We start from the raw sequence: 57,671 nt of genomic DNA, 5'->3' as shown, positions 1-57,671 counted from the left end.
GTCCACCACCGGAACCAGCAGGGGCAGCCCGGAGCCGGCCTGGTGCCGATGGACCCGGGCGGCCTCGAACTGAGGCTCGATGAGCGGCCGGCCCTCCAGGATGTAGCAAGCCTTGGCGGTGGTGCCGCCGATGTCGAAGGACAGGATGCGGTCGGTCCCCGGCATGGAGCGCGCCGCCTCCGTGGCCCCGGCGGCGGGGCCGGACTCCAGGATGCGGATGGGGAAGCGGGCGGCGTCGGCGGGGGTGGTGATGCCCTCGTGGGACAGGGCGATGTACAGCGGCGCGGTCAGCCCTTCCTCCGACAGGGCAGTCCGCATTCGCTCCAGGTAGCGCCGCGCGATGGGCAGGACGTAGGCATTGGCCGCGGTGGTGGTCATGCGCGGGTATTCGCGGATCTCCGGCGCCACCTCCGACGACAGCGATACGTCCACCCCCGCCGGCAGGGCGTCGCGCACCGCCCGCTCGTGGCTGCCCCTCGCGTAGGCGTGCAACAAGCACACCGCCACCGCCTCCACCCCGGACAGATCCAAATCGGCCGCCTCGGCCGGGTCCACGGGCTCGACCTCGGTGCCGTCGGCGGTGATCCGCCCGGTCACCTCGAAGCGGCGCGCTCGCGCCACCAGCGGTTCGGGCTTGCGCAGGGCCAGGTCGTAGAGGTCGTAGCGACCCTCGTCGCGGATGTCGGGCAGGTCGGCGAATCCGGCGTTGGTGATCAGCGCTGTGGCCGCGCCCTTGCGCTCGATGAGGGCGTTGGTGATCAGGGTGGTGGCGTGGACCACGGCCTCCGCCTCGCTCAGGGCGACGCCGGCCTCGCCCAGGCCACGGATGCCCGCCAGGACCCCCTGTATGGGGTTATCCGGGGTGGTCAGCACCTTGCGGTCGACGCGGGCGTGGCTGCCGGGCTCCACGGCCACCACGTCAGTAAAGGTCCCACCGATGTCGACGCCGATGCGCCAGGCCATACCCGGGCCCCTCCGGTTGCCAAGGCTGGATGACAAGGGTATCAGGGCAAGGGCCCCGACCTAACCCGGAGGCGGCGGGAATTGACGGGCTCCACAGCGGGTCGGAGAATAAACGAGTCGCTGGTCCGACCCCAAGGAGGTCCCCGGTGTCCCGGTCCGCCACGCGCCCCGCTGGCCGGCTCACCTATTCCGCCGGCGAGCGCCTCAACGTCAACCTCACCGACGGCTGCAGCCTCTCGTGCCGGTACTGCTTCAAGAATGCCGGGGCGGGGCCGGTTATCGAGGGCACGGACCTCACCCTGGAGCGCCAGCCCAGCGCCACCGCCATCCGCAAGGCCCTGCGCAAGGAGCTGCACGGTTACCAGGAGGTGGTGTTGGCGGGCTCCGGTGAGCCCACCCTGCTGGAACTGGCGGAGTTCATCCACCGCCAGGGCAAGGGAGTCTGGCTCGTCACCGACCGCCTCGCCAACCTTGTCTACCGCCGCGACGTTACGCCGCAGTTGGCCGGCCGCATCGACCGCTTTTCGGTGTCGTTCAACGCTCCTGACGCCGAGACCTACAATCGCCTGTACCGTCCGCCCTGGCCCGACGCCTTCGACCACCTCTGCGACCTCCTGCGCCGAGTCCGGGAGCACGTGCCCGAGGTCATCGCCACCGCGGTGGAGGACGTTGAGGGCGTGGACAGCGAGGCCTGCCGCCGCCTGACCGAGAACGAGCTGGGCGTGGCCTTCCGGGCCCGCCCCAAGGACACCATTGTCGAGTAAGCCCGGATCCCGCCTTGGCCCACAACCATCCGCACCATGCCTCCGACTACCACGGCGCAGGCAACGAGCGCCGCCTGACCCTGGCCCTGACCCTGACTCTGGGCTTCGCCGCCGTGGAGGCCATCGGCGGCTGGCTGGCCGGATCCCTGGCGCTCATGGGCGATGCCGGCCATATGCTCGGCGACACCTCCGCCCTGGGCCTGGCCGCCCTGGCGGCCCGGATGGCGAAGCGGCCGCCGACGGAACGCCACTCCTTCGGCCTGGGCCGCCTAGAGGTCCTGGCGGGCCTGACCAACGCCGTGTTCATGCTGGCCATCGTCGCCGCCATCGCCTGGGCGGCGGCGGGCCGGCTGCTGGAGCCGCAGCCGGTGCAGGGAGCCATGGTCCTGGTGGTGGGCGGGCTGGGCCTGATGGTCAACCTGGTCGCGGCGTGGTTGCTCCACGGCGGCGAAGGCCTCAATGTGCGGGGCGCCCTTCTTCATGTCATCGGTGACCTGCTGGGCTCCATCGCGGCCCTCGCCTCGGGCGCCATCATCATGGTCACCGGCTGGCTGGCCGCCGACCCCATCCTGTCCCTGGTGATCTGCGCCCTGATCCTGTTCGCCAGCCTCAACCTGCTGCGCGACGGCATTCACGTGCTGCTCGAGGGCGTCCCCCACCACCTGGACCTGCCCGAGGTGGGCGAGCGACTGGCCGCCGAGGAGGGGGTGGACTCGGTTCACGACCTCCACATCTGGGTACCGGACTCGGGCATGACCGCCCTGTCAGCCCACGTGGTGGTCGCCGACCTGCGCGACTGGGACACCCTCCTCGACCGCCTAAACGCGGTCTTGCAGGAGGAGTTTGACATCGAGCACGCCACCCTCCAGCCGGAGCCCCAGGCCAAGCCCCTCCACCCCATGTCGCTGGAGGAGGCCCCCACTAATCGGGGTACCCACTAAAAAATAAGCGACCCAACCCCCCTCCCCTCAGAGGGAGGGGAATCCGCTGGCTGGTTCGGCAGGCAGGTTGGGGCCACCTTACCCCTCTGCCGGGCCGGGCGCAGGAGCGGCGTCCCGGCGCAAACCTTGGTCTCCGCCTACCCCAGCTTGACCCCGCGCAATCGATTCAACGCCGCCATAACCTCGAACACCCGGGGCCGGGCGAGGTCGCCGTCGGGCTTGTCGAACAGGCGGTGCCACTCCCGCCCCTCCAGGCGCTCGCGCAGCCAGGCGGGGGAATCGTCGACGATGCCGCCGGCCTCAAAAAGCTTGGCCATGAGCTGGCCGATCGCCCGCACCTGGGAGGGGTCGGCCACCTGCTCCACGGCCCTCAGGTCGATATCGGTGCTGCCGTAAACCATGTGGTCGGGGCCCCTGGCCTGGATCTTGCGCTTGCCCTTCTTGACCGTGGGATCCACCGAGGCGGTCTGGAGCCGGCGCACCTCCGGGCGCGCCAGCTCGTTCTCGTGCTCCTCGCGGCGGCCGGTGACATGGGTGGCGGCGATCTCGCGGGCGGCGTCCGTGACGTCGAAGGGGACGTACTCCTGCATCTGAACGACGGTGTCGGCGCAGTCGAAGTAGTCGCCGGAGCCGCCCATGACCAGAACCGTGGACACCCCCAGGCGGTAGCGCAGCTGGCGGATGCGGTCCACGAAGGGGGTGATGGGCTCGCTGGCCTTGGCCACCAGGGCCTGCATGCGCTCGTCGCGGATCATGAAATTGGTGGCGGAGGTGTCCTCGTCCACCAGCAGGGCGGAAGAGCCAGCCTCCAGCGCCTCCTGCAGGGCGGCGGCCTGAGAGGTGGAGCCTGAGGCCAGATCGGTGGAGAACTCGGTGGTGGACTTGCCGAAGGGCAGGTTGTTGATGAACGGCGACAAATCCACCCCGGAGACGGCCCGCCCGTCCTCGGCGCGCACCTTGACCGCCCGATGATCGGTGGCGATGCAGTCGCGGCCATCAAAGGGGATGTGGTCATAGACCCCGGTTTCCAGGGCGTTGAGCAGGGTGGACTTGCCGTGGAAGCCCCCGCCCACGATTAGGGTGATGCCCTCGGGCACACCCAGGCCGGTGACCTCGCCGGCGTTGGGGGCGTCCAGGGTAACCCGCAGGCTTTCGGGGGCCTGGAACGGGATGGCATCGGCGAGGGGGCGGTCGTCCACCCCGGAGCGCCGCGGCAGCACCGCGCCCTCGCCGACGAAGGCCACCAGGCCGCGCTCCTCGAGCTGGTCCCGGAGCGCTACCTGGTCCTCCACCTGGGCGCAGTACTCCTCCAGCCGGTCGAGGTCCAGACGAGCGGCCTCGGCGGCATCCGCCACGATCTCCGGCAACCGGTTGCACAGCAGCTCGGCCGCCTTGCGCCCCAGGATCTTGCGCCCGGCCGCCGGCAGGTGGACGGTGAAGCGCAGCTCTATGCCCACCTCGGTGAAGAGGCAGGCGGTGCGATCGAGCACGGTCTGGCGGCCGGCATCGATGTCGAGGTCGCTGTCTTCGCGCGCCTGGCTGCGGAAGGTGCGCGCCAGGAAGTCGCGTGCCGCCCGCGCCCGGGGCCGGGAAGCGTACGCCGATCCGGGCAGGTCGGCGATGGACCACGGCACTACGGCGCGGGCCCGCGACGGGGCGGCGAAGGGGTCGGCCTGGACGTGGTCCACTTGGAGCCGAAAGCGCTCGAAATCGAAGCTGCCCTGGATGTCCTTGTAGGCCTTATAGCCCTTGCCGTCGATGCGGTTCAGGATTTCCTCGAGCCGTTTGCGGTCGGCCATTCCGCCTCCGTTGTCAGTCGCTTGCGGTGTCTCCGGTTAGTGGCCACTCGCCGACAATGGTGTAGGTCGCCCCCTGGGGCCCGGTCTCCGAGGCCACCAGCACGAAGCGCTCCACGGGCCAGTCTACGGGCTCGATAGCGATGCGGGGCGGCATCTTGGGCACCTTGCGGGCCAGGGTCAGGTGGGCCTTGAAGGCGCGCTGCTCGCGCTCGAAGCCGCAATCGGACGCCAGCGCTTCCCCCAGGTCCGCGGCCAGGCGCTCCAGGGCCGCAGGGGTGGTGGACGGCCCCGCCCAGAGCAGGTTCTTTTGGGGCCAGTAACCCAGGCGGTCGATGCTCAGCCCGAAGGGCTCGCCCGACAACCCCGCGGCGGTGGCCTCGGCACAGGCTCGGGTATCGGCGTCCACCTCGCCCAGGAAGGCCAGGGTTATGTGCAGGTTCTCGGCCGGCAGGCGGCGTGCCCGGCGGCGGTCCAGGGCCTGGCAGGCGTGCTCAGCCAAGGCGCCTTGGATTTCCGCATCGGGCCATAGGGCGAAGAAAAGGCGCTGGCGCTGGTCGGCGTTTTCGTCGGTCATGGCGCAGATATTAGGCATGGTGGTGATGATTCCAAGGCTACCGGCCGTGGCGGGGCGGGCGAAACCTGGCGCGTCCGGAGGGATCCAAGTTAGCATCGCCTCATAAAGCTTCCTTGCCCGACCCGACAGAGCGAGCGCCGCCCATGAACTTCCCCGACGGACTGCTTCCGGCGAGCTGGGCGATCGGCGCTCATTTCCTGCTGGCTCCGGTGCTTTTGGGGCTGATCCAGGCCACGCCCTGGCACTCGCTGCGCCAGCGTCCGGACCTGCTGGGGGCATTCATTCTGTTCCTAGGTGGCGTAGTCCTGCTGTGGACCGCCCGGGCCGGCCTGCCCCAAAACCCGGGGCTGAACCTGCACTTGCTGGGGGCCACCATCCTCACCCTGGCCTTCGGCTGGCCGCTGGCTCTGGTGGGCATGCTCACCGCCCTGCTGGCCGTCACCGGCCTGGGGCTATCGGGTTGGCACGCCTTCTCCATCAACGCCCTGGTCATGGTGGTGGTGCCGGTGACGGTGGCCGCCGTGATCCACGCGGTGGTGCGGCGCAAGCTGCCCCATCATCCGTTCATCTACATATTCGTCAGCGCCTTCCTGGGCGGCGCCCTGACCCTGGCCGGCCTAGCCGCCGCCGCCAGCACCGTGCTGCTGGCCTCCGGAGCCTACGGCTTCGACGAGCTGGTGCGCGAGTACCTGCGCTACATCCCCCTGCTGATGTTCCCGGAGGCTTTCGTCTCCGGCGGCCTCCTGGCCATCCTGGTGGTCTACAAACCGGAGTGGGTGGTCACCTTCGACGACGAGAGCTACATCCAGGGCAAGTAAGGTTCTACGGCCCCCTTGCAAACAGGCCCCGGCCAATGGCCGGGGCCTTCGTTGTGCCTCTTCACCCGCTTAATTCCCTCTCCTCCTTGGGGGAGAGGGTCAGGGTGAAAGGGACCTTGCCAGGGACCTTTCCCCACAGCACGGCACCCACCGGAAAACCGACCCTCACACCGACCCAGTCACGCCATCTAAAAGAGCCGGGGCGCACGGCAGGCCAGCACCCATGCTCTCCCCTGAGGCCAGAGGGGATTGGGCGACCTCCTTTCTTAGTCCTTGCCCTGCAGCTGGCGGATGACGGACTCGTCCTCCAGGGTGGAGATGTCCTGGGTGATCTCCTCACCGGAGGCGATGGCCCGCAGCAGGCGCCGCATGATCTTGCCCGAGCGGGTCTTGGGCAGACCGTCGGCGAAGCGGATATCGTCAGGCTTGGCGATGGGCCCGATCTTTTCGGCGACGTGGCCTCGTAGATCGTCGCGCAAGTGGTCCAGGTCCTGGTCGCCACGGCTGCCCTTGAGGATGACGAAGGCGTGGATAGCGTTGCCCTTGACCTCGTCGGGCCGACCCACCACGGCCGCCTCCGCCACCTTTTCGTGGGATACCAGCGCCGACTCGATCTCCATGGTGCCCATGCGGTGCCCGGAGACGTTGATGACGTCGTCCATGCGCCCAAGTATCCAGAAGTAGCCGTCGGCGTCGCGGCTGGCGGAGTCACCGGCGAGGTAGAGGTACTGGTCCGGGAAATAGCTCCAGTAGGTCTTGATGAAGCGCTGTTCGTTGCCCCAGACGTTGCGCAGCATGCTGGGCCACGGCCGGCGGATTATCAGAAGCCCGCCCTTGTCCTCGGCGCGGTCGATGCTGTTGCCGGCCTCGTCCACCACGTCGGCCATGATCCCGGGCATGGGGTGGGTACAGGAGCCGGGCTTGAGTGCGGTGGCGCCGGGCAGCGGCGCGATCATGTGGGCTCCGGTCTCGGTCTGCCACCAGGTGTCCACGATGGGGCAGCGCTCGCCACCGATGACCCGGTAGTACCACATCCAGGCCTCGGGGTTGATGGGCTCGCCCACCGAGCCCAGCAGGCGAAGGGCGGACAGATCGTGCTTGGCGGGCCACTCCTCGCCCTGCTTCATCAGCGCGCGGATGGCCGTGGGCGCGGTGTAAAACACCGTGGTCCGGGTGCGCTCGGCAACCGCCCACAGGCGGTCGGGCTCGGGGTACATGGGCCCGCCCTCGTACATCACCTGGGTGGCGCCCACTGCCGTAGGTCCGTAGGCGATGTAAGTGTGACCGGTAATCCAGCCCACGTCGGCAGTGCACCAGAAGACGTCGGACTCAGGGCGGATGTCGAACACCCATTTCATGGTGGCGGCCGCACCGAGCAGGTAGCCGGCGCTGGAATGCACCACCCCCTTGGGCTTGCCGGTGGAGCCGGAGGTGTAGAGGATGAACAGCGGGTGCTCGGCCTCTACCGGCTCCGGCGGGCAATCGCCGGATTCCCGCGCCATGATGTCCCGGAACCAGACGTCGCGGCCCTCTGTCCAGTCGATGGCGTTCTCAGCGCGCTGGAGCACCACCACGTGCTCCACCGAGTCGCATCCCTCTTCCAGCGCCTGGTCCACGTTGGCCTTTAGGGGGATGGTCTTGCCGCTGCGCAGTCCGCCGTCGGCGCTGATCACCACCTTGGCGGTGGCGTCCTCGATGCGGTCCTTGAGGGCTTCGGCAGAGAAACCGCCGAAAACCACAGAATGGATAGCCCCGATGCGGGCACAGGCCTGCATGGCCGCCACCGCTTCGGGGACCATGGGCATGTAGATGACAACGCGGTCGCCCTTGCCGACGCCGTAGGCCTTGAGGGCGTTGCCCAGCCGGGCCACCTCGTCGAGCAGCTCGTTGTAGGTGAGGCTCCGCTGATCACCGGGCTCGCCCTCCCACAGGATGGCGTTGCGCTGGCCGTTGCCGGCCTCGATGTGGCGGTCAATGCAGTTGTAGCTAACGTTCAGGCGGCCGTCGCTGAACCACTTGTAGAAGGGCGGATTGGACTCGTCGAGGATCTCGCTGAAGGGGATCTCCCAGCTGATCTCGGCCCGGGCTTGCTCGGCCCAGAAGCCCTCGTAGTCCTCCACGGCGTGCTTCATCATCTCGAAGTACTGGTCCATCCCCGAGATGCGGGCTTGCTTGGCGAACTGGTCCGGGACCTCGAATAGCCGCTGTTCGGTGAGAACCGACTCCAGGGTGTCATCCGTCATCGCGCCTACCTTTGGTTTAGAGCCAAGAATCCGGCCTGCGGCGCCCGCCCTGGCCGGCCAATGTTGCTGCCTAACGGATCGGTGGGAAACCTGACTGGTTCACGCTAGCGGGGGCGGCGGGACGGTGTCCATGCCCCTTGCGCCGCGGAAGGTAAGTGGCTAGCGGCTCGGGCCCATGGCCGTCGCCGGCTGGGTCCCTTCGACGCCGAAGAGATGACCGGCCCGGCCATCGCGGGCCAGCTTGTAGACCACCGCGTCCACCAGGGCCTGGTAGGCTGCCTCGATGACATTGTAGGACACGCCCACGGTGCCCCAATGGGCGTGGCCGTCGCCGGATTCGATGAGCACGCGCACGGAGGCGTCAGTGCCGCCCCCGGTGGAAACCACACGGACCTTGAAGTCAAGCAGGTCCATCTCTTCCAGCTCGGGGTAGAATCCCACCAAAGCCTTGCGAAGGGCGTTATCCAGGGCGTTGACGGGGCCGTTGCCGGTGCCGGCGGTATGGGCGCGCGCGCCGCCCACCTCCACCATCACCGTGGCCTCGCTCTCCGATGCCTCGCCGGCCTGGCGCTTGCTGTCCAGGACCCGGAAGCCCACCAGCTTGAAGTATTCGGGCAGTTCCCCTAGCACCCGACGCACCACCAGCTCGAAGGAGGCATCGGCACCCTCGAACTGGAAGCCCTGGTGCTCCAGGTCCTTGACCCGCTCCACCACCTGGCCCACCGCCTTGTCGTCCCTGCCGATGGCGTCGAGAAGGGACAGCTCCTGCAGCTTGTGCACGATGTTGGACTTGCCCGACTGGTCAGAGACCAGCACCCGCCGGACATTACCCACCGCTTCGGGGGACACGTGCTCGTAGGTGCGGGCGTCCTTGCGTACGGCGGAGACATGGACACCCCCCTTGTGGGCGAAGGCCGAGGTGCCCACGAAGGGCTGGTTGTTACGCGGGCTGCGGTTGGCGAGCTCGTCCACCAGCCGGGAGGTGGCCGTTAGCCGCTCCAGCTCCTCGGTGCCCAGGCGGACGCCGCGGTAGCCGAGCTTGAGGATTAGGTTGGGCAGGGCGGCGGTGAGGTCGGCATTGCCGCAGCGCTCGCCCAGGCCATTCAACGTGCCCTGGACATGCCGCGCCCCGTAGGCCACTGCGGCCAGGGTATTGGCCGTGGCCAGGCCACCGTCGTTATGGCAGTGAATGCCCAGGACCGCCTGGGGAAGGCGATCCCGAACAGCATCCATCGCCGCGCCGACCCCCTCCGGCAGAGAGCCGCCGTTGGTGTCGCACAGGACCAAACGGTCGGCCCCGCCCTCCGCCGCGGCCTCCAGGACGCGCAGGGCGTAGTCGGGGTGACTGGCGAAGCCGTCGAAGAAGTGCTCGGCGTCGAACAGCACCAGGCCCAGCTGCTCCTTGAGATAGGCCACGGAGTCGCGCACCAGGGGCAGATTGGCCTCGAGGTCCAGGCCCAAGGCCGTTTCCACGTGCAGGTCCCAGGTCTTGCCGAAGACCACGGCGCCATCGGGTCTGGCTCCCACCAGCCCCTGCAGCACCGGATCCTGCTCCGGGCGGTTGCCGGCACGCATGGTGGAGCCGAAGGCCAGCACCCGGGCCCCGCCCAGGCTGAGCCCGCCCAATGCCTCGAAGTAGGCGTCGTCGCGGGGGTTAGCGCCCGGCCAGCCGCCCTCAATGAAGTCCACACCCAGGTGGTCGAGGGCCTCGGTCAGGTTCAGCTTGTCCTCCACGGAGAAGCTGACGGCTTCCGACTGGCCCCCATCGCGCAGGGTGGTATCGAAGATTTCCAGGGTTTTGTCGGCCAAGGATGCCAAATATCCCGGTTTGAGTACCGCTATCGGTTAGCGGGCAGTGTAACCCCAGTGAGGCGTGAGGGGTGAGGCGTCACGCCAACGGCCAAGGCAACAGGCTCTATCGGCAGATCGGATAAGGCCTTTGAAGGGGCCGTTACCCCTCGCTGCTCACTCGCTCAATGGATGTGGTCGCGCTCATCCACCGGCTTGTCCAGCTCGAAGGCCTCGTGCAGGGCCCGAACGGCAAGCTCGGTGTACTTCTGGTCAACCACCACCGACACCTTGATCTCGGAGGTAGCGATCATCTGGATGTTGACCCCCTCGCGGGAGAGGGCCTCGAACATACGGTCAGCGACGCCGGCGTGGCTGCGCATGCCCACTCCCACCATGGAGATCTTGGCGATGCGGTCGCTGCCGGTGAGGGCCTCCGCCTCGATCTGCTTGCACACGGGGTCGAGGGTGTCCATTACCAGCGGATAGTCCGAGCGGGGCACGGTGAAGGTGAAATCGGTCTTGCCGTGCTCCCCTTGGTTCTGGATGATCATGTCGACGTTGACGTTCTCCCGGGATACCGCTCCCACCACCGCATGGGCGATGCCGGGGCGGTCGGGGACGCCGATGATGGTGACCTTGGCCTCGTCCTCGTTATGGGCGATGCCGGAAACCAGGGCCTTTTCCATGTCCTCCTCCTCCACGGTGATGAGCGTCCCCTCGCCATCGTCGAAGGTGGAGCGCACACGCACCGGAACGCTGTACTTGCCGGCGAATTCCACGGCGCGGATCTGCAGGACCTTGGACCCCAGACTGGCCAGCTCGATCATCTCCTCGAATGTGATCTTGGCCAGGCGCCGGGCCTCGGGAACGATGCGCGGATCGGTGGTGTAGACCCCGTCCACGTCGGTATAGATGTGGCACTCGTCGGCCTCCAGGGCCGCTGCCAGGGCCACTGCGGTGGTGTCCGAGCCGCCGCGGCCGAGAGTGGTCACCTCGCCCTCGGGACCGATCCCCTGGAAGCCGGCCACCACCGGGATGCCGCCGGCCTCCAGTACCGCGCGCAGATTTTCGCGGTCGATGTCGGTGATGCGCGCCCGGGTGGAAACACCGTCGGTGTGCACCGCCACCTGGCCGCCGCTGAACGAGCGCGCGTGCTGCTGGCGCTGCATCAGGGCCATGGCCATCAGGCTGATGGTGACCTGCTCGCCCGAGGCCAGCAGCTGGTCCATCTCCCGCCCCGGCGGGCGATCGTGCAGCTCCTGGGCCATGGCCACCAGCTGATCGGTCTGGCCGCCCATTGCCGAAACCACCACCACGACGTCGTTGCCGCGCTCCTTCTCGGCCACCACCCGCTCGGCGGCGTGGCGGATCCGAGCCACATCCGCGAGGGAGCTGCCTCCGATTTTCTGAACGATCAGGGCCATCGGTATCCTATGCGATCCGGATCGGGGGTCGCTGCACCTTTATGGTGCAGACGGTCCCCGGTAAGTGGGTCATTATATCGCACACGAAGCGCCTCCGGGAGACGATGCCCGCCAAAGCGCCCCAGCCCGCCCCGGCATACCCCTTGCATATTGAATGCCGCCATTGTCCCACCGGCCGGAAACACCCCATGAGCCATATGAGCTACATCCAGCTGCTCGAACGCTACCACGACCACCAGGAGGCCATCGGCGACCTGCTGACCTCCATCCTTACTGGCATCGCCGACAACGGCGCGCTCGACGACACCGAGGCCCTGCAGTCGGCGGTCAGCGCCGTAAGCGATCGCTATGCCTTCGTGGACATGGTCTACGCCCTGGACCCCGACGGTCGCCAGATCACGGACAACGCCGTGAACCCTCGCAAAAGCTCGCCGCGCACCGGCCGCGGTGCCGACCGCAGCCAGCGACCCTACTACCGGAAGGTGACGACGGCCCATGACCTGGTGGTCACCGAGCCCTATCTGTCCAGCACCGCCCGCCATCTGTGTCTCTCGGCCGCCCTGCCCTCGCGTGATGAGGCCGGCACGGTGGAAGGCTATGTGGTGCTCGACGCCGACCTTGCCGAAATCGTCGCCTTCTTGCTGGGCGACAGCGCCCGGCGGCGCTTTCAGCCTTTCTTCAAGGCGGTCTACGGCCTCATCGTCGTCGGCCTGCTGGCGGTGGTGGCGGTGCTGCTGACCTTCTCCTTCCAGGAGCTGCGCGACCTGCTGCCCGGAGGGGATTCGGGCGAAACGGCCAAGCACCTCAAACCCTTCGGGGTGATCATCTTCCTGACCCTGTCGCTGGCCATCTTCGACCTGGCCAAGACCATCCTCGAGGAGGAGGTGCTCACCCACAAGGACATCTTCCGGCACAGCTCCACCCGCCGCACCATCACCCGGTTCATCGCCGCCATCCTGATCGCGGTGTCCATCGAGTCGCTGCTGCTGATGTTCAAGGCCGCCCTGGGCGACGGCAGTGGGCTGCTGGCGGCGGTAGGCATGATGCTGACCGTAGTGGGCCTGCTCATCGCCCTAGGCATCTACGTCTATCTGGGGAGTCGCGCCGAGGTCCACCTGCTGGCCTGGCACCAGCAGCAAAAGACCGATCCTCCGGGCGGGTCCGGATCGGGCGAGAACGGCCGCCCCTGAGCCACCGAGCCGGACCCGGGAACCTCCCAGGCGGTAGCCGGTCCCAACAATTGGAAAGCCGTTGCGAATCATTCGCGTTTCCATTATTGTTGGAACATCGATCCGGTCGGCGAGGAGGTAGCCATGTACGTCTGCATCTGCAACGCGGTTAGCGACGGCAGCATCCACCAGGCGGCGGCAGAGGGGGCCCGCACCCTCGCCGACCTGCAGGACATGCTGGGACTAGCTACCGGCTGCGGCACCTGCGCCGACATAGCCATGGCCTGCCTTCACGAGGCCCACAGCCAGGCCGGCGATACCGAGGAACTCCCGGACTTCCAGACGGCCTGAACGACTCCCTACTTGCCCTGGCAGGCCCCGCGTCCCAACGCGGGGCTTTTCTTATCCCGGCCCCCCTTCTGCTATCGTGGGCAGAGAGAATACCCTTACCGCTACGCAGAGGTTCGCGATGAAAGGCGACGCCAAGGCCGTCGAGCACCTGAATACCGTTCTCAAGAACGAGCTTACCGCCATCAACCAGTACTTCATGCACGCCAAGATGTGCGCGGACTGGGGCTTCCAGAAGCTTGCCGCCACCAGCCGCAACGAGAGCATTGAGGAGATGCACCATGCGGAGCGATTGATGGACCGCATCCTAGTCCTCGAAGGCCTACCCAACCTGCAGGAGCTGGGTAAGCTGAGGGTGGGCGAAACCGTCCAGGAGCAGCTGAGCAACGACCTGGCCCTGGAACACGAGGCCATTCCCGACCTGCGGGCCGGGATTACTTACTGTCGCGACAACGGCGACGACGTTTCCAAGGACCTCCTCCAGCGCATCCTGGACGACGAGGAGGCCCACGTGGACTTCCTGGAAACCCAGCTGGCGCTGATCGAACGGGTTGGCATCCAAAACTACCTGCAGACCCAGATGGAGGCGCCCGAGTAGGCTTTCCTTCGCCCGGGTGAGCCCATCCGCCTTGCCAATGGCAACGGCCGTCCGCCGCAGCGCTGGCCCGGGCCCTGCCCGGGCCTTCGTTTGCCTGTGCCTTTTGCTGGGGCATCCCCTGCCGGCTGTTGCCGAAGAGGGTGGCGGATCGGTCGAGATCAGCGGGGTCTCGGGGGAGGTGCGCGATAACGTCAGGGCCTATCTCGGCATCACCGACCTGGCCGGTTCCGCCGAGGCCGAACCGGAGCAGGTGCGGCGGGCCCACCGCCAAGCCCCGGAGGAGATCCGACGGGCCCTGCAGCCCTTTGGCTACTACCAGCCCACCGTTCGCGCCAACCTAGCCACCGAAGCGGAGGGCTGGACCGCACGCTACCGAGTGGATCCCGGTCCGGCAGTGCGCATCGCCGGCCTCGAAGTCGCCGTCGTCGGCCCCGGTGCCGACGACGATGCCCTGAACCAGGTGATCACCGACAGCGCCCTGCAGCGGGGCGAACGCCTCCACCATGGCGACTACACCAATACCAAGCGCAAGCTTATCGAAACTGCGGTGCAGCGGGGCTATCTGGACGCGGTCTACCGGCGCAATGAGCTGCGAGTGCGACCAGAGGCGGGAAAGGCCGAAATCCACTTGGTGCTGGCCAGCGGGCCGGCCTATCATTTCGGCGACATCCGGGTGGTCCAGGAAATCCTGGCAAAGGACCTGGTTGCGCGCATGGTACCTGTGCAAGCGGGCGACCGGCTGACCTCAGGGCGCCTGCTGGACCTCCAGCTCGCCCTGTCGGACACCCCCTACTTCCAGCGGGTCAACGTAGACTTGCAGCGCAGCCGGGCGAAACCACTGCATCCGGAAGGCAACGGCGCCGGAGCCGTGGCAGTGCCCGTGGTGGTGGCGACCGACCCGCGGGCATCGCGCAAGTACAGCCTGGGGCTGGGCTACGGGACCGACACCGGGCCGCGCCTGAGCGCCGGTCTTGAGCTGCGGCGCCTCAACCGTAGCGGACACCGCTTCCGCACCGACCTGATGGTTTCCGCGGTGCGCCAGGATTTTAGCGCCCGCTACCTTATCCCCATTGGCGACCCGCGAACCGACACCATGAGCTTCACCGGTAGCTACGCGCGGTCGGAGCTCGGCGACGGAATCAGCCATAAGTACAGCGTGGGCATCAGCCGCGACCGGAGGTGGCGGGGCTGGCAGCGCAGCATCTACACCCGCTATGCCATGGAGCGGTTCGTCTTCAGCGACGAGAGCCAGCGTAGCCGGCTATTCACACCGGGAATCAGCCTGAGCCGGACCCGCAGCGATGACCCCGTCCGCCCCAGGCGGGGATGGAGCCTGTTCGCCGACGTCCACGGTGCCCACGAAGACCTGCTCGCCGACAGCCGCTTTACGCAACTGCGCAGCCGACTTCAGGCCGTCCTGGGTCTGGGCTCCCGTGTCCGCCTGCTTGCCCGGTTAGAGGTGGGGGCCAATTTCACCGATGATTTCGCCGCGCTGCCCGCCTCGGAGCGTTTCTTCGCCGGCGGCGCCCGGAGCGTGCGCGGCTATGCCTACCAGTCCCTAGCGCCCGAGAACGCCGCCGGTGACGTAGTCGGTGGCCAGCACCTGGCCTCCGGCAAGATCGAGGCCGACCTGCGGGCCATCGGCAACTGGGGTGTCGCCGCCTTCTACGACGCCGGCAACGCCGCCGACGACTGGCCCCCCGAGCCCAAGGCCGGGGCCGGAGGGGGCCTTCGCTGGTTCTCGCCCATCGGCACCATCCGCCTGGACTACGCAGTCCCCCTCGACAACCCGGACCGGGATTTCAGCATCCATTTCAGCATGGGGCCAGACCTTTGACGGTCCGCGTCCTGCTCAGTTGGGGGCTGCTGGCGGCGCTGGTAGGGGGCATCGCCTACCTGCTGCTCAGCGCCACCGGCCTGGCCCTGGTCTGGGGCCAGGTGGCACCCTATCTGGCCCCCACCGTCCAGGCCGAGGCGGTTTCCGGCCGGCTTGTCGGCCCCATCCGGATCCGGGGTCTCACCGTCGACGGGGCAAGCTTCCACATGCGGCTGGATCAGGCCGAGCTGGACTGGGAGCCGCTGGCGCTCCTGGGCGGCGACCTGATGCTGGACTACCTCCGCGGCGAAGGCCTCCGGATCACCCACCGCCCGGCCGAGACATCTCCCGCTACGGAGCCTTCCCCTTCACCAGCCCCCCTGGAGGCCTGGACGCCGCCGGTGGCGCTGGAGGTCCAGGATCTGGATCTACGCCGGGTAAGCCTGTACCCGAGCCCGGAGGCCGAGCCCCGGACCATCCGCCATCTCCAGGCCGAGATCGGTGCCGGCGCGGATGCCGTTTACGCCCGTAATCTCCGGGTGGCTGCCCCGGCACTGACCCTGAGCGGCGAGGCAACTGTGGCGCCCTCCGGCGACTACCCGTTGGAAGCCAGCCTGGACTGGGCTCTGACCCTGCCCGAGCAACCGCGGCTATCGGGCCGAACCCGCCTCAACGGTGACCTGGGCCAGGCGCTCACCCTGATCCAGCGGATGGATCCCCCCCTGCCCTTGCAGGCAGAGGTTCGCATCGACAATCCCCTGACCGAACCGCGCTGGGCCCTGAGCGCCCGCGCCGAGAACCTGGATCCGAGCCAGCTGGCCGACGACCTGCCGCCGGTAACGGGGGACTGGCACCTGGTGGCAGAAGGCGACACCGCTTCCGCGCAAGGGCGCCTGACACTCCAGGGCCGCCATCCCGATGTGGGCCCCTTCCGCACCGCCGCCAACTTCGGGGCGGAGCTTGCCGGCACGAGGCTGGTCCTGGACCAAGTGGAGGCCACCGCAGACGAGATTCCCGGCCGCATTACCGCCCGCGGTGAGATCGCCCGGCCCGATCAGGCGCTGCACGTGGACCTGAGAGGGGACTGGACCGGCCTACGCTGGCCATTCAGCGGCCGGGCCCGGTGGCGCTCCCCCAGCGGGCGGTGGCGGCTTTCCGGAACCCCGACCCACCTGGCGGCGACGGTCCACGGGCGGGTCAACGATCGCGGCCGGGTGGATGCCGCCCTTACCTACGGGGCGGAAGACCTGGGCGGCAAAATCCGCTGGCGTAACCTGGCCTGGCCCGACCGGGAGCTGGACCTGGCCTCCCCCGACGGCGAGCTGACCGTCACCGGTCGCCCCAGCGACTACACCTTTCATCTCGATGCCGGGCTCGACCACGCCGGGGACCACACCGGACGGATCCGGTCGCAGGGCCGGGGCGATCTTGAGGGCCTCGTCCTGGAGCGTTTCCGCGCCGAGGTCCTGGGCGGCACCCTCGACGGCGAGGGTAAGGCGGCCTGGCACCCCCACCCGGACGCCCGCCTGGACCTGCGGTTCTCGCAGCTGGATCCGGGCCTCTGGCTCGACCGCTGGCCCGGGAGCCTGGAGGGACGCATTACGGCAGCGGGCAGCTGGCCGAAAGGCGGACCGCGGGTCGAGCTGCCCCGGCTGGACCTGTCGGGCCACCTTCGGGACCGTGAGGTGGCGGTCTCCGGATCCGGGAGCTTTCGCCCGGGCCGACTGGAGGTGGCGGGCCTGGAGCTCGCCGCCGAAGGCACCACCGCCACGGTGAAAGGCCGGGTGGCCGAGGACCTGGATCTGAATTGGCGCGTGGACAGCCCCGACCTCGGGGTGCTCCATCCCGAGGCCGGCGGCAGCCTCGGCGGTTCCGGTCGGCTCACCGGGACTCGAACGGAGCCCGCCATTCGCACCGAGATTACCGGCGCCGACATTGCTTTCGCCGAGCACCATGTCGGCAAGCTGGAGCTGGCCGGGCGGCTGGACCTGGGCGGCGCCGAGCCTTCCGATATGCGCCTGGCGGTGGATGAGGCGGTCCTGGCGGGCCGACCCCTGAAGCGGCTGCGGCTCGAGCTCGGCGGGCAGCCTCTGGACCATACCCTCGACCTCGCAGCCGCCACCGAAACCGCCACCGTGGAGGCCAGCCTGGACGGCCGCTGGCGACGGGCCGAAAACCACTGGGACTTCACCCTGAACCGCGCCCAGCTCGGTTGGCTTCAACTGCCACGGGACTGGCACCTCGAGGATCCGGCCTCGGGATCGGCCGGCCCCGGTCGGGCCACCCTGGAGGAAGCCTGCTTTACCGCCGGCGGACCCCGCCTGTGCCTGGCCGGGGAGGTGGCGCCGGACAAGGCGGCCGCTCGGTACCGCGCCCAGGCCCTGCCCCTGGGTTACCTGCTGCCGCTGCTGCCCCCGGGCACTGCTCTGGAGGGTCGGGTTGGCGGCTCCGGGAAGCTGGCTTGGGAGGACGGAATCCTGACCGGGGAGGCGGAGCTGGCCACCGGCTCCGGACAGCTCCTGCACACCAGGGGGGACGAGGAGCCGGGGCAGGTGGTCGCCTTCCGGCCCAGCCGCGTCCGCTTGAGCGCCACTCCGGAGGCTATCCGCGCCCGAGCCGAGCTGGACCTGGGGCAAGCCGACCACCTCCGGGCCAACCTGCGGGTTCCCCAGGACCGGGGCCCATTGATCGGAGCGCCCGCCACCGGTCGCCTCCAGGGCCAAATCACCGAGCTCGGTGTGGTCCCCGTTATGGTTCCGGAGATCACCGAGCTGAAGGGCCGGGCCGAGGCCGATCTGCGCCTGCAGGGCAGCCTCGGCCGGCCGGGCTGGTCGGGGCGCATCGCGGTCAGCGCCGAGCGCCTGGGCCTGGACAGCCCCGGAATTACCTTTCAGGACCTGACCCTGGCCGCCGAGCCCGGTCCCCAAGGGACCCTGGAGCTGACCGGTTCCGCCCGTTCCGGGGGCGGCCGATTGCAGCTGGCGGGCCAAACCCGTCTGGGAGAAGAAAAACGGCAGGGCGATCTGCGCCTATGGGGCCAGGATTTTCAAATCTACGACACCCCCAGGGCCCGGGTCTGGGTGTCGCCGGAGCTGTCGCTGGCCCTAAGCGGCCGAGACCTTGCCGTGGATGGCCAGATCCGCGTACCGCGTGCGGCCATCACTCTCAAGGACCTCCCCGCCCAGGGGGCTGTCACGGTTTCCCCAGACCAGGTCATCGTGCGGCCGGAGGAGGCGGAGGAAGAGGCGGCGGTGCCTTGGCGCGTAACCAGCCAGGTGCGCCTGGTCATGGGGGACGCGGTTTCCTTGGAGGGGTTCGGTCTTTCCAGCCGCATCGGGGGCGACCTGACCTTGGTAACCGAGCCCGACCGGCCCACAACCGCTTCCGGCGAGCTGCGCACCGAGGAAGGAATCTACCGCGCCTACGGCCAGCGCTTGACCATCGAAACCGGCAAGCTGCTGTTCGGCGGCGGCCCGGTGAGCGACCCGGGCCTAGAGGTGCGTGCCGTGCGCCGCCCCCGCACCGACATCCTGGTGGGCGTGCGCGCCTCCGGGCGCCTGCGCGAACCCCGGTTCGAGCTGTTCTCCGAGCCGCCCATGACCCAGAGCGAGCAGCTGTCCTGGCTGGTCCTGGGGCGTTCCCTGGAGAACACCTCCGGGGGCGAGCACGCCGCCCTTAGTCGGGCCGCGCTCATGCTGGGGGCCCGGGGCGGGGGCAAGGTGGCTGAGGCGGTGGGCACCGAACTCGGCCTGGACGAGGTCGGCCTCCAGACCCAGCCGGGCGAGACGGGCGAAGAGACCGCCCTTGTTCTGGGCAAACACCTGTCACCCCGGCTTTATGTGAGCTACGGCATCGGTCTGTTCGAGGCCGTGAACACCCTGCGCATGCAGTACACCCTGTCGGAGCATTGGCAGCTGGTAACCGAGTCCAGCACCCGGCAAACTGGCGGTGACCTATTCTACACCATCGAAACGGGGAAGTAGGCCTTCACCCAACCAGCGGCCCTTCGGGCCGCCCGTTAACGAGCCCCTGGCTAGGTCGGCTCAGATCGTCAGAAGCCCCTCCACGTAGTCACTGACCCGCTCCAGGGCGGCATCGAGCTTGTCGGGCTCCTTGCCTCCGGCCTGGGCCATATCCGGCCGGCCACCACCCTTGCCGCCCACCTTCTCGGCCACGTGGTTGACCAGGTCCCCGGCGGCGATGCGATCGGTCAGGTCGGAGGTGACCCCGGCGATGAGGCTCACTTTGCCGGCCTCCCGGTCCGGGACCCCCAGGACAATGACCCCCGACCCCATCTTGTTCTTGAGCTGATCCACGGTCTGGCGCAGGGACTTGGGATCCTGGCCCTCCAGGCTGGCGGCCAGCACCTGGATGCCGCCCACCTCCTGGACGTCGTCCAGCAGATCGCCGCTTTGGGCCGAGGCCAGCTTGCTCTTGAGCTGCTCCACCTGTTTTTCCAGGTCCCGCTGACTCGCCACCAGCTCCTCGACCCGTTCGGCGGCCGTGTCCTCGGTGCCCTTAAGCTGGCCGGCGATGCGGCCCAGCTGATCCTCCTGGCGCTGAACGTGGTTGAGCGCCTCCTGGCCGGTCAGGGCCTCGACCCGGCGCACCCCGGCGGCGATACCGGTCTCCTCCACGATCTTGAACAGACCGATATTGCCGGTGCGCGAGACGTGGGTGCCGCCGCACAGCTCCATGGAGGCCGGCCCCATGCTAATGACGCGCACCTCCTCGCCGTATTTCTCGTCAAAGAAGGCGATGGCCCCCTTGGCCTGGGCCTGATCCAGGGTCATCCAGTCCGCAGCCACCTCGTAGTTGGCCCGGATGTGGCGGTTCACCTCGTTCTCGATGGTACGGACCTGGTCCCGGGTCAGGCCTTCGTAATGGCTGAAGTCGAAGCGCAGGCGCTCGGGCTCCACCAGCGAGCCCATCTGCTGCACGTGGTCGCCGATCTGGCGGCGCAGGGCAGTGTGCAGAAGATGGGTGGCGGAGTGGTTATAGGCGGTGGCGTGACGGGCCGACTCGTCCACCTCACAGTAGACGCCCTCGCCCACCTTGAGGCTGCCCTTGGCCAATCGCCCCACGTGAGCGATCAGCCCAGGCAGGGGCACCTGGGTATCGGTGACGACGAACTCGGCCGTCTCGGTGGCGATGCGGCCGGTATCCCCCACTTGGCCTCCGGATTCGCCGTAGAAGGGGGTCTGGTTTAGAATAACCACCCCTTCCTCGCCGGACTGGAGCTCACTGTAGCAGGCATCACCGGCTAGTATGCCGGTGGTCCGGGCCTCGGCGGAGAGGGTCTGATAGCCCAGGAACTCGCTGCCCTCGATGCTCTCGAGCAGGTCGTAATAGGCCTGCGCCACCTGGGTATCGCCACTTCCACCCCAGGCGGCCCGGGCTCGCGCCTTCTGCTCGGCCATGTGCTGGTCGAAACCGGTGGTGTCCACCGCGAGCCCGCGCTCCCCGGCGATGTCTTCGGTCAAATCCAGGGGGAAGCCGTAGGTATCGTACAGGCGGAAGGCCGCTTCCCCGGGGATCTCGGTGGCGTCCGGAGGCAGGTTGCGGATGACCTCGTCCAGCAGGGCCAGGCCGTCGGCCAGGGTGTTGGCGAAGCGCTCCTCCTCGATGTTGAGGACCCGCTCGATGGTGGCCCGCTGCTCCGCCAGCTCGGTGAAGTGGTAACCCATGGTGGCGATCAAAGGATCCACCAGCTTGTGGAAGAACAACTCGGTGATGCCGAGCATGCGCCCGTGGCGGATGGCGCGGCGGATGATGCGGCGCAGCACGTAACCGCGGCCCTCGTTGGAGGGGATGACGCCGTCGCTGATGAGAAAGCTGCAGGCGCGGCTGTGGTCGGCGATCACCCGCAGGCTGACGTCGGTTTCCTCGGCCTGGTTATAGGCCGCCCCGGACAGCTCCGCCGCCTTGTGGATCAGGGGCAGGAACAGGTCCGTATCGAAGTTGTTGTGCACTCCCTCCATGACCGCGGCGATGCGCTCCAGGCCCATGCCGGTATCGATGTTGGGGTTGGGCAGATCATGCAGGTTGCCCGCCTCATCGCGGTTGTACTGCATGAACACCAGGTTCCAGATCTCCACGAAGCGGTCGCCCTCGTCCTCGCCGGAGCCGGGCGGGGCCCCGGGCAGGCCGGGGCCGTGATCAAAGAAGATCTCCGAGGACGGCCCGCAGGGACCGGTGTCGCCCATGGCCCAGAAGTTATCGGCAGCGCCCACGTAAGCGAAGCGGCCGGGATCGATGCCCATCTCGTTGAGCCAGATGCGGGCCGCCTCCTCGTCCTCGGTGTAGACCGTAACGAACAGCTTCTCGGCGGGCAGGCCCAGCTCCTCGGTGAGGAAGGCCCAGGCATACTGGATGGCCTCGCGCTTGAAATAGTCGCCGAAGGCGAAGTTGCCCAGCATCTCGAAGAAGGTGTGGTGCCGGGCGGTATGGCCGACGTTCTCCAGATCGTTGTGCTTACCGCCGGCGCGCAGACAGCGCTGACTGGTGGCGGCGCGCACGTAGTCGCGCTTCTCCCGGCCCAGGAAAACGTCCTTGAACGGCACCATGCCGGCGTTGGTGAACAGCAGGGTGGGGTCGTTCTGGGGGACCAGCGACGCGCTCGGCACCACCTGGTGGTCCCGGGCGGCGAAGAAGTCGAGGAAGCGTTTCCGGATCTCGGCGCCTTCCATGGCGGGCCTCTTGAGCAAACCTAGTGTGAGGGGCGGCGCCCGGCTGGCGGGCGCGCAAAGACGCCGGGAGCGCGGCCACCCACCGGCGGTTGCCGCACTCCCCGCGTTTGTTGGGCCGCCGGCGCATTGCCGACGGGGCCCTTACTAAGGAGAACAGTAGTTTGTCCCAGTGCCCACCCGCGGCCGAAGACAAACCACTCCGGAGAACCCTACCCTACGGGCATCCCCCGGTCGTTCATTGCCTCCGGCCCCGGGCGCTGGGCGATCGTCTACTTCTGTTCGTTTGGGTATTAGAGCTTTTAAGGGCCTTCCGGGTTTCCTCCGGCCTTGACCACGCGGGCACACACCTCCGGGGCGAAGCCCCGCTGCTGGAGGTAGCGCATGCGCTTGGTGCGCTGCTTGAAATCGGCCGGCTCGCCCGAGCCGAAACGCTTGGTCAGCTGCGACGCCGCGAGCTGGCGCTCGGCCTCGTCGCCCAGGCTAGCCGGGGCAAGGCCCTCGCCCTCGATGCCGTGCTCGCGCAGCTCCGCTTCCACCCGGCGCGGCCCGAACCCCTTCGCGAACCGGGCCCGAGCGTACTCCTCGGCAAAGCGGGTATCGTTGAGTGCGTTCTCCGCCTCCAGCCGGTCCAGCGCCGCCTCCGTGGCGGCCGACGGATGATCGCGCTCGCCCAGCTTGTGGCCCAGCTCACGGCGGCTGTGCTCGCGGCGGACCAGCAGCTTGAGGGCCTGCTCGTAGGCGGCCGCCTCGGCATCCGGAGCCGGTGCCTCCATGGGTGCTCCCGCAGCCGCGGCGTCAGGCCTCGGACGCGGTCTCGCTCCCGCCCGCCTGCTCGGCGCCCTTGGCGGATTTGGCGGCCTTTCCGGACGAGGCCTTGCCGGCGGCCTGGGTCTGGCCCTTCGCCTGCGTCTCGCTCTCGGCCTCGTCAGAGGCGGCCTCCTCGCCGTTCAGCCCAGCGGCCTGGCGGATCTCCGCCTCCAGCTTGTCGGCCAGCTCCGGGTTTTCCTTGAGGTACTGGCGGGCGTTCTGCTTGCCCTGGCCGATGCGCTCGCTGTTGTAGGAGTACCAGGCCCCGGACTTTTCCACCAGGTTGTGGTCCACGCCCAGATCGATGATCTCGCTCTCGCGGGAGATGCCCTCGCCGTAGAGGATGTCGAACTCGGCCTCCTTGAACGGCGGCGCCACCTTGTTCTTCACCACCTTGACCCGGGTGTGGTTGCCCAGCACCTCCTCGCCCTGCTTGATGGCGCCGGTGCGGCGGATATCCAGGCGCATGGCGGAGTAGAACTTGAGGGCGTTGCCGCCGGTGGTGGTCTCCGGGCTGCCGAACATGACCCCGATCTTCATCCGAATCTGGTTGATGAAGAAGACCGTGGTCTTGGAGGAGTTGATGGAGCCGGTGAGCTTGCGCAGGGCCTGGGACATGAGCCGGGCCTGCAGGCCCACGTGGGAGTCGCCCATCTCGCCCTCGATCTCGGCCTTGGGCACCAGCGCCGCCACCGAGTCGAGGACCACGGCGTGCACCGCCCCGGAGCGCACCAGCATGTCGGCGATCTCCAGGGCCTGCTCGCCGGTGTCGGGCTGCGACACCAGCAACTCGTCAACGTTGACGCCGACCTTGCGGGCGTAGGTGGGGTCCAGGGCGTGCTCGGCGTCGATGAAGGCGGCCACGCCGCCCTGACGCTGGGCCTCGGCCAGGGCGTGAAGGGTCAGCGTGGTCTTGCCCGAGGCCTCCGGGCCGAAGATCTCCACCACCCGGCCCCGCGGATAGCCGCCCACGCCCATGGCGATGTCCAGATTGAGCGAGCCCGATGGGGTGGCCGGGACATCCACCGCTTCCTGCTCGCCGAGCCGCATGACCGAGCCCTTGCCAAACTGCCGATCGATGTTCTTGATGGCCGAGTCGAGCGCCTTCTGCTTTTCTGCATCCATAGCCGCCACCTTTTTCGCGTCGCCGGTGCCCATCTGCCACCGGGGAGTGTTCGCAAGCCTACCCGAACTGTAACGCAGTCGCACCCGGTTGAGAACAGGTAGAGAACGTTTGTTTTCGGAGGGCGGTTAACGCGCTAGTCGGAACCACTTCAGCTCACCAGCTCGCAGGCCATCCCCAGGGCCGCGTTGACGCTGCGCCAGCGCACCTCGCTGCGGCCGCCGGAGAAGGCGAAGCGGTGGGCCAAGGGCTCACCGTCCCGGTGACCGGCGCCGATCCACACGGTGCCCACCGGCTTGTCCACCGTGCCGCCGCCGGGCCCGGCGACGCCGGTAACGGCCAGAGCCAGATCGGCGGCGCTGCCCGCCAGGGCGCCGCGCACCATGGCCTCGGCCACCGGCTGGCTGACGGCGCCGTGCTCGGCCAGGTCCGCCTCGGAAACCCCCAAAAGCTCGGCCTTGGCGTCGTTGGTGTAGGTCACCCAGCCGCGGTCGACGTAACCGGAGCTGCCGGGGATGGCGGTCAGGCGCTCTGCCAGCGCTCCGGCGGTGCAGGATTCGGCGGCGGCGACGGCGAGCCCGGCCTCCGCCAGCCGAGCCCCCACCTGGTCCTCGGGGGAGCGCAGCTCGGGGTCCATCCCGGGCCAGGCGGTCTCGCCCTCTGCGCCCTCCAGCCACCATTCGCCGGGAAGGATCTCCCGCAGGCGGGCACCGGGTCCAGCCGCCTCCTGCAATGCCGCGCCGTCGGCGGCCAGCGCGATGCACCGGCCCGAGCGCCGCGGATCGGCGCCAGCAGCGGCCAGGGCGGCCACGGTGGCGCGCTCGGCCAGCTCCGGCTCCAGCAGGCGGATGGTCAAGTAGCCGCCGCTGCGGCGCCAGTCGGCCACCGTGCGGCCGTCCAGCGCTACCGCTTGGTGGCGGGGCTCCTGGCCCGGGGCGAAGGCCACCTCCAGCCACACCTCTTCCGAGGCCGCGGCGATGGCCCGCACCCGGGCGGCCCGCCCAGCTTCCCAGGGCGCCAGCAGGGGATCAGGGGTGCGAATCTCGACGCGGGTGCCGTTCATGACCGCGGCCTCTGATTCAGTGAGGACTAAGGGGTAAGGAGTGAGGCGTCACCTCAGAGGCCTAATCCGCAGATGACACAGATGAACGCAGATCAATGCTTGACCCTAATTACAAAAAGGAACAGAAGTAAAGTCCCCAGACCTGCCCGGGGGTGGCTGCAATGAGCGACTGGGGGATGCCCGAAGGGCAGGGTTCCCCGGAGCGGTTTGCCGCCACCTCCGGGCAAGCCCCTGACAAAACTTCTGTCCTCCTTAATACTGCCTGGGCAAATGTTTTCATCTGCGGACATCTGCGACATCTGCGGATGAGCCGTGGCCATTACCCCTCACTCCTAACTCCTCACGCCCACGGCCGCCAGGCGAACAGGATCTGGACCACGGCCAGGGCGTACACGCCCGCCACCACATCGTCCATTAGCACCCCCCAGCCGCCGCCCATACGGGCGTCGAGCCATCCCACGGGGAACGGCTTGAGAATATCAAAGGCCCGGAAGGCCATAAAGGCGACGACCATCGGCGCCCACCCCGCGGGCGCGGCGGTCAGGGCCACCAGCATGCCCACCACCTCGTCCCAGACCACGCTGGAGGGGTCATGCTCGCCCCGGGCGGTAGCCCCTACACCGCAGATCCAGGCGCTCAGGGGCAGGGTCACCACGATCACCGCCAGATAGACCGGCCACGGCAACACGGCGGCCAGCGCGTAATACAGCGGCAGCCCCAGCAGGGTGCCGAAGGTGCCCGGAGCGAACGGGATGCGCCCTAACCCCAGGCCCTCGGCGAGCCACACCACCGGCTTCACGGCTGCCCCTCCGGGGCGAAATGCTCCCAACCGCCGTCGGCCGGAACGCCGGGGCCGAACACCGCCCCCGGGCGCTCGGCCACCACCCGGCCCACAACGGTGAAGCGGGTGTCGGTGGTGTACTTGGCGCGCTGCAGGGCCTCAAAGGCGTCGCCACCGGCGGTGAAGGCTAGCTCGAAGTCCTCCCCACCGGTGAGGGCGTAGCGCTCGGGATCGATTCCCGCGGCCCAGGCCCACTCCCCCATGGGCGCCGACAGCGGCAGCCGGTCGGCATCGAGCTCGATGCCCACCTGGCTGGCGGCGGCGATGTGGCCCAGGTCGGCCACCAGGCCATCGCTGACGTCGATGGCGGCAGAGGCGGCCCCGGCGATGCCCCGGCCGAACACCAGCGGCGGCCGGGGACGACGGTGACGCGCCACCAGCCAGTCGTAGGCGCCGAGCCAGTCCGACGGCGGTTCGGACAACAGCACCAGGCCGGCGGCGGAATCGCCCAGGGTGCCGGTGACGTAGACGGTGTCGCCGGGGCGGGCGCCGCTGCGGCGCAGGCTGGCACCCTTGGCGGCCCGGCCGAGCAGGGTCACCGACAGGCTCAGGGGGCCACCGCGGGCGGCCACGGTGTCGCCGCCCACCAGCGTCACGCCCCACTCGGCCAGCGCGGCGTGCAGGCCGTCGGCCACGGCCTCGGCGCGCTCGGTGGCCAGGTCGGTGGGCAGGGACGCGGCAACCAGGGCGTGGCGGGGCGTGGCGCCCATGGCGGCGAGGTCGGAGACGTTCACCGCCACCGCCTTCCACCCGAAGGCAGCGGCGTCGTCGCCGGGGATGGCATGGATGCCCTCGGTGACCGTGTCCACCGCCGCCACCCAGTCGTCGTCACCGGCAGCGGCGAGCACCGCGGCATCGTCACCGATGCCGGTGCGGACATCCTCCGGAAGGGTGCGCTGCCGGTGGAACAGCGACTCGATCAGGGGGAATTCGCCGATGTGGCCGATGCGGTCCTTATTGGCCGGCATGGGGATCGGGTTGGGAGGCCGCGGCCTGCTCCTCGCGCCTTTCGCGGGCGATGCGATCGACCACGGCGTTGACGAAGCGGTAGCCCTGCTCGGTACCGAAGGACTTGGCCAGCTCCACCGCCTCGTTGATGGTGACCCGGTCGGGGATGTCGGGGCGCTCTAGCAGCTCGCACACGGCGGCGCGCAGGATGGCCAGCTCCACCCCGGTGAGCTCGTTCAGCCGGCGTGGCATCACCGCCGGGGCGATCAGGGCGTCGATCTCCTCCCGGCGGTCCACGGCCTTGCGTATCAGCTGCTGGAAGAAGGCCCGCTCGGCGCCCTCCAGGTAGCCGGCGTCCAGGAACTCCATCTCCAGCTCGCGCGGGTCCTGGGGGTTGTAGTGCCACTGGTAAAGCGACTGCACCAGCGCCTCGCGGGCCCGGTGGCGGGGATAGACGGCCTTTCCGCCGTCGGTGTCGGGGGCGTCGCCGGTCAATCTTCAGCCTTCCAGCTGCTGCAGCGTCCGGACCATCTCCAGGGCCGCCATGGCGGCATCGGCGCCCTTGTTGCCAGCCTTGGTGCCGGCGCGCTCGATAGCCTGCTCCACGGTGTCCGCAGTGATGATGCCGTAGCCTACAGGTATGTTGGCGCCCATCTGGACCTGGGCCAGGCCCTGAGTGACCTCGGCGGCGACGTAGTCGAAGTGAGGGGTGGCGCCACGGATCACGGCCCCCAGGGCAATGATGGCGTCGAACCAGCCGGTAGCGGCCAGCCGCTGGGCGGCCAGGGGGGTCTCGAACGAGCCGGGCACGCGCATCAGGGTCAGCTCGTCGCTAGCGGCGCCGTGGCGCACCAGGGTGTCCTCGGCACCGCCCACCATGTGGTCCACCACCAGGCTGTTGAAGCGGCTGGCGACCAGCCCGAAGCGCAGGCCGGTGGCGTCCAGCTGGCCCTCAATGGTCTTCATGCGACTCTCCGCGGTTGGCGTCCTGGGATTCGGTAACCTGCGGCCGGGTTCGCTCGCGCCGGGCGTCCACGGGCTCGCCCTCGGGGGGCAGCAGGTGGCCCAGCTTGTCGCGCTTGGCGGCCAGGTAGTGCTCGTTGGCGGGGTGGCTGGCGCAGATCAGCGGCACCCGTTCCACCACTTCCAGATCGTAGCCGCGCAGGCCGATGATCTTCTTGGGATTGTTGGTCATAAGGCGCAGCTGGCGCACCCCCAGCTGGCGCAGGATCTGGGCGCCCACGCCGTAGTTGCGCAGGTCGGCCTGATAGCCCAGCTCGGTGTTGGCCTCCACCGTGTCGCGGCCGGCGTCCTGGAGGTTGTAGGCGCGCAATTTGTCGATCAAGCCGATGCCGCGCCCCTCTTGGCGCAGGTAAACGATGACGCCGCGGCCCTCGGCGGCGATCTCCTCCATGGCGGCGTGAAGCTGGGACTGGCAGTCGCAGCGCCGGCTGCCGAAGATGTCGCCGGTGAGGCACTCCGAGTGCATGCGCGTGAGCACCGGCGCACCGTCGTCGATGTCGCCCATGGCCAGGGCCACGTGCTCGCGCTCGTCGACGTCGGACTCGAAGGCGACCACGCGGAACTCGCCGAGGTCGGTAGGCAGCCGCGTGTCCACCGCCTTGCGCACCAGGGACTCGGTGGCCATGCGGTACTGCACCAGATCGGCGATGGTGCCGATCTTGAGATCGTGCTCGGCGGCGAATTCCTCCAGGTCCGGCAGGCGGGCCATGGAGCCGTCGTCGTTCATGATCTCGCAGATCACCCCGGCGGGCTGGAACCCGGCCAGGCGCGCCAGGTCCACCGAGGCCTCGGTGTGGCCGGTGCGCGCCAGCACCCCGCCCTCCACCGAGCGCAACGGAAACACGTGGCCGGGCTGGACCAGGTCATCCGGACCGGCATCGGGGGCGATGGCGGTCTGGATGGTATGGGCGCGGTCGGCGGCAGAGATGCCGGTGGTGACGCCTTCGGCCGCCTCGATGGAGACCGTGAAGTTGGTGGCGTGCTTGGCGTCCCGGTTGCGGACCATCAAGGGCAGCTCGAGCTGGTCCGTCTGCTCCGGGGTCAGGGCCAGACAGATCAGGCCCCGGCCGTACTTGGCCATGAAATTGATCTGCTCGGGCGTGGCGTGCTCCGCCGGGAAGACGAGATCCCCCTCGTTCTCCCGGTCCTCATCATCCATGAGGATGACCTGCTTGCCGTTATGCAGGTCCTCGAGCAGCTCGGAAATGGGTCTGATGGCCATAGGTCTCGTCGTTGGCTGGCGGTGAGCAATAGTTAAGACAAGCCCCGCTGCGCGTGGTTCGAACCCGCCGGGCCCTGTTAGCCGCCTTCGCCCAGGCCGCCAAAGCAGGCGCGGGCCAGGGCCCCGCCATCCAGGCCGCCGTCCCCGCCCGCCGCGGGGAGGAGGCGCTCCAGATAGCGAGCTATCAGGTCCACCTCGATGTTGACCCGGTCCCCGGGCTGGCGGTCGCCGAGGGTGGTCCAGGCCAGGGTGTGGGGCACCAGGTTGACGTCGAAGCGGCCCCCTTTCACCCCGGCTCCGTTTCGCCTATCAAATTCATCACGGGGCAGCGCGCCAGCGGCGACGCCATTAACCGTGAGGCTGACGCCGTCGACGGCGATGGCGCCCTTGGGAGCCACGTACCGCGCCAGACCCTCGGGTAGCTCCACCACGAAGCGCTCGCTGCGGGCCTCGGGCCGGCGCTCCCGGAGCACACCGGCGCCATCCACATGGCCTGAGACCAGATGGCCGCCGAGGCGAGTGGTGGGCAGCAGCGCCTTCTCCAGGTTGACCCGGCTGCCCACCGCCAAGTCGGCGAAGGCGGTGCGCTGCCAGGTTTCGGTGGAGACGTCGGCATCGAACGCCTCCGCTGCCACCGAAACCGCCGTCAAACAGGGGCCGGACACGGCGATGCTATCGCCCACGGCGACATCGCTCAGATCCAAATCCCCGGCATCAACCGTTACCCGCCAATCGCCACCTGCGGGCACGATCGATCGGATGGTGCCAACGGCCTGGATGATTCCGGTGAACATGAAAGACCAGTTAAAAGTGTTCAGTTTTAAGTGTTCAGTAACGGCAAAAAGGCCACTGGTGCTCGCCTTCACTGAACACTGAAAACTTAACACTGAACACTCGGTTTGGCAGTGATCCGCCAATCCGGCCCGATCTCCCGCCGCTCCAGCACATCCAGCTCGATCCGCTCGGCCATGCTGGTTATGGCCTCGACGGCGAACATGGCCCGTCCGCCGGCGCCGATGATAGTAGGCGCCTGGTAGGTCACCAGACGGTCCACCCAGCCGCCGAAAAGCATGCTACCGGCTAGGGTAGCACCGCATTCGGCTAGAACCGAGTTGATCTCCCGGCGGCCGAGCTCATCCCAAACCGCCGCCAGGTTGAGCCGGCCGTCGCCGTCCGCGGGAACCGCCATCACCTCGGTGCCGGCGGCTTCCAGGGCCTGCCGGCGCTCGGCAGAAGCCTGGTGGCCCGCAACCACCAGGCAGCGCCCCGGTCCGGTAACTACACGAGCTCCGGGAACCGTGCGCAGCTCGCTGTCCAGCACCACCCGCAAGGGGTGGGCACCGCCCTCGGGGATGCGGGCGGTCAGGCTGGGATCGTCGGCCATCACGGTGCCGCTGCCGGTGATGATGGCGGCGTGGCCGTGGCGCAGGCGATGGACATCGGTCCGCGCCGCCTCGGAGGTGATCCACTGGCTCTCGCCGGAGCTGGTGGCGGTGCGGCCGTCGAGGCTGGCGGCAAGCTTTAGGGTAACCCAGGGCCACCCGGTACGGGCGCGCTTAACGAAGCCGGCGTTGAGGGCCTCGGCGGTATCGCCCAGGGCCCCCGTGTTTACCTCGACCCCAGCCTTTCGCAACCGCTCCAGGCCACGGCCGCTGACGCGCTCATCGGGGTCGGCCATGGCCGCCTCCACGCGGGCAACTCCCGCCTCCACCAGGCGGTCCGCACAAGGCGGTGTGCGGCCCTGGTGGCTGCACGGCTCCAGGGTCACGTAAGCGGTGGCACCCGCAGCAGCGTCACCGGCCCGCTCCAGGGCCGCCGCCTCGGCGTGGGCACCGCCCACCCGGGCGTGGTAGCCCTCGCCCACGATCCGGCCGTCGCGCACCAGAACACAGCCCACCATGGGGTTGGGATCGGTCCAGCCCCGACCCCGGCGGGCCAGGGCCAGGGCCCGGCGCATTAAGCGGCGGTCGGCGGCCTCGTCCGCGCCGCCGGCCACGGGCCTATTCCTCCCCCCGGTTCAGGCGGTCGAGCTCGGCACGGAAGGCGTTGACGTCCTCGAAGCGCCGGTAGACCGAGGCGAAGCGCACGTAGGCCACCTGGTCCAGGTCGCGCAGGGCCTCCATGATCCACTCGCCGATCCGGCCCGAGGGGATCTCCTTTTCGCCGGACTGCATCAAGCGGCGTTCGATGTCCCGAACCACCCCTTCCACGGTCTCGCTATCCACCGGGCGCTTCTCCAGGGCCCGCTTGAGCCCGGTGGCCAGCTTGTCCTCGCTGAAAGCTTCGCGCCGGCCATCGCCCTTGACCACCTGGGGCATGCGCATCTCAGCGCGCTCGAAGGTTGTAAAGCGGGCGCCGCAGTCCTGGCAGGCACGCCGCCGACGCACGGTCGCACCGCCCTCGGCCAGGCGAGAATCCTGGACCCGGGTTTCGTCAAAGCCACAAAAGGGGCAGCGCAAGGGGCCTCGCTTTGCTCTGTGGGACGTTTCGCCCTAGAAGTCGTAGATGGGGAATTCGCGGTTAAGGGCCAGCACCTCTTCCTTGACCCGGCTCACCGTGGCCTCGTCCTCGGGGTTGTCCAGGATGTCGGCGATCCAGGTGGCCACCTTCTCCGCCTCGGCGTCGCCGTAGCCGCGGGACGTGATGGCGGCGGTGCCGATGCGGACGCCGCTGGTCACGAAGGGCGATTCCTGGTCAAAGGGGACGCCGTTCTTGTTGGCGGTGATGTTGGCGCGGCCCAACACCTCCTCGGCGGCCTTGCCGGTGAGGCCCTTGCTGGACAGATCAACCAGGAACAGATGGTTTTCCGTGCCCCCGGAGACGATCTTGAAGCCGCGGTCGGCCAGCACCCGGGCCAGGGTCTGGGCGGAGCTGACCACCTGCTTCTGATCGGCCTGGAAGGGATCAACCATGGCCTCCTTGAAGGCCACCGCCTTGCCGGCAATGACGTGCATAAGCGGCCCGCCCTGGATGCCGGGGAAGATGTTGGAGTTCACCTTCTTGGCCAGGTCACCGTCATTGGTCAGGATCAGGCCGCCGCGGGGGCCGCGCAGGGTCTTGTGGGTGGTGGAGGTGGTGAAGTGGGCTTGGGGCACCGGATCGGGATGCTGGCCGGCCGCCACCAGCCCGGCGATGTGGGCCATGTCCACCAGCAGCCAGGCGCCCACCTCGTCGGCGATCTCGCGGAACCGGGCGAAGTCGATGGAGCGGGAGTAGGCGCTGGCGCCGGCGATGATCAGCTTGGGCTGGTGCTCGTGGGCCTGAGCGCGGACGTGATCGTAGTCCAGTTGCTCGGTGTCGGCGTCGAGGCCGTAGGAGACCACGTTGAACAGCTTACCGGAGAGGTTGACCTTGGCGCCGTGGGTCAGATGGCCGCCGTGGGCCAGGTCCATGCCCATGATGGTATCGCCGGGGGACAGCACCGAGAAGAATACCGCCTGGTTGGCCTGGGAGCCCGAATGGGGCTGGACGTTGGCGTACTCGGCGCCGAACAGCTGCTTGGCGCGGTCGATGGCCAGCTGCTCGACCACGTCCACGTACTCGCAGCCGCCGTAGTAGCGCCGACCCGGGTAACCCTCGGCGTATTTGTTGGTGAGCTTGGAGCCCTGGGCCTCCATCACCCGCGGCGAGGTGGAGTTCTCCGAGGCAATCAGCTCGATATGGTCTTCCTGGCGGCGGCCCTCGTTATCGATAGCCTCCTGGAGCTCCGGGTCGAATTCGGCGATGGTCTGCGATTTGGAATACATGGACGTGCCTCTGGTTGCGATTCGGGGGGCGGGCGAAATGACCCGCGCCCCCGACCGGGCCCGTGGACCCGGTCGGTGGCGCGGTGCGGGGGCGCCGGGGCGGCCCGCTAGCCTTCGATGGCCTCGATCTTGTCGACCCGCTGCTGGTGGCGGCCGCCTTCGAATTCGGCGCTCATCCAGGCGTCGAACAGGCTCTTGGCCAGGCCGGGGCCCACCACCCGGCCGCCCATGACCAGCACGTTGGCGTCGTTGTGCTGGCGCGACATGCGGGCCTCGAACTCGTTTTGGCACAGTGCCGCACGGATGCCCTTGTAGCGGTTGGCGGACATGCTGATGCCCAGGCCGGTGCCGCACATGAGAACGGCCCGGTCGGCCTCGCCGGCGCGCATCTTCTCCACCGCCAGGGTGGCGTAATCGGGGTAGTCGACGCTGGCGTCCTCATGGGTGCCGAGGTCGGTCACTTCAAAGCCCTGCTCGCGGATGTGCTCGAGCACCTCGCGGCGCAGGTCGGTCGCCCCGTGATCGGATGCCATTACGATTCGCATGCCCGCCTCCAAAGATTCTAAACCTCAAAACTAGGCCGCCCTCGGCGCCTGGGTAAGCAACTGGTAAACTAACCAAGTTACGAAAAATGCCCCCGGAATTCAAGCGCGCCCATGGACGTCATCCAGCTACATGCCGCCGCGGAAAGCCTGCAGCCGCGCTTTCGGGACCAGCGCCTGCAGGGGGTAGCCGGTCCGGACGCGGCCCCCGAGCTGCGCTTCGGGCCACCCCCCTTCCTCCGTCTGTCTATGACCGGCCAGTTCCGCGGTCTGTTCCCCATGCGGGAGAGCCCCGGCGAGGCCGACGGCGCCTTCCCGGCCTACCTGCACCAGCGACTCGCGGGCCTCGCCCTGGAGGCCATCGAGCATCCCTGGCCGGATCGGATCCTGCGCCTGGTGTTCGCCCGCAAGCGCCTGACCGGCAAATACGACCGCCGCACGGTGGTGGCCGAGTTCCTGGGCAAGCGCTGCAATGCCGCCCTGCTCACCTCTGATGGCCGCATCGACCGTCCACTGTACCGCCCGGACCTGACCGATCCCGACGCCCGCTTTCTGCCCGGCATGATCTACCAGCCACCGGCGGTCCCTCCCGGCGAGACGGAAACGGCCTGGAACCTTCTGGACGGTCCTCCGCCCCCCGACCTGGACCTGGGCGGGACGGGCAGGGAGGTGGCCGGTCGCATACGGCCAGTCCCGCCGAGATTGGCCACCTCCCTGGAGGGCCTATATCCGGCGGGCCGCCGGCAGCTGCTCGCCAACGCCGCGGCGGCGCTCAATGCCCCCAGCCCGCAGTGGTACCTGCACGAGGCCGGCGATAAGCGCTTCCTCTACCCCTTCGTCCTGCCGGACTGGGAAGGCGTCACCCCGGCGGGCACCCTGGAGGAGGCGTGGCCCGCCTATCTGGAGTCGGTCATCCACCAGGCCTACGAGGAGCGCCGTCGGCAGCGTTTGACCTCGCGGCTGCGCAGCCTGCGCAAGCGCCTTGAGGACCGGCGGGCCAAAGTAGCCGCCGACGAGGAGCGCCATGCCCAGCCCGAGGAATACCGCCGCCTGGGGCAGGCCCTGACCACCCTGGGCGGCGGTGTCGCCCGGGACCAGGAGGTGACGGCCACCGACTATCTGGCCGATCCGCCGCAGACCATCCACGTCCCGGTCCAGCCCGGCCGCTCCTATCAGGAGGAAGCCGAGCGCTATTTCCACAAGGCGCGCAAGGCAGAGCGCGGGCAGGAGATGGCCGCCCGCCGGCGCTACGAGACCGAGGCCGACCTGGCCGAGCTGGCCCGACTGGAGGCGGATCTGGCCGAGGCCGACGCCGACACCCTGGACGCCATCGCCGACCGCCTGGACCGGCTGGAGGCCGTGCCCGCCGAGGAGCGCCACGCCACCCGCAAACGCACCCCCGAGGGGCCCGGGGCGCCCCGGGAATACACCTACCGGGGCTATACCAGCCTGGTGGGGACCAATCGGGCCAGCAACGACTGGCTCACCTTCCGCCGGGCGCGGCCCTGGGACGTCTGGCTGCACCTGCAGGGGCTGCCCGGAGCGCATGTGCTTATCCCCCTCGACCGCAAGGACCCCCTACCCCCGGAGGAGGTACTGGCCTACGCGGCCCGGCTGGCGGTAACCCACAGCCCCAAGGCCGACCGCAAGGCGGAAGTGGACTGGACCCAGGTCAAATACGTGCGCCGCCACCCGGACGGCAAGCCGGGCCAGGCCATCTATAGCCACTACAAGACATTGATGGCCGAGGCCCTGGCGGAGACCACCGACACCGCCGAGGGAGGCAAGCAGTGACCGAGCCGGCCTTGATTTTGGCCTCCACCTCTCCCTACCGGGCCCAGCTGCTGGGCCAGCTGGGCCTTACCTTCGACACGGCCCCACCGGGAGTGGACGAAACCCGTCTGGCCGGAGAGGACCCCTCGGCCATGGTAAGCCGCCTAGCCCGGGCCAAGGCGGCCGCGGGGGCCGCCGCCCATCCTCAGGCGGTGGTTCTCGGCAGCGATCAGTGTCTGGACCTGGCGGGCCGGGTCCTGGGCAAACCGGGTGACTTCGACACCGCATTCGCCCAGCTGCGCGCCGCCGCCGGGCGCACGGCCGTGTTCCGCACAACGGTGTGCGTGCTCGCACCCGGTGGCAGCGAGGTGGGCTGCAAGGAGGTGCCCTTCGCGGTGACTTTCCGCGACCTCAGCGACCCCCAGATCGAGCGCTACCTGGCCCACGATCGGCCCTATGATTGCGCCGGAAGCATCCGCTCCGAGAGCCGCGCCCTGGCCTTGATGGCCGCCACCGAGAGCAATGACCCCTCCGCCCTCAGGGGCCTGCCCCTGATCGCCACCAGCCAACTGCTCGAGACCGCCGGCATCGCCGTTCTATAGGGCGGACCCCGGCGCCGACCAGGCCGGGGTGGCCTTCGCGGTGGCCATCAAGCAGTCGATATTCGAGGCCGCCGGGCGCCTGTTCACCCGGCCCCTGAACGCCATGGCCAGCAGCCTCCATGACATCGCCACCGGCGAGGGCGAGAAAACCGACAGCGCTGGGTCAGGTCCCGGACTCGGTGGCGAAGCCACCAGTACCACCGGGGAGATCCGACAGGCCGCCTCCCGGCTGGACCAGATGGCCAACGAGCTGACCAGCGAGATGAAGCGCCTCCCCAGGGACTGTGCCGGTCCGGCGAGGCTGTCAATGTTGACAATTCCCCACAAGCCGTGGAGGGCACCCGGACTTGCGGAGGCGTTCGGGGGCGAAACCCAATACAGCCCGGACACTTACGTACAAATTATTGGTTTTGCGTTACTTTTCAGGATTGCCCAGGCACTAACCACCACCGCCCCGAGCCCCACGGCACAAGGGCTCAGCACCCCTGCCAAGGGCTTTTCCACAACGTTTTCCACAGTGGCTGTTAAGAAAGCGGGCGTCGCCGCGGAAAAAAAATTTCCTCCGGCCGCCGCCCCCAAGGTGAGGTTGGCCGCCGCCGCGATTGGCCATATGGTGCCGGGCCCGCTTGCATCGGTTGCCTCCTGCGCTGTCCTCGGCAATGGTGGGGGAAGAGCTTTTGGGAAACCGTTCCGGGACCGCCCCTCGGGCAGGTAACCGCGTGATGCATAAAAGGGGGATTGCCAATGTCCCGCTGCGGCCGACTCCTTTCCGTTCTTGCCACCCTCTTCCTCCTCCCGCCTCCCGGCTTCGCCGCTGAGCCCCAAGCTCGGACCATCGCCTTCACCTACCGGGTTACGGTCCAGCCCGACGACACCGCCGCGGGGCCGATGGACATCTTCCTGCCCATCGCCAGGGACACCCCCCAGCAGCAGGTTTTGCAGGTGCGGGTGGAGGCACCGGTGGCCGGAGACTTCGGCAACGAGGAGATCTACGGCAACCGTTTCTGGCACGCGCGACTGGCGGAGCCGCCGGATACCCCCCTGACCATCCAGGTGGATTACCGGGTCCGCCGCTATCGCTTCGGGCGCGACGATCTGCAGCAGGCCTCGGCCGATTACGGCCCGGATGTGCAACGGGACTACGCCCGCTTCCTCCAGGCCAACCAGCGAGTGCCAGTGGAGGGCGAGCTCATCCGCGACGTCCTCGCCGACATTCCCCTGGCGCCCTCCGATACCCCGGTAGCCGAGGCCCGCAAGATCTACGACTACGTCATCGACACCATGGAATATAAGAAGGTGGGCTCGGGCTGGGGCAACGGCGACACCTACTGGGCGTGCAGCAAGGAATACGGCAACTGCACCGACTACCATGCCCTGTTCACCTCGCTGGCCCGGGCCCGGGATATCCCCGCCCGCTTCGAGATCGGCTTTCCGGTGCCCTTGGATCAGAAAGCCGGCAGGATCAGTGGCTACCACTGCTGGCTGGAGCTCTACCTGCCCGAGGTGGGCTGGACCCCCATCGACGCCTCCGAGGCCGACAAGCACCCGGCCATGCGCGAGACCTATTTCGGCCCGCATCCGGCCAACCGCATCCACTTCACCACCGGGCGCGACCTGACCCTGTCCCCCGCGCAGAGCACCGGGCCCCTGAACTACTTCGTCTACCCGCTGGTGGAGGTGGGGGAAGCCCGCTATTCCGGCGTGGCCACCGAATTCCGCTACCGCGTGCTGGGAACCGCCACCGCCGCCAAGACCCCGGGGCATCGGGCGCCATGACTGGCGCCGAAACCGACATCGTGGCCTCGCCCCGGGTGACCGCCTACCCCCTGGAGGCGGACGGCCCCTTTCCCAACAACCCCGCGCTGGCCCTGCTGGTCTACGCCGGCGCCTTCCGGCTTCCGGAAAGCGATCCCGCCGGGGCCATCGAGCGTTTATTTGAGGCCAAGGGCTGGCCCCCCGCCTGGCGCTTCGGGGTGTTCGATTTCCACCATTACCACAGCACCGCCCACGAGGTGCTGGGCGCTTTCTCTGGCTCGGCCCGCCTCCAGTTCGGCGGCCCCGCGGGGGTGGAAGTGGCTGCCGAGGCCGGCGATGCCATCGTCATCCCCGCCGGCGTGGCCCACAAGTGCCTGAGCGCCCAAGGATTCCGCGTCGTTGGTGCGTACCCTCGGGGCCAGGACTTCGACATGAACCGGGGCGAGCCCGGCGAGCGTCCTGCAGCGGACCACCACATCGCCGCCGTGCCCCTACCGGACGCCGACCCGGTGCTCGGCGCCGACGGCCCCCTGCTGCGCCATTGGGCCGCGCAGGGCTAACCCCCTGGGCAAGGCGCCCTCGCCTGATAGAATGGCCGAATGACTCACTTGGGGGAGCCGGGTGAACCGGCTGAGAGGTCCCATGGGCGGGACGACCCCTCGAACCTGAACCGGATAATACCGGCGCAGGGAAAAGTGGAGTGAGGCAACGGGCGCGGCCGCCTTTCGGGGCGGGTGCCAGCCTGCCACCACGTTTCTCGTCCCTATCGTCCCGCCCCCTCGGCCCCTCCAACCGACGATTGCAACCGAGCCACCGGTGCCCGCACCGGGGAGGAGCCAGGCCATGAGCGCCCATACCGAAACCGTCCTGGAAAACGCCGCCCGGCTCAAGGAGGAGGTGCGCAAGCCCTTTCCCGGCAGCCGCAAGATCCATATAACCGGCAGCCGGCCGGACCTCAACGTGCCCATGCGCGAGATCGCGCAGTCCCCGACCTCGGCGCAGTTCGGCGAGGAAGACAACCCGCCGATCACGGTCTACGACACCTCCGGGCCCTACACCGACCCGGACGCGGACATCGACCTGCGCCGGGGCCTGCCCGACGTGCGCGCCGGCTGGATCGCCGAGCGCGGTGACACCGAGGAACTGGATGCCCCCACCTCGGCCTTCGGCAGCGAGCGCCGCAACGATCCCGAGACGGTCCATCTGCGCTTCGAGCACATGCGCACTCCGCGACGGGCCGCGAGCGGCGCCAACGTCACCCAGATGCACTACGCCCGCCAGGGCATCGTCACCCCCGAGATGGAGTTCGTGGCCATCCGGGAGAACAACCGCCTCCAGGAGATGCGGGCGGCCTACGAGGCCGCCGGCCTCCTGGACCAGCATGCAGGCGAGCCTTTCGGCGCCGAGATCCCGGCCGAGTTTACCCCCGAATTCGTGCGTCAGGAGGTGGCCGCGGGCCGCGCCATTATCCCGGCCAACATCAACCATCCCGAGGCCGAGCCCATGGCCATCGGCCGCAACTTCCGGGTCAAGGTCAACGCCAACCTGGGCAACTCGGCGGTGACCTCCTCCATCGAGGAGGAGGTGGAGAAGACCATCTGGGCAACCCGCTGGGGCGCGGACACGGTCATGGACCTGTCCACCGGCAAGCACATCCACGAGACCCGCGAGTGGATCCTGCGCAACAGCCCCGTGCCCATCGGCACGGTGCCCATGTACCAGGCCCTGGAGAAGGTGGACGGCAAGGCCGAGGACCTCACCTGGGAGCTGTTCCGCGACACCCTCATCGAGCAAGCCGAGCAGGGCGTGGACTACTTCACCATCCACGCCGGCGTGCGCCTGCCTTACGTGCCCATGACCGCGAAGCGCAAGACCGGCATCGTCTCCCGGGGCGGGTCGATCATGGCCAAGTGGTGCCTGGCCCACCACACCGAATCGTTCCTGTACGAGCGCTTCGACGACATCTGCGAGATCATGAAGGCCTACGATGTGGCCTTCTCCCTGGGCGACGGCCTGCGCCCGGGCTCGGTGTTCGACGCCAACGACGAGGCGCAGATGGCCGAGCTGCGCACCCTGGGCGAGCTCACCGAGCGCGCCTGGGCCCGAGACTGCCAGGTCATGATCGAGGGTCCGGGCCACGTGCCCATGCAGCGCATCAAGGAGAACATGGACGCCGAGCTGGCGGACTGCAGCGAGGCGCCCTTCTACACCCTGGGGCCGCTCACCACCGACATCGCCCCCGGCTACGACCACATCACCTCCGGCATCGGCGCCGCCAACATCGGCTGGTACGGCACCGCCATGCTGTGCTACGTCACGCCCAAGGAGCATTTGGGCCTGCCGGACAAGCACGACGTGCGCGAGGGCATGGTGACCTACAAGATCGCCGCCCACGCCGCCGACCTGGCCAAGGGCTTCCCCGGCGCCCAGGTGCGCGACAACGCCCTGTCCAAGGCGCGCTTCGAGTTCCGCTGGGCCGACCAATTCAATCTGGGCCTGGACCCGGACAAGGCCAAGGAGTACCACGACCAGACCCTGCCCCAGGACTCGGCCAAGGTGGCCCATTTCTGCTCCATGTGCGGCCCCCACTTCTGCTCCATGAAGATCACCCAGGAGGTGCGCGAGTACGCCCGCGAGCGCGGCCTGGACGACCCCGAGACGGCCCTGGAGGAGGGCCTGCAGGAGAAGGCCGAGGAGTTCCGGGAGTCGGGGGGCAAGCTGTACCACCAGCAGTAGGGGCGGCGGGGCCGCTGTCCCGGATCGGCTCTCAAGGAGGGACCGTCATTGCGAGAGCCCGCGAGCGCTCGCGGCAATCTGCCGACCGTGGCCCCTTTCTGGAGATCGCGTCGCTTCGCTCGCGATGACAGCGCAGCCGGGGCGGCGGATACCCTTCCAGTGGTAGCCCAGAGCCACCGGTAATGGGTCCTGACCGGCTGCACCCGCCAGGCTAGACTGGGGGCAAGGCACCAACGAGGCACCAACCCATGTGGGTCTTCGGATTCGGCAGTCTGGTGTGGAACCCGGGCTTCCCCTACGCAGAGGCCCGGGTGGCTACGCTGGCAGGGTACGCCCGCCGCTTCTGCGTCCACACCCACGACCACCGCGGCACCTGGCAATGCCCGGGGCTGGTTCTGGGGCTCGTCCCGGCCGGGGGCGAGGTGTGCCGGGGCATGGGATTCCGGGTCGCACCCGGGCGCGAGGCGGAGGCCCAGGCCTATCTGGACCGGCGGGAGCTGGGGGATTCGGTGTACGAACGGGCCTGGCTGCCGGTCGAGGTGGGCGGCCGGGAGGAGACGGCCCTGACCTACGTGGCCAATCCGGAGCACCCGAGGTGCCGGCTGGATTTCTCCGTCCGGGAGGCGGCCGCCATCATCCAACGAGCCACGGGCCCGTCCGGACCCAACACCGAATACGTGGCCCGGACCCGGGAAGGGCTGCTTGCCATCGGGGTACGCGAGCCCCATCTCGAGGCGCTGGCCGAGCAGCTCGGGCTGCCGGCCGATGCCTGATCCCCTCCGGCTCTCCGGCAATCTTCACCGCAACAAGGCCCGCCGAATGGCGGGCCTTTTCGCGTTTTGGGCAGTGGCCTCAATGGCCGCCGCCCAGCGCCATCCCTTCCTTGTCGTGCAACGCCAGCCGATCATGGAGCTCGCCGCTGGTGCCGGCGGGCCTGAGCACCTCCACCTCCATGCCGCGGCGCCGGAAATTGCCCACCACCTTATCGATGGCGTCCACGGCGGAGCTGTCCCACAGGGAGACATCGCGCAGATCGATGACCACATGGTGGATGGGCTCGCGGTAATCGAAGCTGTCGATGAACTTGTCCACCGCCACGAAGAACAGCTGCCCGGAGACGTGGTAGATGCGCTTGGCGCCGTCGGCGGAGAGCTCGCTGGTGATCTGGATGGCCTTGGCCATCTTGCGGGCAAAGAACACCGCGCTCAGGATGACCCCGGCCAGGACGCCCATGGACAGGTCGTGGGTGTAGACCACTGTGGCCACGGTGACCACCAGCACCGTGGCGTCGGTCCGGGGCAGCCGATGCAGGGTCTTGAGCGAGCCCCAGTCGAAGGTGGCGATGGCCACCATGATCATCACCGCCACCAGGGCGGCCATGGGGATCATGGCCACCAGATCGCCCAGGACCAGGATGAAGAACAGCAGGTAGATCCCCGCCGCCAGGGTGGACAGCCGGCCCAGCCCCCCGGACTGGATGTTGATCATGGACTGGCCGAGCATGGCGCAGCTGGCCATGCCGCCGAAGAAGCCGGTGACGATGTTGGCGATGCCCTGGCCCTGGGATTCGGCGTTCTTGCCGCTCGGGGTGTCGGTGAGGTCGTCGACGATGGAGGCGGTGAGCAGGGACTCCAGCAGCCCCACCACCGCCAGGGCCAGGGAGGTGGGGGCCACGATCTGCAGCGTCTCCAAGGTCCAGGGGACATCGGGCAGCAGGAAAACCGGCAGGCCGTCGGGCAGATCGCCCATGTCCCCGACCTGGAGGGCCCCGATACCCTGCCACCAGACCACGGCGGTAAGCGCCACGATGACCACCAGCGGCGCCGGCAGAAGCCGAGGATAGCCGGGCAGGTGCGGCAGGGTATAGAGCAGCGCCAGGCCTATCCCCACCATAATCCACATGGTGGGCCCGCCGTCGGTGAGGTAGTGGACCTGGGAGAGAAAGATCAGGATGGCCAGGGCGTTGACGAAGCCAACCAGCACCGTGCGCGGGATGAACATCATGTAGCGGGCTAGCTTGGCCCAGGCAAAGCCGATCTGGATGAGCCCGGTGAGGATGGTGGCCACCAGCAGGTACTGCAGGCCGTGATCGGCCACCAGGTCCACCACCAGCAGGGCCATGGCACCGGTGGCGGCGGAGATCATGCCCGGCCGGCCGCCGGCGAAGGCGATGACAACAGCCATGGTGAAGGAGGCGTACAGACCCACCCGCGGATCGAGGCCGGCCACCAGGGAGAAGGCGATGGCCTCCGGGATCAGGGCCAGGGCCACCACCGCCCCGGCGATAAGGTCGCCGCGGACATTAAAGAGCCAAATGCCGCGCTGGCGCTCCCAGGCGGCCTGCAGGGACTGCTTCACGATGTAGCTTCCTGGTGCTGCGGGAGTGGGGCGCGCCCCGACCTGGGAGCAAGGAACGGCAGGCGGCAAGGGCGGGCGGCCCGGGCCAGCCCTTGCAACCGGGGAGGTGTCGGTACAAACTGCGCACGCCGTGAGGGCTTTAGGGTATCACCTTATTAATATCCGCTTAAGATTGCCGGCGGACGTCCCGGGATTCTCACCCCCACCCGAGCACGGGAATCACGCATGCTCCAGCGCGTCCTCATCGCCATCGACTTCTCCACCCCCTCGGCGCAGGCCCTGGCGGTGGCCCGCCAGCACTTCAGCGGGGCCCGACTGCGCCTGCTCCACGTCATGCGGCCGTCGGACATGGCCGCCTCCACCGCCGCCGGCGCTGTCCATGCCGGGAGCTCGCCGCTGGCCTCCCGGGAGCTGCGCGAAAGCGCGGAGAAAGAGGCCTACCAGCGCCTGGAGGCCTGGACCCAGGACGATGAGGAATACGCCATTGGCGTGGGCAATGCTGCCGAGGAGATCATGCGCCAGGCCGAGGAGTGGGACGCCGATATGATCGTCATGGGCACGCGGGGGCGCAGCCAGATCGCCAACGTGCTCCACGGCTCGGCCACGGAGTGGCTGATCCGCCACGCCCGCCAGCCCGTTCTGGTGGTCCATGAGGTGTCCATCAACGACACCACCCGCGCCCACCTGCCGCCCACCGAGATCAGCGACTAGCCCTTCCGGTACTCAATCAGCCCCAGAGACCGCCGCCTCCCGCCGCATTCGCCCGGGCCCGCAGCCCATCACCCGCCGGAACGCCTTGCGGAAGGCGGGCTCGCTGGCGTAGCCCAAGTCTTCCGCGATAACGGCCACCGGCTCCAGGCCGTGACGCAGCCGCTCGGCCGCGAGCTGCATGCGCCAACGGGTGAGATACTGCGCCGGCGTATGCCCCACCATACGCCGGAACCGCTCGGCGAAGGCGGAGCGGCTCAAGGCCGCCGTCCGGGCCAGCTCGGCCACACCCCAGGGATAGCCGGGATCGCGATGGATGGCGGCCAAAGCCCGATGCAGGGGCGGATCTTTGACCGCCGCCAGGAACCCCGCCTTATCTCCCCACGCTTGCAGATAGAAACGCATGATCTCGATGAACAAGAGATCAGTCAGCCGGTCCACGGCGGCCTCCCCGCCTGGCGATTCCCGCTCCAGCTCGCTTAGCAGCAGCCGGCGGAGGCCGGCCACTCCTTCCCCCTCGGTCCCCGGATCCATATGAAGCATGGCCGGCAATGCCTCAAGGACGGGGTTGCCCAGGGCCCGGTCGAACTCGATGTAACCGCAAACCAGGCGTGTCGCCCCGCCCTCGCCCACACCACCGATGCGATTGATCAGGGAAGGATCCGGCGGTTCCGGCGAGTGACTGAGGATGTGGCTGGCGTCGTGAGGGAAAACCACGAGCTCGCCGCTGCCCAGGGCCAGCGGCTCCTGCCCGGCCCGATGCAGCCAGGCCTGGCCGTCGGCAACCAGGTGGAAGGTGGCGGTATACTGCCCCGAGGTAGCCACCGCCCAGCGGCCGCAGAAGTCGGTGTGCAAAAAGATCCGGGCCTGCAACCGCAGGTGGCGGAGAACGTCGCTGAGGGGATCCATAGGGGATGGCAAGCGATTTTGGATGATTGGACATAAAACCAACCCGTTTGGGCATAGATCGTCCAAAACGGGGGAGCCAAACTGTCTCCCATCAGCCATCGGGCTCGGCCCGAATCAACACCAAGGGGGCAATCATGACCCTGCGCAGCGTATTCTTCGGACTGCTTTTCGCCGGCCTTCTGGCCCCAGCCGCGGCCCCGGCCAGCGAACTGCCGACCGAGAACGGCGCCACCGTCATCCACCTGGATCAGCACAACGGCTACTTCGCCGCCGAGAACACCCTGGGCGGCCTGGAGCCGGGTGAGTACAAGTTCGTGGTGACCAACAAGGCCGGCAAGGTGGTGGGCTTCCAGGTCCAGCACATGACCAGCCACGAGACCCTGACCAAGTTCCCCCTGGACCCGGGTGAGACTAAGAGCGCGACCGTTCGAATCGGCGAGGCGGGGGTGCGCTACCGATGCCCCATCAACCCCACCCCGTGGTACAACCTGGACAATATCCAGAGCGGCTAACCCCGGGGCACCACACCCGCAAGCCGGCCCGCCGAGAGGCGGGCCGTTTTATTGGCCGTCGCGATGGATGGTGCCGTCGGCGTGGAAGGCACGGTAGGCAAAGGCGAATACCACCTTGTGCCCACGGTCTCGGTTACGCTGCCGGTACGCCGTTGAACGATCACATTGCCAACATCGCGGCCCTCGTCGATCCGGCGGGCGTCCAGGGCGGAAGCCTGACCGGGGGACCAACGAAGCACCAGGTCATCGGCCCGGATCTCACCCGCCCGGCGCAGACGCTCCAAGGGCCAGGCGCGGTCACCCACCGCCGCCAATCGCGCCATGGGGTGGATACCGCGGGGTAAGGGCCCTTGGTACAGCATTGGCCGGTCGCGGCTGTCGTATTCCGCGTGGGGGTTGCTTCCGTAGTCCCGGGCCATCGAATTGCCAGGCACCAGCACCCGACCCTGGGGCCGACGCTTACGGCTCCAGTTGTGTGCCGGTCAGCTCGCCCACGATGGCCTCCCCGGTGTACTGCTGCCACCAGCTCTCGGTCTGGCCGTCGTACATGATCAGGTCGGAATGCCTCAGCAAACGGGTAGTGCCGAAGTCCAGGATGCGGTCGCCGAGGCGGCTTCGGAAAGCGACGCCACTATTGCAAAGGGGGCAGAAAGTGATTGCCACGGGCACACCACCCACCTGGTCATTGACGATCTCGTGCCAGACCAGGACCTGGAGGGAATAGGCCCGGGCGTCATTGTTCAAACGGAGACTCAGGACAGGCGAACTGGGTTCGAGCTCCGCCTCCCCAACGGCGACGAATCGGGGGTCATCGATGGGAGGGATGCCGTCCTTGTCGGGACCTCCCGAGACGATCTCGGCCAGAGGCACGCTGTGGCGGGAGAAACCGGTGCCGGGCCATTGGCTCCGCCAGCCGTCCGGGACTGCCGCCGACCAGCCCCAGACCGCAACCATGGCAACCGGGGCCGTCCCTAGGCCCCAAGTGCGCAAGCCCATGATTCACCTTTCCCCGGTTGGTACGCTTCGCCCTACATACCCGGGGATACGGGCGGCGGATTCAGCAGGCCCCATCTCGGAGGGGCAGCTGAGCCCCAAGGCGCGGGAGGGGAAACGGGCCTCGGGGCCGGACAGGGGCCCGAATAAGCCATCGGGCTAGTGCTTGATGCGACTGATAGCCAGGGCCTTGAGCTCGTCCTTTCGAAGCCGACCCTGATCCAGTGGACCCACTAGCCTTGCTTGGGCGGAGACCCGCTGGGTGGTGGATCCGAGGCGCGGTCAGGAAGACGGAACCGATATCGGCCAGATAATTGGCGCAACCTCTAGGCCCTAAGTCCCCGCCCCCAATATGGCCCGCGGCTCCGTTACAGGCCTTTTGGGCGCAAAAGCTCCGGGAACCGAGCCCTAATCCCACCGCGATCGGAAACCCAACCTGGGAAGCTCACCCAAGCGTCGGCCAGTCAGGCGGTTGCGAAGTACCGTGCTCGAACCCCCCGGAAATGCCCCCAGGCTTAAGGAGGCGAACTGTCGTCGCCGGAATCCCTTTCCGAATCGGTTGAGGAGGACTCGGAGCAGTTCCCGTTGAGACAGCGCTCTTGGCAAACGATGGCGAACAGCATCAGGGCCCCTACCCCATACAGGATCGCTATTTGGCCCGATATGGCGACATACACGAAATTGACCTGGAAGGCGTAAAGCGCCAATCCGGCGACCACGGCACCCAGGACGAACACACATTTCCACCGGAGCAAGGAAACAAGTCTCATTAGGGATTTCTCCATGGTGAGGCACCGGGGACCGAGACGAGACGGCCCAAGGCGATCGGTGAATACGCAGCTCACCTAAACAAACCCCATTTCAAGAAAAAGGTCAAATCCTTTCGAAATAACTATTTGGTTAATTTAGACCTTGCAAACTTTCTCAAAAAGCTTTCGGAAAGGCGAAAGGGCCCGAAGCCCACCGGGAAGGCAATGCAGCAAGAGCCGAAAGGGGAAGGGCTCAGTGGATACCGAACCGCTGCATACGCCGCCAGAGAGTGCTGCGGTCAATTCCGAGGATATGGGCGGCCAGGGAACGGCTGCCGTTGGCCTGCTGCAAGGCCTCGTGGATCTCCCGTTCCTGGCGCTGGCGCTTGTCCTCCTCGCCCAAGGCAGTGACCGTCGGCTCGGCAGCGGATTCAGGCGATAGCGTGGAAAAGCTCTGGATGTCCTGGGGCAGATCCTCGGGTCTTATGGGTCGGTTACCGGCGAGGATGATGCCGTGCTCTACGGCATTGCGTAGCTCCCGGATATTGCCGGGCCAGGGGTAATCGAGCATGAGGTGCATGGCCTCTTGGGCCAGGGAGCAGCTCTGCTGGTCGCCACTGGCATGGTAGCGACCCAGCTCCTTGCAGAAATGGTTGACTAAGACCTTGATGTCGCCGGGCCGCTCCCGAAGAGGCGGCACATTCACCGGGATAACCGCCAACCGGTAGAACAGGTCGGGGCGGAAGGTGGCCTCATCCACCATGTCGCGCAAGGTCTGGTTGGAGGCGGCGATGATGCGCACATCCACCCGAACCGGCTTGTCCGAGCCCACCATCTCGAACTCCCGATCCTCGATTGCGCGCAGTAGCTTGGGCTGGAGATCGAGGGGGATCTCGCCCACCTCGTCGAGGAACAAAGTGCCACCATCGGCGCTCTGCAGCCGGCCCGGACGGTCATGGGTGGCGCCGGTGAATGCACCCTTCTTGTGACCAAAAAGCTCCGATTCCAGCAGCGAATTGGGAATGGCAGCGCAGTTCACCTCCACGAAAGGCCCCGAAGCCCGGACGCTTAGCCGGTGAACGAGCCGGGCCAGCTCCGTCTTGCCCGTTCCGGACTCCCCCTGAAACAGAATTGACGCCTCGCTGGGAGCGGCCTGTTGGATCAGGCCATAGATGGACCGCATGCGGGGATCGTTGGTTTCCTGGACCTTGCTCTCGGGATCCAGGAGCATCTCGAGCCGACGCTTATCCGTACAGTCGCGGATCAGCACCAGCCGGGCCTCTCCTTGATCGGTTTCCACCATGCCGGTGTTGAACTCCAGAACCCGGTGAAAACCGTCGAGGTTGAGGGTTTCCTCAAAGGAGACGTAACGCCCGCTAGGCTGGCCGGCGGCATCCACTTCGCCCATCTCGATAGCGGCCCGCAGGTAGGATGAACGGAAGTTGAATCCCTGGATCTCCGACAGACGATCAATGGGGTCATCGCTGGGCTGGCCCAGAAGACGAATGGCCGCCGGGTTCTGGAAGATGATGTCGCCTTCGGCGTCGGCGATTATGACCCCCTCTTCGGTGTAGGAAACCACATCCTCGAGCAGCGGCCATAGGACGTTCGACTTACCGGCATTGACCATTGCCCCACCTCGCTCCTTGATCCGTCATCCCACCTCTGCCTCGCCCCGGCCCAGGCGTGGAAGGCCGCCGGCTTTGGGACGTGGGAAGCTTGTAATGCGCTAGTGTTGCACACCCGCCCGTGCCGGCTGCAACAGCGAAATCGCCCCACCACCCCGTTTTTCCACCTTCTGCCCAAGACCGGGTTGTTGCAGCCTCCTCGGCCTATTTTATAGCTACTCTTTAAAAACAGTACCTTATAAATAGGCATAGGACTTGCTTGGATTGGAGTCAATCATTTTTCGCCCGAGGGCGGCGCACCATGCCGGAGCTTTTCAGCCAAGAGTGGTTCCAGCGCTTCCAGCAGCTGTGGAATCAGGAGGTCAAGCTTTATAAGGCCCTTGCCGCTGTGGGGTTTAGCTCCCACATTGGCTACGGCTTTCGCGCCGAGGAGGACCCTCGCGGCGTGCTCCAGGTGGAGCAGGGCGAGGCCATTCACGCCGGTGCCTACGGAGGCGAGTCGCTCAACTGGGACCTCCGGGCCGCCCCGGATTGCTGGAAGGCTTGGATGGACAACCCCCCGGGCCTGATGGATCTGGGCATGGCCTATAGCAACCACGAGCTCGAATTCCGGGTCGGCGACTACCCGACCATGATCAAAAACCCTAGACTGGCCGAACCTTTCCTTAAAAGCTTCGTGGTTATGGGTCATGTGGGGTACGACGATGGCTGAGCAAATAGCCGGAGGATATTATTGGCGGACCGTGCGGCAGCGGGGCCCAATGGCGGGTCTGGGGGCATTGCTTGCGCTCGCCCTGGCAGCCCCGGCTGGGGCCCAAACCAGCCCGGGCTCCCTGCCTCAGCCTCTGGAGGAGGCCAGGCCGGCAACGTTTGGAAACCAAGGGGCTTCGGTCGAGCCCCAACCCTCCCTGCGGGGCCAGGACGGAATCGGCGAAGCCCGGCCAATTCAACAAAGGCGCGGCGGCCCCTCGGACGCCAGGCAGGCAAATTCCAGGCCGGGTACCCGCACTTCAGCTCAAGCCTGGGGCAAAGCCGTTGACCAGGGGCAGCCGTCCTCGCGGCCCTGGTTATACCGGGTCCGAACCGCCAGCAGCGGCGGCGAAATCGTTCTCGGCGGGACGGTGAAGGCCAGCAAGGAGGTCAAGCTCAAAGCCCAGCTCCCGGGCGAAGTGGTCTACCTGGCCGGGGAGGAAGGCGACGAGTTCGATCAGGACACCGTGCTAGCGGCTGTGGACGATAGCCAGCTCCTGGCCAAGCGCAAGCAAGTGGTTTCGCAAATCCGACAGGCCCAGACCGCCCTGCGGAACGCCAACGTCCAGTATTCCCGCGAGGTCTGGTCCCCGCGCGCCGAGAGTCCCAATCGCATGCCGGGCATGGGCATGCCCAGCATTATGGACCAGATGTTTACCCGGCAAGCCGGTGATGCCTTGGGCATCGGGGATCCCGACGTTGAACGCCGGGCCAACCTGTTTAAGTCGGGTACCCAGGTCCGCCAGGCCCGCTCCAAGCTGCAGCAGGCCCGGGCGTCACTGGAAGAAATCGACGCCAAGCTGCGGGACACCCGTGCCTACGCGCCGTTCGAAGGAATCATTACCAACAAGATGGTGGAAGTGGGCGACACCGTTCAGCCCGGCGTGCCGCTACTCCATTTCGCCGACACCAACGATCTGCAACTGGAGGTAGGTGTCCCCGTGGGTCTGGTTTCCAGCCTGCGTAAGGACCAGACCCTACCCGTTCGCCTGGCCATGGGCGAGCACCGCACCCAAGGCACAGTCGCCCAGATATTCCCGGTCGCTAATCAGCGCAAGCACACCGTCACCGTCAAGCTGGATCTGCCCCAGGGCACCCCGGGAGGGCCCGGCATGTACGGCGAGGTCAGCGTCCCTGCTGACCTCGCCCAAAACCTGCGCAACACGGTGGTGCCTTACAACGCGGTGGTATGGCGGGGCAGCATGCCCAACGTCTTCGTGGTGGATGAATCCGGTAAAGCGAGCCTGAGAATGATCCGCCTCGGGGAGGCGGTAGGAAACGACCGAGTGGCGGTTCTTTCCGGCCTTCAGGAAGGCGAGCAGGTTCTGGTGAATCCGCCTTCGGGCATCAAATCGGGATACCAAGTGGGACAAGGAAACGGCTAGCGGGCCCACGCCGACGCCTTTCCCCAGCCAGGAACCATCAGCGAACCGTCTGCTGGTGGGATAAAGAGGACGATGGAGCATGAGCGAGCGCGAGGACCAGTCAGCGGACTCGCCGGATTCGCCGCCCGACGGCGCCCGCGGGGGTCCTGACGCCACCCCCGATCCTGGCATCGCCGGGCGGATTGCCCGGCAATTCATCGAATCGCCCATCACTGTCCTGCTCATGGCCGCAGGTCTAGCCATCGGGCTTCTGGGGCTTTTCATCACGCCCCGCCAGGAAGATCCCCAGATTTCGGTGCCCATGATCGATATATTCGTGGGCTACCCCGGCGCTTCCTCGGAGCAGGTGGCCAATCTCGTAACCGATCCGCTTGAGCGGATCATGAGCGAGATCAACAACACCAAGCACGTCTACTCCCGAACCTCCAAGGGCCGCAGCATGGTCACGGTGCGCTTCGAGGTCGGCGAGGAGATGGAGGAATCCGTCGTCCGGGTCCACGACAAGCTCCAGTCCAACATGGACCGCATACCCCCCGGCGTCTCCAAGCCCCTGGTCAAGCCCGTGGGCATCAACGACGTGCCTATCGTCAATCTAACCCTGTGGTCCGAATCCGTGGGGGATTCGGGCCTGCGTTCGCTGGGCCAGAACGTGGTGCAGAACCTGGCCGAGATCCCGACCACCGGCGACGGCTTCGTAGCCGGCGGCCAAAAAGAGCAGGTCCGGGTCCAACTGAACCCCGAGGCACTCAAAAGCTACGGGCTCAGCCCCGCTGCCGTGGCGCAGACCATCCGTACAGCCAACAGCAAGTCCGAAGCCGGATCCATAGAGAACCAGGGCCGCAGCTACACCGTCTATCCCGGCTCCTTCCTGCACACAGCCCGGGACGTCGGCAACCTGCTCATCGACGCCCGGGGCGGGGGGCCGGTCTACGTGCGCGACGTCGCCGAGGTTTCCCGAGGGCCCGAGGAAACCAAGCGGATGGTGCAGTTCTATTCCGGCCCGGCCCGCGCCGACGGCAAGCCCCTCGCCGACGGCGCCTCGGCGGTGACGGTGGCCATCGCCAAAAAGGAGGGGGCCAACGGCGTCACCGTGGCCGAGAGCATCCTGAACCGTGTGGATCAGCTCAAGGGCAGCCTGATCCCCGATAACGTCAACGTCGACGTCACCCGCAACTACGGCAAGACGGCCAATCAGAAGGTCAACGAGCTCCTCATGGCCTTGTTCCAGGCCTCCCTGGCGGTGGCCTTCCTTTGCCTTATCGGGCTGGGCCTGCGGGCGGCGTCAGTGGTTATCACCGTCATCCCCATCACCATCCTGGTGACGATTTTCTTCGCCTACGTGCTGAACTTCACCATCGACCGGGTAAGCCTGTTCGCGCTGGTGTTCTCCATCGGCATCCTGGTTGACGACGCCACTGTGGTCGTGGAAAACATCTTCCGGCGCTGGCTCAGCGCCGGTGGGGAAACCACCACCGACATCGCCGTGGATGCCGTCCGCGAGGTGGGCAATCCCACGGTATTGGCCAACCTCACCATCATCGCCGCGCTTTTACCCATGGGCTTCGTGCGCGGGCTCATGGGCCCCTACATGGCGCCCATCCCCGTCCTGGGCTCGGTGGCCGCGATCTTCTCCATGCTAGCGGGCTTCATGTTCGTGCCGTGGATGGCCCGGCGGGTGCGGCCGACCCTGAAAACCCTGGAGCGCGCCGAGGCCAAGGAGAAGCGGCTGCGGGAGCGCATCGCGCGCTTTTACCGACCCATCGTTTGGCCCCTGATGACCCGCCGGACGGTGGCCTGGGCGTTCCTGAGCATCATGGTGGTGGGCACCATCCTCTCCTGCTCGTTGTTCTACTTTCAGGCGGTGCCGTTCAAGGTCCTGCCCTACGGCAACAAGCCCGAGTATCAGGTGGTGATCAACATGCCGGAGGGCACCGCCCTGCCGGTGACGGCCAACGTAACCCGCCAGCTCGCCGAAGAGGTCCGCACCGTGCCGGAGGTCCAGGCCTTGCAGACCTACGTAGGCACCGCCTCGCCGTTCAACTTCAACGGCATGGTCCGCCATTACTACCTCCGGGAGCAGCCCTGGCAGGCCGACATCCTGATCAACCTCCTAAACAAGAACCAACGCGAGCGCAACAGCCACCAGATCGCGGTGGCCACCCGGGACAAGCTAACCCCCATCGCCGAGCGCCTGGGCGCCACCATCCAGGTGGTGGAGATGCCCCCCGGCCCGCCCGTCCGGCAAACCGTCGTGGCCGAGGTTTACGGCAATGACGCCGGTGTCAGGCGGCAGGTCGCTCGGGACATGACGGGCATGTTCGAGGACGTGCCCAACCTTGTGGACGTGGATAACTACCTGGCGGCTCCGCACCGGGAGCTGGAATTCGATGTGAACAAGGAAAAGGCCAAGCGCAACGGCCTCACCCAGCAGACCGTCAACAAGAACATGCAGCTGCTGTTCGGCAAGTCGCTGGGCGACGTCAAGCGGGGCGTTGCCCTGGAACCGACCAATATCCATATGGAGGTTCCCCTAGCGCGGCGCTCCCGGCTTGGCAACCTGTCCAATGTCCCCATTGCCAACCAAAGCGGCGAGACCACGCCTTTGGGCGAGGTGGGCCGTTTCCGGTACCGGTGGGCGGATCCGGTCATTCACCACAAGGACCTGCAACCGGTGGAGTACGTCACGGGCGAAATGGAGGGGAAACTAGGGGCGCCACTCTATGGCATGCTCGATGTGGAAAAACGCCTCGCCGATTACACCGCCCCCGACGGGTCGTCGTTCAGCGGCATGCCAGGCGGCCTGATCCAACAACCCACGGATCAGCGGCAGCCGGACATCAAGTGGGGCGGTGCCTGGACGGTCACCTATGAAACCTTCCGGGACATGGGCATGGCCTTCATGGCAGCCCTTGTCCTGATCTACGGCCTCATCGTCTGGCAGTTCAAAAATTACACCTTGGCCCTGGTGGTCATGTCCCCGATCCCGCTAACCCTACTGGGGGTGGTACCGGGCCACTGGATGCTGGGCGCCAAGTTCACCGCCACCTCCATGATCGGCTTCATTGCCCTGGCCGGGATCATCGTGCGCAACTCCATCCTGCTGGTTTCCTTCGCCCAGAACGAGGTGGCGGCGGGCCGGCCCGTGGGCGAAGCGGTTGTTGCCGCCGGGCAGAACCGCATGCGGCCTATCCTGATTACCGCCGTCACCCTGATGGCCGGAGCCGCCGTTCTGCTGACCGATCCCATCTTCGTGGGGATGGCCATTAGCCTTTTATTCGGAGCCGGGGTATCCACCATCCTGACCCTGGTGGCCCTCCCGCTGGGCTGCCTTACCGCCGCCGATTCGCTGGGCAAGACCTGCGGTATTCCGCGGGAGGACCTTCCGGTGGAACCGGAGATCGAGCAGGCCCAGACCACCTCGGCAGGGGATGGGCAGCGCTCGGCCATAGGCTCGGCGGCTTACGGGCTGATGGTGGTCCTCGCCTGGATCGCCATGATCATCGCCGGCCTGTTTTTCGCCCTTTATGAAGTCGCCACCTGGCTCATCTGGCTACTGCGGAGCCGTTTCGGCTCTTCGGGCGGTGGCCCTGGCGGGCCCAGCCCGGGCGGCGGGGGTGCGCCGACGAGCGGACCGCAAGGCGGTCCGGACACAACCGTTGGTGGGGATTCCGACGAGGCCGAACCGGCTGACGAAGGCGGCGACAACACCAAAGCCGGGGACGAGGCCAGCGATTCGGGGTACGATAGGGGAACAAGCGCCGATTCGACCCTGCAGGCTGATCAGGAAACGTCCGGTTCTGAAGGCCAAGCGCAAGAGGGGTACGAATCCGACGGCGAAGCCGCCCAAACGGTCCAGGATAGCCAAGCCGACCGGGAATCCACCGAAAAAACCGGTCACAGCCGCGACGATTCCCAAGCCGAGGAGGGTAAAAGTTCAGGGGGGGAACAGAAAAAATCCGGGGGGGGATCCGGTTCCAAGCAAAGTCGCTCCAAGCGACGCGGGATTCGCTCCAATCCCGATTTGGGCAGTAACCAGTAATCCCAGTCCAGACGGGCTGGCAGGAGTCAATTCATGAACGGAATCAGCCGAAGGACCATCGCCCCTTGCCTGGCCGCCGCTGCGACCCTGCTTGCCTGGCCGGGGGCCAACGCCCAGTACCGATCGTCAGCGCCAGCCGAACAGCGCGCCATCACCCCCGAATCGCGTGCCGAACGCCCGGCCCGGCCTCCGGCAGCGTCCGGCCAGCTCGGCACGCGGGGAGGCGCCCGCATGGGCGGGGAGATCAGCGGAGGCTGGGGCTCAGAAACCGGTGATTACCCCCACCAGTCGTTCCAGCGACGGCGGATGGGCATTCCGCCACCGCCACCGTCCGGGGCCCCGGAGGAGGACCAGGAAAGGGCTTCCCGCCAGTCCCAGGGAGCAGGTTCCGATAAGGGCATCCAGCGCGGTGGCCAATCCGCCACCCGGGAGCGGGCCCGGCAACCGGCCAACCGAACCCAGACTGGACCCCGAAGATACGGCCCCCGGTACGGCTCGGGCTCCCGCAGCGGGTCCCCGGAGCGACGCGCAGCACCGGGTTCAAGGGCTCAACAGACCAATCCCTGGCGGCGGTCCGGCGACTACCAGCGGCCCCCTAGAGACTCGGCAGCCCAGCGGCGACCGGTGCAGGGCCGGGACCAACGATACGACGACCGGCCGCAGAGCGGTTGGTCCCGGTCGCGGGGCAATCGCCCCCAAACCGGGGCCGGTGGCACCCGGCGCCAACCCCGTACGCAGGGCTCCGGTTCCGCCTACCGCCCTCCGGCTCCGAATAGGCAGCCCGAACGGCGCTAGGGGATTGCTTTGTCCGTAATGCCGCGGAAAAAACCCGGGGCCGCGCAGGGGGCAACGTTAACCGGCCGAGCCTTCCGCCTAGGGGGGCTGCTTGCCGCAGGCCTTGCCCTGCTGAGCGAGCCGGCGGTGGCTCAGACCGGCGGCCAATCGCCCTGGAAACTGCCACAGCAGGACCGGGGTGCCGAATCACGGGAATCCCCGAGGGCCAGCGGCAACCCGTGGGCGGCACCTGAGCGCCGGCCGAGAGGACAAAACCGCGACAGGGCACCCAGTCGAGGCTCCGTCGAGCCGCGCGGCCAGCGCTGGAACCCGCCGGAATACCAGGCGCCGCCCCAGCAAGGCTGGAGGCGCGGGCGCCCAGGTCGGAACGGACCGGCAACCGGGAGAGCGCCAGCGGGCCCTACAGGGCTTCCCCGAGCCGGGCGCCCGGGGCCCCTGACCACCTTCGGGCAGGGCCCACCGGGAACGGGGTTTGGCCCCGGACCGAGCCGGCGCACGGGCCGGGAGTGGCCCGGGGCAAGCCCCGGGTATGGGGAGCTGCTGCCTGACGGCTATGGCGTAAATCCGGCCCTTGGCGGATGGCCCTAGCATCTCGAGGTTTCCGATCAATAGCGGCCGACCATGCCGCTAAAACCTAAATGAGCACCGAGCTCGCTATCAAAAAGGAGCGCAAACGGGTTGGTCTCGGGTTTAGCCCGCCCGGCCACGAGGTAAGCAACGCAGGCAATCACGGGCCCGGAAGCCCAGCGACCGGACCCCATGCAACAAGGAGTGCTTCATGCGCAGCAACGGACGACGCACGCTGTTCACCGCCATTCTGGTCGGGGCCTTGGCCCTGCCTTTCACCGCCCAAGCGGATTTTGACTTCTTTGACGACGGCGGCTACGACGGCTATGGCAACACCTATGGCGATGCCCGCGGCAACATGGACTTCAGCATGAGTGGCAGCGGTTACGGCGAGGGCTACGGGCACGGTTACGACCGGCCCGGTTACAGGGGCTACGGTCCCGGCCATTACGGCCCGCCCCAGCGCGGCTACGGCCCGCCGCCCGGCGCTTACGGGCCACCCCAGCGCCAGGGACCGCCTGGCCCGCCACGAGGCGCATACGGGCCTCGCCAGGGGCAAGGACCGCCCCCTGGCGCTCACGGGCCACCCCAGCGGCAGGGGCCGCCTGGACCGCCCCCTGGCGCTTACGGGCCCCGCCAGGGTATGCCCGGCCCGGCCTACGGCCACCGTCGCAGCGGTGATGCCTACGGCGATAGCAGCGGCAGCATGCGCTTCAACATGGGCGGCGGCGCCGAAGGCAGTGGTTACGGCCGAGGCTACGAACAACCGGCCTACCGGGGCGGCCCGCCCCCGCGTCGGCCCGCGCCCCGCTATCGCCGCGCGCCACAGGGGCCACAGGCGCCACAAGCACAGGGGCAACAGGCGCCACAAGCCGGTCAGGCCCAGTCCCAAGGGAACTCGGAGGAAAGCCCTAATGGCGGCCAATCCGGCGAAGACGGCGGCGAATGAGAGCCCGTCGGAACGGGAGCCAGGAACCGATTTCCCAGGCCAGCGGTTGCCGGATTCCAAATCCGTCCTAACCGCTTCATAGTGTACCCGCAGGCCAGCCCCACGGGTCTGGGATAGAATGGGGCCACGAGCCTGCACAAAAAGCCAAAGGAGGCTTACTTTGCAACGCACCAAGCGACGCAGCCTGTTTACTGCCATTCTGGTCGGGGCATTGGCCCTGCCAGTCGCCGCCCAGGCGGATTTTGACTTCTTTGACGACGGCGGCTACGACGGCTATGGCAACACCTATGGCGATGCCCGCGGCGGCATGGACTTCAGCATGGGCGGTGGCGCCTACGGCGAGGGCTACGGCGAGGGCTACGGCTACGACCGGCCCTCCTACGGCCCCCCCCGGGGCTATGCCCCGCCCCGTCGGGGATACGCCCCGCCTCGCCGGGGGTACGGGCCGCCCCGCCGGGGGTATGGACCGCCGCAGCGCTACCAGCAGGCTCCGCGGCAACCGCGCGGTTACCAACAGGCCCCGCGGCAGCCCCAGGGGGCTCAGCAGGCTCCTCAGCAACAGCAGGGGGCCCAGCAGGCCCCGCGGCAACCTGGGGGTTACCAGCAGGCCCCGCGGCAGCCCCAAGGTGGTCAGCCTCCGGCCCGCAGGCCCTACCGCCAGGCTCCGCAGCAAGGCGGCGGCCAGTCGGGCGGTCAGTCGGGCGGTCAGTCGGGAGGCGAGCAGTCTGGAGGTGAGCAGTCCAGCGGCGGGGGTGGTGAATAACCCCGTCGCCGGGTAACGCCCGGGAACCGCTCCCGGGCGGGCGGATAGGCGGGATCGAATCCTGCCTTGACCGCCTTTATGTGGCATTGCAGGCGTCCGTTCCCCGAAAGGCCGGTTGAGCCTGAGGGCGATCCAGGAACCTGCCGAACCATCACAGGAGCAGGATTATGCAAAGAAGCACGCGACGCAGCCTGTTTACTGCCATTCTGGTCGGGGCATTGGCCCTGCCAGTCGCCGCCCAGGCGGATTTTGACTTCTTTGACGACGGCGGCTACGACGGCTATGGCAACACCTATGGCGATGCCCGCGGCGGCATGGACTTCAGCATGGGCGGTGGCGCCTACGGCGAGGGCTACGGGCACGGCTACGACCGGCCCTACTACGGCCCGGGCTATTACGGCCCGCCGCACCGCGGCTACGGCCCGCCGCCCGGCGCCTACGGCCCGCC

48 protein-coding genes and 1 riboswitch (1 of these 49 running past the window's edge) are annotated in these 57,671 nt (G+C 67.8%); of the genes, 23 read left to right on the top strand and 25 right to left on the bottom strand.

Annotated elements, in window-relative coordinates:
• A protein-coding gene (locus V5A19_RS05895; protein ID WP_332317214.1) for a hydantoinase/oxoprolinase family protein crosses the window boundary here: on the bottom strand, positions 1-963 show its 5' end (the start). 1,035 nt of this gene lie to the left of the window's left edge; the window shows 963 of its 1,998 coding nt (coding positions 1-963); its start codon is at positions 961-963; its stop codon lies beyond the left edge, outside the window.
• A 146-nt stretch (positions 964-1,109) separates the two neighbouring features.
• On the opposite strand from V5A19_RS05895, the gene V5A19_RS05890 reads away from it, so the two are divergent.
• The gene (locus tag V5A19_RS05890) at positions 1,110-1,727 is read left to right on the top strand and encodes a radical SAM protein (RefSeq protein WP_332317213.1); all 618 of its coding nucleotides are present in this window, start codon (positions 1,110-1,112) and stop codon (positions 1,725-1,727) included.
• 14 nt (positions 1,728-1,741) lie between these two features.
• Positions 1,742-2,668 (top strand): cation diffusion facilitator family transporter, encoded by a 927-nt coding sequence (locus V5A19_RS05885; protein ID WP_332317212.1) that lies wholly within the window; start codon positions 1,742-1,744, stop codon positions 2,666-2,668.
• Positions 2,669-2,805: 137 nt separating this feature from the next.
• Here V5A19_RS05885 and V5A19_RS05880 read toward each other — a convergent pair whose 3' ends face one another.
• Positions 2,806-4,467, bottom strand: coding sequence for an ABC-ATPase domain-containing protein (locus tag V5A19_RS05880; protein WP_332317211.1), 1,662 nt, complete (start codon positions 4,465-4,467; stop codon positions 2,806-2,808).
• A gap of 13 nt (positions 4,468-4,480) precedes the next feature.
• Entirely contained in the window at positions 4,481-5,059 is a 579-nt protein-coding gene (thpR, locus tag V5A19_RS05875) for an RNA 2',3'-cyclic phosphodiesterase (RefSeq protein ID WP_332327736.1), read from the bottom strand.
• Positions 5,060-5,184: 125 nt separating this feature from the next.
• Here thpR and V5A19_RS05870 point away from each other — a divergent pair, with 125 nt between their 5' ends.
• Positions 5,185-5,859, top strand: coding sequence for an energy-coupling factor ABC transporter permease (locus tag V5A19_RS05870; RefSeq protein WP_332317209.1), 675 nt, complete (start codon positions 5,185-5,187; stop codon positions 5,857-5,859).
• A 266-nt stretch (positions 5,860-6,125) separates the two neighbouring features.
• Here the strand turns inward: V5A19_RS05870 and acs are convergent, their stop codons facing one another.
• The 3 genes from acs to V5A19_RS05855 form a co-directional block, all read right to left on the bottom strand.
• Positions 6,126-8,102, bottom strand: coding sequence for an acetate--CoA ligase (gene acs / locus V5A19_RS05865; RefSeq protein ID WP_332327735.1), 1,977 nt, complete (start codon positions 8,100-8,102; stop codon positions 6,126-6,128).
• A 159-nt stretch (positions 8,103-8,261) separates the two neighbouring features.
• Positions 8,262-9,911, bottom strand: a complete 1,650-nt coding sequence (gene cimA / locus V5A19_RS05860; protein ID WP_332317207.1) for a citramalate synthase — start codon at positions 9,909-9,911, stop codon at positions 8,262-8,264.
• Between the two features lie 164 nt (positions 9,912-10,075).
• Positions 10,076-11,317 (bottom strand): aspartate kinase, encoded by a 1,242-nt coding sequence (locus tag V5A19_RS05855; protein WP_332317206.1) that lies wholly within the window; start codon positions 11,315-11,317, stop codon positions 10,076-10,078.
• Positions 11,318-11,505: 188 nt separating this feature from the next.
• Between V5A19_RS05855 and V5A19_RS05850 the strand changes: the two genes are divergently transcribed.
• The 5 genes from V5A19_RS05850 to V5A19_RS05830 all read left to right on the top strand — a co-directional run bounded on the left by V5A19_RS05850 (position 11,506) and on the right by V5A19_RS05830 (position 19,231).
• Entirely contained in the window at positions 11,506-12,507 is a 1,002-nt protein-coding gene (locus V5A19_RS05850) for a PDC sensor domain-containing protein (RefSeq protein WP_332317205.1), read from the top strand.
• A gap of 123 nt (positions 12,508-12,630) precedes the next feature.
• Positions 12,631-12,837 carry a (2Fe-2S)-binding protein gene (locus V5A19_RS05845; RefSeq protein ID WP_332317204.1) on the top strand — a complete coding sequence of 69 codons (207 nt, stop codon included), beginning with the start codon at positions 12,631-12,633 and terminating at the stop codon, positions 12,835-12,837.
• 118 nt (positions 12,838-12,955) lie between these two features.
• Entirely contained in the window at positions 12,956-13,432 is a 477-nt protein-coding gene (gene bfr / locus V5A19_RS05840; protein ID WP_332317203.1) for a bacterioferritin, read from the top strand.
• A gap of 37 nt (positions 13,433-13,469) precedes the next feature.
• Complete coding sequence (locus V5A19_RS05835; protein WP_332317202.1) at positions 13,470-15,269, top strand: autotransporter assembly complex protein TamA; 1,800 nt, start codon at positions 13,470-13,472, stop codon at positions 15,267-15,269.
• Entirely contained in the window at positions 15,266-19,231 is a 3,966-nt protein-coding gene (locus V5A19_RS05830) for a translocation/assembly module TamB domain-containing protein (protein ID WP_332327734.1), read from the top strand. Before V5A19_RS05835 ends, V5A19_RS05830 begins: the two co-directional genes overlap by 4 nt.
• A 60-nt stretch (positions 19,232-19,291) precedes the next feature.
• On the opposite strand, the gene alaS is transcribed toward V5A19_RS05830, so the two are convergent.
• The 14 genes from alaS to rpiB form a co-directional block, all read right to left on the bottom strand.
• Positions 19,292-21,937 (bottom strand): alanine--tRNA ligase, encoded by a 2,646-nt coding sequence (alaS, locus tag V5A19_RS05825; protein ID WP_332317200.1) that lies wholly within the window; start codon positions 21,935-21,937, stop codon positions 19,292-19,294.
• Positions 21,938-22,236: 299 nt separating this feature from the next.
• Positions 22,237-22,710 (bottom strand): regulatory protein RecX, encoded by a 474-nt coding sequence (locus V5A19_RS05820; RefSeq protein WP_332317199.1) that lies wholly within the window; start codon positions 22,708-22,710, stop codon positions 22,237-22,239.
• A gap of 22 nt (positions 22,711-22,732) precedes the next feature.
• On the bottom strand, positions 22,733-23,869 hold the full coding sequence (gene recA, locus V5A19_RS05815) for a recombinase RecA (protein ID WP_443081382.1): 1,137 nt from the start codon (positions 23,867-23,869) through the stop codon (positions 22,733-22,735).
• 149 nt (positions 23,870-24,018) lie between these two features.
• Entirely contained in the window at positions 24,019-24,930 is a 912-nt protein-coding gene (locus V5A19_RS05810) for a CinA family protein (RefSeq protein WP_332317198.1), read from the bottom strand.
• Between the two features lie 340 nt (positions 24,931-25,270).
• Entirely contained in the window at positions 25,271-25,729 is a 459-nt protein-coding gene (locus tag V5A19_RS05805; RefSeq protein WP_332317197.1) for a phosphatidylglycerophosphatase A family protein, read from the bottom strand.
• Positions 25,726-26,739: a thiamine-phosphate kinase gene (gene thiL, locus V5A19_RS05800; RefSeq protein WP_332327733.1), complete on the bottom strand. Its 1,014-nt coding sequence runs from the start codon at positions 26,737-26,739 to the stop codon at positions 25,726-25,728. The genes V5A19_RS05805 and thiL overlap by 4 nt, the downstream gene beginning before the upstream one ends.
• Positions 26,726-27,214, bottom strand: a complete 489-nt coding sequence (gene nusB, locus V5A19_RS05795) for a transcription antitermination factor NusB (RefSeq protein WP_332319047.1) — start codon at positions 27,212-27,214, stop codon at positions 26,726-26,728. Before nusB ends, thiL begins: the two co-directional genes overlap by 14 nt.
• A 3-nt stretch (positions 27,215-27,217) precedes the next feature.
• On the bottom strand, positions 27,218-27,685 hold the full coding sequence (gene ribH, locus V5A19_RS05790) for a 6,7-dimethyl-8-ribityllumazine synthase (RefSeq protein ID WP_332319046.1): 468 nt from the start codon (positions 27,683-27,685) through the stop codon (positions 27,218-27,220).
• Positions 27,672-28,964: a bifunctional 3,4-dihydroxy-2-butanone-4-phosphate synthase/GTP cyclohydrolase II gene (locus V5A19_RS05785; protein WP_332319045.1), complete on the bottom strand. Its 1,293-nt coding sequence runs from the start codon at positions 28,962-28,964 to the stop codon at positions 27,672-27,674. The genes ribH and V5A19_RS05785 overlap by 14 nt, the downstream gene beginning before the upstream one ends.
• Before the next feature lie 77 nt (positions 28,965-29,041).
• Positions 29,042-29,758, bottom strand: a complete 717-nt coding sequence (locus tag V5A19_RS05780) for a riboflavin synthase (RefSeq protein WP_332319044.1) — start codon at positions 29,756-29,758, stop codon at positions 29,042-29,044.
• 86 nt (positions 29,759-29,844) lie between these two features.
• On the bottom strand, positions 29,845-30,960 hold the full coding sequence (gene ribD / locus V5A19_RS05775) for a bifunctional diaminohydroxyphosphoribosylaminopyrimidine deaminase/5-amino-6-(5-phosphoribosylamino)uracil reductase RibD (RefSeq protein WP_332319043.1): 1,116 nt from the start codon (positions 30,958-30,960) through the stop codon (positions 29,845-29,847).
• 4 nt (positions 30,961-30,964) lie between these two features.
• Entirely contained in the window at positions 30,965-31,423 is a 459-nt protein-coding gene (gene nrdR / locus V5A19_RS05770; RefSeq protein ID WP_332319042.1) for a transcriptional regulator NrdR, read from the bottom strand.
• Between the two features lie 33 nt (positions 31,424-31,456).
• A complete protein-coding gene (gene glyA / locus V5A19_RS05765; protein ID WP_332319041.1) occupies positions 31,457-32,710 on the bottom strand; it encodes a serine hydroxymethyltransferase in 1,254 nt (417 codons plus the stop codon).
• A 107-nt stretch (positions 32,711-32,817) separates the two neighbouring features.
• Positions 32,818-33,255, bottom strand: a complete 438-nt coding sequence (gene rpiB, locus V5A19_RS05760) for a ribose 5-phosphate isomerase B (RefSeq protein ID WP_332319040.1) — start codon at positions 33,253-33,255, stop codon at positions 32,818-32,820.
• A gap of 111 nt (positions 33,256-33,366) precedes the next feature.
• Here rpiB and V5A19_RS05755 point away from each other — a divergent pair, with 111 nt between their 5' ends.
• The 7 genes from V5A19_RS05755 to V5A19_RS05725 all read left to right on the top strand — a co-directional run bounded on the left by V5A19_RS05755 (position 33,367) and on the right by V5A19_RS05725 (position 40,891).
• A complete protein-coding gene (locus tag V5A19_RS05755) occupies positions 33,367-35,046 on the top strand; it encodes an NFACT family protein (RefSeq protein WP_332319039.1) in 1,680 nt (559 codons plus the stop codon).
• Positions 35,043-35,627 carry a Maf family protein gene (locus tag V5A19_RS05750; RefSeq protein ID WP_332319038.1) on the top strand — a complete coding sequence of 195 codons (585 nt, stop codon included), beginning with the start codon at positions 35,043-35,045 and terminating at the stop codon, positions 35,625-35,627. The genes V5A19_RS05755 and V5A19_RS05750 overlap by 4 nt, the downstream gene beginning before the upstream one ends.
• A gap of 28 nt (positions 35,628-35,655) precedes the next feature.
• On the top strand, positions 35,656-36,342 hold the full coding sequence (locus tag V5A19_RS05745) for a hypothetical protein (protein WP_332327732.1): 687 nt from the start codon (positions 35,656-35,658) through the stop codon (positions 36,340-36,342).
• A 29-nt stretch (positions 36,343-36,371) separates the two neighbouring features.
• Entirely contained in the window at positions 36,372-37,403 is a 1,032-nt protein-coding gene (locus V5A19_RS05740; protein ID WP_332319036.1) for a transglutaminase-like domain-containing protein, read from the top strand.
• Positions 37,400-37,942, top strand: coding sequence for a hypothetical protein (locus V5A19_RS05735; RefSeq protein ID WP_332319035.1), 543 nt, complete (start codon positions 37,400-37,402; stop codon positions 37,940-37,942). The genes V5A19_RS05740 and V5A19_RS05735 overlap by 4 nt, the downstream gene beginning before the upstream one ends.
• Positions 37,943-37,982: 40 nt before the next feature.
• Positions 37,983-38,092: riboswitch (TPP riboswitch) on the top strand.
• A gap of 133 nt (positions 38,093-38,225) precedes the next feature.
• Complete coding sequence (gene thiC, locus V5A19_RS05730) at positions 38,226-40,118, top strand: phosphomethylpyrimidine synthase ThiC (protein ID WP_332319034.1); 1,893 nt, start codon at positions 38,226-38,228, stop codon at positions 40,116-40,118.
• 248 nt (positions 40,119-40,366) lie between these two features.
• A complete protein-coding gene (locus V5A19_RS05725) occupies positions 40,367-40,891 on the top strand; it encodes a gamma-glutamylcyclotransferase (RefSeq protein ID WP_332319033.1) in 525 nt (174 codons plus the stop codon).
• A 79-nt stretch (positions 40,892-40,970) separates the two neighbouring features.
• On the opposite strand, the gene V5A19_RS05720 is transcribed toward V5A19_RS05725, so the two are convergent.
• Positions 40,971-42,476, bottom strand: coding sequence for a SulP family inorganic anion transporter (locus V5A19_RS05720; RefSeq protein WP_443081443.1), 1,506 nt, complete (start codon positions 42,474-42,476; stop codon positions 40,971-40,973).
• A gap of 225 nt (positions 42,477-42,701) precedes the next feature.
• Here V5A19_RS05720 and V5A19_RS05715 point away from each other — a divergent pair, with 225 nt between their 5' ends.
• Complete coding sequence (locus V5A19_RS05715; protein ID WP_332319032.1) at positions 42,702-43,187, top strand: universal stress protein; 486 nt, start codon at positions 42,702-42,704, stop codon at positions 43,185-43,187.
• Between the two features lie 12 nt (positions 43,188-43,199).
• On the opposite strand, the gene V5A19_RS05710 is transcribed toward V5A19_RS05715, so the two are convergent.
• The gene (locus V5A19_RS05710) at positions 43,200-44,093 is read right to left on the bottom strand and encodes an AraC family transcriptional regulator (RefSeq protein ID WP_332319031.1); all 894 of its coding nucleotides are present in this window, start codon (positions 44,091-44,093) and stop codon (positions 43,200-43,202) included.
• Between the two features lie 134 nt (positions 44,094-44,227).
• On the opposite strand from V5A19_RS05710, the gene V5A19_RS05705 reads away from it, so the two are divergent.
• The gene (locus V5A19_RS05705) at positions 44,228-44,605 is read left to right on the top strand and encodes a hypothetical protein (protein ID WP_332319030.1); all 378 of its coding nucleotides are present in this window, start codon (positions 44,228-44,230) and stop codon (positions 44,603-44,605) included.
• On the opposite strand, the gene V5A19_RS05700 is transcribed toward V5A19_RS05705, so the two are convergent.
• The 3 genes from V5A19_RS05700 to V5A19_RS05690 form a co-directional block, all read right to left on the bottom strand.
• Positions 44,602-45,039 (bottom strand): DUF3179 domain-containing (seleno)protein, encoded by a 438-nt coding sequence (locus V5A19_RS05700; RefSeq protein ID WP_332319029.1) that lies wholly within the window; start codon positions 45,037-45,039, stop codon positions 44,602-44,604. The genes V5A19_RS05705 and V5A19_RS05700 overlap by 4 nt on opposite strands.
• A 25-nt stretch (positions 45,040-45,064) precedes the next feature.
• Positions 45,065-45,601 (bottom strand): DUF3179 domain-containing (seleno)protein, encoded by a 537-nt coding sequence (locus V5A19_RS05695; protein WP_332319028.1) that lies wholly within the window; start codon positions 45,599-45,601, stop codon positions 45,065-45,067.
• A 999-nt stretch (positions 45,602-46,600) separates the two neighbouring features.
• The gene (locus V5A19_RS05690; protein ID WP_332319027.1) at positions 46,601-47,977 is read right to left on the bottom strand and encodes a sigma-54 interaction domain-containing protein; all 1,377 of its coding nucleotides are present in this window, start codon (positions 47,975-47,977) and stop codon (positions 46,601-46,603) included.
• A gap of 299 nt (positions 47,978-48,276) precedes the next feature.
• On the opposite strand from V5A19_RS05690, the gene V5A19_RS05685 reads away from it, so the two are divergent.
• From V5A19_RS05685 to V5A19_RS05660, 6 genes are all read left to right on the top strand, one after another.
• Complete coding sequence (locus V5A19_RS05685) at positions 48,277-48,687, top strand: hypothetical protein (RefSeq protein ID WP_332319026.1); 411 nt, start codon at positions 48,277-48,279, stop codon at positions 48,685-48,687.
• Positions 48,688-49,096: 409 nt separating this feature from the next.
• Positions 49,097-50,110, top strand: a complete 1,014-nt coding sequence (locus V5A19_RS05680) for an efflux RND transporter periplasmic adaptor subunit (protein WP_332327731.1) — start codon at positions 49,097-49,099, stop codon at positions 50,108-50,110.
• Between the two features lie 79 nt (positions 50,111-50,189).
• Positions 50,190-54,149, top strand: a complete 3,960-nt coding sequence (locus V5A19_RS05675; protein ID WP_332319024.1) for an efflux RND transporter permease subunit — start codon at positions 50,190-50,192, stop codon at positions 54,147-54,149.
• 1,573 nt (positions 54,150-55,722) lie between these two features.
• Entirely contained in the window at positions 55,723-56,460 is a 738-nt protein-coding gene (locus V5A19_RS05670; protein ID WP_332319023.1) for a hypothetical protein, read from the top strand.
• A gap of 160 nt (positions 56,461-56,620) precedes the next feature.
• Positions 56,621-57,223: a hypothetical protein gene (locus V5A19_RS05665; protein ID WP_332327730.1), complete on the top strand. Its 603-nt coding sequence runs from the start codon at positions 56,621-56,623 to the stop codon at positions 57,221-57,223.
• A gap of 167 nt (positions 57,224-57,390) precedes the next feature.
• Positions 57,391-57,671 (top strand): hypothetical protein (locus tag V5A19_RS05660; protein ID WP_332327729.1); only part of this gene is annotated, 281 nt, incomplete at its 3' end.

Origin of the sequence: Thiohalorhabdus sp. (assembly GCF_036628635.1) — a bacterium.
Classification (GTDB): domain Bacteria; phylum Pseudomonadota; class Gammaproteobacteria; order Thiohalorhabdales; family Thiohalorhabdaceae; genus Thiohalorhabdus.
This window is presented reverse-complemented; position numbering and strand designations above follow the sequence as displayed.

Excerpts from the sequence above, each read along its gene's own strand:
- V5A19_RS05880 (WP_332317211.1), bottom strand. The coding sequence starts at position 4,467 with ATGGCCGACCGCAAACGGCTCGAGGAAATCCTGAACCGCATCGACGGC.
- thpR (WP_332327736.1), bottom strand. The coding sequence starts at position 5,059 with ATGCCTAATATCTGCGCCATGACCGACGAAAACGCCGACCAGCGCCAG.
- V5A19_RS05870 (WP_332317209.1), top strand. The coding sequence starts at position 5,185 with ATGAACTTCCCCGACGGACTGCTTCCGGCGAGCTGGGCGATCGGCGCT.
- acs (WP_332327735.1), bottom strand. The coding sequence starts at position 8,102 with ATGACGGATGACACCCTGGAGTCGGTTCTCACCGAACAGCGGCTATTC.
- V5A19_RS05855 (WP_332317206.1), bottom strand. The coding sequence starts at position 11,317 with ATGGCCCTGATCGTTCAGAAAATCGGAGGCAGCTCCCTCGCGGATGTG.
- V5A19_RS05850 (WP_332317205.1), top strand. The coding sequence starts at position 11,506 with ATGAGCCATATGAGCTACATCCAGCTGCTCGAACGCTACCACGACCAC.
- V5A19_RS05845 (WP_332317204.1), top strand. The coding sequence starts at position 12,631 with ATGTACGTCTGCATCTGCAACGCGGTTAGCGACGGCAGCATCCACCAG.
- bfr (WP_332317203.1), top strand. The coding sequence starts at position 12,956 with ATGAAAGGCGACGCCAAGGCCGTCGAGCACCTGAATACCGTTCTCAAG.
- V5A19_RS05835 (WP_332317202.1), top strand. The coding sequence starts at position 13,470 with ATGGCAACGGCCGTCCGCCGCAGCGCTGGCCCGGGCCCTGCCCGGGCC.
- alaS (WP_332317200.1), bottom strand. The coding sequence starts at position 21,937 with ATGGAAGGCGCCGAGATCCGGAAACGCTTCCTCGACTTCTTCGCCGCC.
- V5A19_RS05820 (WP_332317199.1), bottom strand. The coding sequence starts at position 22,710 with ATGGAGGCACCGGCTCCGGATGCCGAGGCGGCCGCCTACGAGCAGGCC.
- recA (WP_443081382.1), bottom strand. The coding sequence starts at position 23,869 with ATGGATGCAGAAAAGCAGAAGGCGCTCGACTCGGCCATCAAGAACATC.
- V5A19_RS05810 (WP_332317198.1), bottom strand. The coding sequence starts at position 24,930 with ATGAACGGCACCCGCGTCGAGATTCGCACCCCTGATCCCCTGCTGGCG.
- thiL (WP_332327733.1), bottom strand. The coding sequence starts at position 26,739 with ATGCCGGCCAATAAGGACCGCATCGGCCACATCGGCGAATTCCCCCTG.
- ribH (WP_332319046.1), bottom strand. The coding sequence starts at position 27,685 with ATGAAGACCATTGAGGGCCAGCTGGACGCCACCGGCCTGCGCTTCGGG.
- V5A19_RS05785 (WP_332319045.1), bottom strand. The coding sequence starts at position 28,964 with ATGGCCATCAGACCCATTTCCGAGCTGCTCGAGGACCTGCATAACGGC.
- V5A19_RS05780 (WP_332319044.1), bottom strand. The coding sequence starts at position 29,758 with ATGTTCACCGGAATCATCCAGGCCGTTGGCACCATCCGATCGATCGTG.
- glyA (WP_332319041.1), bottom strand. The coding sequence starts at position 32,710 with ATGTATTCCAAATCGCAGACCATCGCCGAATTCGACCCGGAGCTCCAG.
- rpiB (WP_332319040.1), bottom strand. The coding sequence starts at position 33,255 with ATGCGAATCGTAATGGCATCCGATCACGGGGCGACCGACCTGCGCCGC.
- V5A19_RS05755 (WP_332319039.1), top strand. The coding sequence starts at position 33,367 with ATGGACGTCATCCAGCTACATGCCGCCGCGGAAAGCCTGCAGCCGCGC.
- V5A19_RS05740 (WP_332319036.1), top strand. The coding sequence starts at position 36,372 with ATGTCCCGCTGCGGCCGACTCCTTTCCGTTCTTGCCACCCTCTTCCTC.
- V5A19_RS05735 (WP_332319035.1), top strand. The coding sequence starts at position 37,400 with ATGACTGGCGCCGAAACCGACATCGTGGCCTCGCCCCGGGTGACCGCC.
- thiC (WP_332319034.1), top strand. The coding sequence starts at position 38,226 with ATGAGCGCCCATACCGAAACCGTCCTGGAAAACGCCGCCCGGCTCAAG.
- V5A19_RS05725 (WP_332319033.1), top strand. The coding sequence starts at position 40,367 with ATGTGGGTCTTCGGATTCGGCAGTCTGGTGTGGAACCCGGGCTTCCCC.
- V5A19_RS05715 (WP_332319032.1), top strand. The coding sequence starts at position 42,702 with ATGCTCCAGCGCGTCCTCATCGCCATCGACTTCTCCACCCCCTCGGCG.
- V5A19_RS05710 (WP_332319031.1), bottom strand. The coding sequence starts at position 44,093 with ATGGATCCCCTCAGCGACGTTCTCCGCCACCTGCGGTTGCAGGCCCGG.
- V5A19_RS05705 (WP_332319030.1), top strand. The coding sequence starts at position 44,228 with ATGACCCTGCGCAGCGTATTCTTCGGACTGCTTTTCGCCGGCCTTCTG.
- V5A19_RS05695 (WP_332319028.1), bottom strand. The coding sequence starts at position 45,601 with ATGGGCTTGCGCACTTGGGGCCTAGGGACGGCCCCGGTTGCCATGGTT.
- V5A19_RS05690 (WP_332319027.1), bottom strand. The coding sequence starts at position 47,977 with ATGGTCAATGCCGGTAAGTCGAACGTCCTATGGCCGCTGCTCGAGGAT.
- V5A19_RS05685 (WP_332319026.1), top strand. The coding sequence starts at position 48,277 with ATGCCGGAGCTTTTCAGCCAAGAGTGGTTCCAGCGCTTCCAGCAGCTG.
- V5A19_RS05675 (WP_332319024.1), top strand. The coding sequence starts at position 50,190 with ATGAGCGAGCGCGAGGACCAGTCAGCGGACTCGCCGGATTCGCCGCCC.
- V5A19_RS05670 (WP_332319023.1), top strand. The coding sequence starts at position 55,723 with ATGCGCAGCAACGGACGACGCACGCTGTTCACCGCCATTCTGGTCGGG.